This is a genomic window from Exiguobacterium sp. s143 (assembly GCF_018618895.1).
Taxonomy (GTDB): Bacteria; Bacillota; Bacilli; order Exiguobacteriales; family Exiguobacteriaceae; genus Exiguobacterium_A; species Exiguobacterium_A abrahamii.
This window is the reverse complement of record NZ_JACSMX010000003.1, coordinates 1-57054: the sequence shown is the minus strand read 5'-3', so window position 1 is coordinate 57054 and position 57054 is coordinate 1. Positions and strand designations below refer to the sequence as shown.

57 protein-coding genes, 7 tRNA genes and 1 rRNA gene (1 of these 65 only partly in view) are annotated in these 57054 nt (G+C 48.3%); 17 read left to right on the top strand and 48 right to left on the bottom strand.

Annotated features, from left to right (window positions below; translation table 11 throughout):
• A protein-coding gene (locus tag KNQ03_RS11630; RefSeq protein ID WP_214724827.1) for a nitroreductase family protein crosses the window boundary here: on the top strand, positions 1-490 show its 3' portion. Its footprint begins 68 nt before the window's first position; only the last 490 of its 558 coding nucleotides appear in the window; its start codon lies beyond the left edge, outside the window; it ends in the stop codon at positions 488-490.
• 120 nt (positions 491-610) lie between these two features.
• On the opposite strand, the gene KNQ03_RS11625 is transcribed toward KNQ03_RS11630, so the two are convergent.
• The 3 genes from KNQ03_RS11625 to KNQ03_RS11615 are packed head-to-tail and all read right to left on the bottom strand — an operon-like array spanning position 611 to position 3580.
• Complete coding sequence (locus KNQ03_RS11625; protein ID WP_082874235.1) at positions 611-1813, bottom strand: CDP-glycerol glycerophosphotransferase family protein; 1203 nt, start codon at positions 1811-1813, stop codon at positions 611-613.
• Between the two features lie 31 nt (positions 1814-1844).
• On the bottom strand, positions 1845-2870 hold the full coding sequence (locus KNQ03_RS11620; RefSeq protein WP_064300479.1) for a ribitol-5-phosphate dehydrogenase: 1026 nt from the start codon (positions 2868-2870) through the stop codon (positions 1845-1847).
• Positions 2867-3580, bottom strand: coding sequence for an IspD/TarI family cytidylyltransferase (locus KNQ03_RS11615; protein ID WP_056064491.1), 714 nt, complete (start codon positions 3578-3580; stop codon positions 2867-2869). The genes KNQ03_RS11620 and KNQ03_RS11615 overlap by 4 nt, the downstream gene beginning before the upstream one ends.
• A 298-nt stretch (positions 3581-3878) precedes the next feature.
• Between KNQ03_RS11615 and KNQ03_RS11610 the strand changes: the two genes are divergently transcribed.
• The 3 genes from KNQ03_RS11610 (at position 3879) to KNQ03_RS11600 (ending at position 8263) form a co-directional block, all read left to right on the top strand.
• Positions 3879-5645 (top strand): CDP-glycerol glycerophosphotransferase family protein, encoded by a 1767-nt coding sequence (locus tag KNQ03_RS11610; protein WP_251140304.1) that lies wholly within the window; start codon positions 3879-3881, stop codon positions 5643-5645.
• A complete protein-coding gene (locus KNQ03_RS11605) occupies positions 5642-6703 on the top strand; it encodes an acyltransferase family protein (RefSeq protein WP_149426641.1) in 1062 nt (353 codons plus the stop codon). Before KNQ03_RS11610 ends, KNQ03_RS11605 begins: the two co-directional genes overlap by 4 nt.
• Positions 6704-7066: 363 nt before the next feature.
• Positions 7067-8263: an MFS transporter gene (locus KNQ03_RS11600; RefSeq protein ID WP_214724823.1), complete on the top strand. Its 1197-nt coding sequence runs from the start codon at positions 7067-7069 to the stop codon at positions 8261-8263.
• 56 nt (positions 8264-8319) lie between these two features.
• On the opposite strand, the gene KNQ03_RS17065 is transcribed toward KNQ03_RS11600, so the two are convergent.
• The 3 genes from KNQ03_RS17065 to KNQ03_RS11585 form a co-directional block, all read right to left on the bottom strand.
• A complete protein-coding gene (locus tag KNQ03_RS17065; protein WP_244290077.1) occupies positions 8320-8625 on the bottom strand; it encodes a DM13 domain-containing protein in 306 nt (101 codons plus the stop codon).
• Positions 8626-8874: 249 nt separating this feature from the next.
• Positions 8875-9327, bottom strand: coding sequence for a DUF4385 domain-containing protein (locus KNQ03_RS11590; protein WP_023466724.1), 453 nt, complete (start codon positions 9325-9327; stop codon positions 8875-8877).
• 49 nt (positions 9328-9376) lie between these two features.
• Positions 9377-10006: a TetR/AcrR family transcriptional regulator gene (locus KNQ03_RS11585; RefSeq protein ID WP_214724822.1), complete on the bottom strand. Its 630-nt coding sequence runs from the start codon at positions 10004-10006 to the stop codon at positions 9377-9379.
• Positions 10007-10114: 108 nt separating this feature from the next.
• On the opposite strand from KNQ03_RS11585, the gene kynU reads away from it, so the two are divergent.
• The 4 genes from kynU to kynB are packed head-to-tail and all read left to right on the top strand — an operon-like array spanning position 10115 to position 14282.
• Complete coding sequence (gene kynU, locus KNQ03_RS11580) at positions 10115-11392, top strand: kynureninase (protein ID WP_214724821.1); 1278 nt, start codon at positions 10115-10117, stop codon at positions 11390-11392.
• Positions 11393-11402: 10 nt separating this feature from the next.
• Positions 11403-12782, top strand: coding sequence for an amino acid permease (locus KNQ03_RS11575; RefSeq protein ID WP_251133565.1), 1380 nt, complete (start codon positions 11403-11405; stop codon positions 12780-12782).
• Between the two features lie 23 nt (positions 12783-12805).
• Positions 12806-13645 carry a tryptophan 2,3-dioxygenase gene (gene kynA, locus KNQ03_RS11570; protein WP_149426635.1) on the top strand — a complete coding sequence of 280 codons (840 nt, stop codon included), beginning with the start codon at positions 12806-12808 and terminating at the stop codon, positions 13643-13645.
• A 13-nt stretch (positions 13646-13658) separates the two neighbouring features.
• A complete protein-coding gene (kynB, locus tag KNQ03_RS11565) occupies positions 13659-14282 on the top strand; it encodes an arylformamidase (RefSeq protein WP_029343146.1) in 624 nt (207 codons plus the stop codon).
• A gap of 40 nt (positions 14283-14322) precedes the next feature.
• On the opposite strand, the gene KNQ03_RS11560 is transcribed toward kynB, so the two are convergent.
• The 3 genes from KNQ03_RS11560 to cydD all read right to left on the bottom strand — a co-directional run bounded on the left by KNQ03_RS11560 (position 14323) and on the right by cydD (position 18524).
• The gene (locus KNQ03_RS11560) at positions 14323-14961 is read right to left on the bottom strand and encodes a cyclase (RefSeq protein ID WP_214724817.1); all 639 of its coding nucleotides are present in this window, start codon (positions 14959-14961) and stop codon (positions 14323-14325) included.
• A gap of 126 nt (positions 14962-15087) precedes the next feature.
• Positions 15088-16797 carry a thiol reductant ABC exporter subunit CydC gene (gene cydC, locus KNQ03_RS11555; protein WP_214724815.1) on the bottom strand — a complete coding sequence of 570 codons (1710 nt, stop codon included), beginning with the start codon at positions 16795-16797 and terminating at the stop codon, positions 15088-15090.
• Positions 16794-18524, bottom strand: coding sequence for a thiol reductant ABC exporter subunit CydD (cydD, locus tag KNQ03_RS11550; RefSeq protein ID WP_214724813.1), 1731 nt, complete (start codon positions 18522-18524; stop codon positions 16794-16796). The genes cydC and cydD overlap by 4 nt, the downstream gene beginning before the upstream one ends.
• Before the next feature lie 208 nt (positions 18525-18732).
• Between cydD and KNQ03_RS11545 the strand changes: the two genes are divergently transcribed.
• Both KNQ03_RS11545 and KNQ03_RS11540 read left to right on the top strand, forming a co-directional pair.
• Positions 18733-19215, top strand: coding sequence for an Rrf2 family transcriptional regulator (locus KNQ03_RS11545; protein WP_214724811.1), 483 nt, complete (start codon positions 18733-18735; stop codon positions 19213-19215).
• 22 nt (positions 19216-19237) lie between these two features.
• The gene (locus tag KNQ03_RS11540; RefSeq protein WP_029343141.1) at positions 19238-19606 is read left to right on the top strand and encodes a nuclear transport factor 2 family protein; all 369 of its coding nucleotides are present in this window, start codon (positions 19238-19240) and stop codon (positions 19604-19606) included.
• Positions 19607-19667: 61 nt separating this feature from the next.
• Here the strand turns inward: KNQ03_RS11540 and KNQ03_RS11535 are convergent, their stop codons facing one another.
• Entirely contained in the window at positions 19668-19835 is a 168-nt protein-coding gene (locus KNQ03_RS11535) for a hypothetical protein (protein WP_214724810.1), read from the bottom strand.
• An 83-nt stretch (positions 19836-19918) separates the two neighbouring features.
• Positions 19919-20761, bottom strand: coding sequence for a KPN_02809 family neutral zinc metallopeptidase (ypfJ, locus tag KNQ03_RS11530; protein ID WP_214724808.1), 843 nt, complete (start codon positions 20759-20761; stop codon positions 19919-19921).
• Positions 20762-20944: 183 nt separating this feature from the next.
• Here ypfJ and KNQ03_RS11525 point away from each other — a divergent pair, with 183 nt between their 5' ends.
• Entirely contained in the window at positions 20945-25390 is a 4446-nt protein-coding gene (locus tag KNQ03_RS11525) for an MFS transporter (RefSeq protein ID WP_214724806.1), read from the top strand.
• Positions 25391-25431: 41 nt separating this feature from the next.
• Here the strand turns inward: KNQ03_RS11525 and KNQ03_RS11520 are convergent, their stop codons facing one another.
• Positions 25432-26604, bottom strand: coding sequence for a glycosyltransferase (locus KNQ03_RS11520; RefSeq protein ID WP_053452384.1), 1173 nt, complete (start codon positions 26602-26604; stop codon positions 25432-25434).
• A gap of 49 nt (positions 26605-26653) precedes the next feature.
• Here KNQ03_RS11520 and KNQ03_RS11515 point away from each other — a divergent pair, with 49 nt between their 5' ends.
• The 3 genes from KNQ03_RS11515 to KNQ03_RS11505 are packed head-to-tail and all read left to right on the top strand — an operon-like array spanning position 26654 to position 29836.
• Positions 26654-27832 carry an MATE family efflux transporter gene (locus KNQ03_RS11515; protein WP_050676910.1) on the top strand — a complete coding sequence of 393 codons (1179 nt, stop codon included), beginning with the start codon at positions 26654-26656 and terminating at the stop codon, positions 27830-27832.
• A gap of 1 nt (position 27833) precedes the next feature.
• Positions 27834-28973, top strand: coding sequence for a glycosyltransferase family 4 protein (locus KNQ03_RS11510; protein WP_214724804.1), 1140 nt, complete (start codon positions 27834-27836; stop codon positions 28971-28973).
• On the top strand, positions 28970-29836 hold the full coding sequence (locus KNQ03_RS11505; RefSeq protein ID WP_214724803.1) for a glycosyltransferase family 2 protein: 867 nt from the start codon (positions 28970-28972) through the stop codon (positions 29834-29836). Before KNQ03_RS11510 ends, KNQ03_RS11505 begins: the two co-directional genes overlap by 4 nt.
• On the opposite strand, the gene KNQ03_RS11500 is transcribed toward KNQ03_RS11505, so the two are convergent.
• Positions 29820-30431 carry a response regulator gene (locus tag KNQ03_RS11500; RefSeq protein WP_214724801.1) on the bottom strand — a complete coding sequence of 204 codons (612 nt, stop codon included), beginning with the start codon at positions 30429-30431 and terminating at the stop codon, positions 29820-29822. The two genes, KNQ03_RS11505 and KNQ03_RS11500, sit on opposite strands and share 17 nt — an antisense overlap.
• A gap of 40 nt (positions 30432-30471) precedes the next feature.
• On the opposite strand from KNQ03_RS11500, the gene KNQ03_RS11495 reads away from it, so the two are divergent.
• The gene (locus KNQ03_RS11495; protein ID WP_214724799.1) at positions 30472-31806 is read left to right on the top strand and encodes a sugar phosphate nucleotidyltransferase; all 1335 of its coding nucleotides are present in this window, start codon (positions 30472-30474) and stop codon (positions 31804-31806) included.
• 41 nt (positions 31807-31847) lie between these two features.
• Here KNQ03_RS11495 and manA read toward each other — a convergent pair whose 3' ends face one another.
• From manA to KNQ03_RS11430, 13 genes are all read right to left on the bottom strand, one after another.
• On the bottom strand, positions 31848-32798 hold the full coding sequence (gene manA, locus KNQ03_RS11490) for a mannose-6-phosphate isomerase, class I (protein WP_064300458.1): 951 nt from the start codon (positions 32796-32798) through the stop codon (positions 31848-31850).
• A 176-nt stretch (positions 32799-32974) separates the two neighbouring features.
• Entirely contained in the window at positions 32975-33616 is a 642-nt protein-coding gene (locus KNQ03_RS11485) for a peroxiredoxin-like family protein (RefSeq protein ID WP_214724797.1), read from the bottom strand.
• A 40-nt stretch (positions 33617-33656) separates the two neighbouring features.
• The gene (locus KNQ03_RS11480) at positions 33657-34724 is read right to left on the bottom strand and encodes a YcjF family protein (protein WP_214724796.1); all 1068 of its coding nucleotides are present in this window, start codon (positions 34722-34724) and stop codon (positions 33657-33659) included.
• 98 nt (positions 34725-34822) lie between these two features.
• A complete protein-coding gene (locus KNQ03_RS11475) occupies positions 34823-35305 on the bottom strand; it encodes a GNAT family N-acetyltransferase (RefSeq protein ID WP_214724794.1) in 483 nt (160 codons plus the stop codon).
• A 64-nt stretch (positions 35306-35369) separates the two neighbouring features.
• A complete protein-coding gene (locus KNQ03_RS11470) occupies positions 35370-36728 on the bottom strand; it encodes a DUF4179 domain-containing protein (protein ID WP_214724792.1) in 1359 nt (452 codons plus the stop codon).
• Positions 36703-37245 carry a sigma-70 family RNA polymerase sigma factor gene (locus KNQ03_RS11465; protein ID WP_050676900.1) on the bottom strand — a complete coding sequence of 181 codons (543 nt, stop codon included), beginning with the start codon at positions 37243-37245 and terminating at the stop codon, positions 36703-36705. The genes KNQ03_RS11470 and KNQ03_RS11465 overlap by 26 nt, the downstream gene beginning before the upstream one ends.
• Before the next feature lie 102 nt (positions 37246-37347).
• Positions 37348-37785, bottom strand: coding sequence for a GNAT family N-acetyltransferase (locus KNQ03_RS11460; protein WP_133208220.1), 438 nt, complete (start codon positions 37783-37785; stop codon positions 37348-37350).
• Between the two features lie 107 nt (positions 37786-37892).
• A complete protein-coding gene (locus KNQ03_RS11455; RefSeq protein ID WP_050676899.1) occupies positions 37893-38594 on the bottom strand; it encodes a YjjG family noncanonical pyrimidine nucleotidase in 702 nt (233 codons plus the stop codon).
• A 2-nt stretch (positions 38595-38596) separates the two neighbouring features.
• The gene (locus tag KNQ03_RS11450) at positions 38597-39067 is read right to left on the bottom strand and encodes a DMT family transporter (protein WP_133208219.1); all 471 of its coding nucleotides are present in this window, start codon (positions 39065-39067) and stop codon (positions 38597-38599) included.
• A 12-nt stretch (positions 39068-39079) separates the two neighbouring features.
• Positions 39080-39742 carry a Crp/Fnr family transcriptional regulator gene (locus KNQ03_RS11445; protein ID WP_058713385.1) on the bottom strand — a complete coding sequence of 221 codons (663 nt, stop codon included), beginning with the start codon at positions 39740-39742 and terminating at the stop codon, positions 39080-39082.
• Positions 39743-39754: 12 nt separating this feature from the next.
• The gene (locus KNQ03_RS11440) at positions 39755-40180 is read right to left on the bottom strand and encodes a DMT family transporter (protein ID WP_023466686.1); all 426 of its coding nucleotides are present in this window, start codon (positions 40178-40180) and stop codon (positions 39755-39757) included.
• A 195-nt stretch (positions 40181-40375) separates the two neighbouring features.
• On the bottom strand, positions 40376-41230 hold the full coding sequence (locus tag KNQ03_RS11435; protein ID WP_214724788.1) for a PPK2 family polyphosphate kinase: 855 nt from the start codon (positions 41228-41230) through the stop codon (positions 40376-40378).
• A 74-nt stretch (positions 41231-41304) separates the two neighbouring features.
• The gene (locus tag KNQ03_RS11430; RefSeq protein ID WP_214724786.1) at positions 41305-42159 is read right to left on the bottom strand and encodes an SDR family oxidoreductase; all 855 of its coding nucleotides are present in this window, start codon (positions 42157-42159) and stop codon (positions 41305-41307) included.
• A gap of 122 nt (positions 42160-42281) precedes the next feature.
• On the opposite strand from KNQ03_RS11430, the gene KNQ03_RS11425 reads away from it, so the two are divergent.
• On the top strand, positions 42282-42614 hold the full coding sequence (locus KNQ03_RS11425) for a winged helix-turn-helix transcriptional regulator (RefSeq protein ID WP_231681699.1): 333 nt from the start codon (positions 42282-42284) through the stop codon (positions 42612-42614).
• Positions 42615-42674: 60 nt separating this feature from the next.
• Here KNQ03_RS11425 and KNQ03_RS11420 read toward each other — a convergent pair whose 3' ends face one another.
• The 4 genes from KNQ03_RS11420 to KNQ03_RS11405 form a co-directional block, all read right to left on the bottom strand.
• A complete protein-coding gene (locus KNQ03_RS11420) occupies positions 42675-43667 on the bottom strand; it encodes an NAD(P)/FAD-dependent oxidoreductase (RefSeq protein ID WP_214724784.1) in 993 nt (330 codons plus the stop codon).
• A gap of 64 nt (positions 43668-43731) precedes the next feature.
• Positions 43732-44625 (bottom strand): phosphotransferase family protein, encoded by an 894-nt coding sequence (locus KNQ03_RS11415; protein ID WP_214724782.1) that lies wholly within the window; start codon positions 44623-44625, stop codon positions 43732-43734.
• Positions 44622-45104 (bottom strand): GNAT family N-acetyltransferase, encoded by a 483-nt coding sequence (locus KNQ03_RS11410; protein WP_167507516.1) that lies wholly within the window; start codon positions 45102-45104, stop codon positions 44622-44624. Before KNQ03_RS11410 ends, KNQ03_RS11415 begins: the two co-directional genes overlap by 4 nt.
• 13 nt (positions 45105-45117) lie before the next feature.
• Positions 45118-45678: an isochorismatase family protein gene (locus KNQ03_RS11405; protein ID WP_149426614.1), complete on the bottom strand. Its 561-nt coding sequence runs from the start codon at positions 45676-45678 to the stop codon at positions 45118-45120.
• A gap of 129 nt (positions 45679-45807) precedes the next feature.
• Between KNQ03_RS11405 and KNQ03_RS11400 the strand changes: the two genes are divergently transcribed.
• Positions 45808-45981, top strand: coding sequence for a hypothetical protein (locus KNQ03_RS11400; RefSeq protein ID WP_156357224.1), 174 nt, complete (start codon positions 45808-45810; stop codon positions 45979-45981).
• A 38-nt stretch (positions 45982-46019) separates the two neighbouring features.
• Here KNQ03_RS11400 and KNQ03_RS11395 read toward each other — a convergent pair whose 3' ends face one another.
• The 18 genes from KNQ03_RS11395 to rrf form a co-directional block, all read right to left on the bottom strand.
• The gene (locus KNQ03_RS11395) at positions 46020-46619 is read right to left on the bottom strand and encodes a short chain dehydrogenase (protein ID WP_149426613.1); all 600 of its coding nucleotides are present in this window, start codon (positions 46617-46619) and stop codon (positions 46020-46022) included.
• Between the two features lie 38 nt (positions 46620-46657).
• Positions 46658-47425, bottom strand: a complete 768-nt coding sequence (locus KNQ03_RS11390; RefSeq protein ID WP_214724780.1) for an alpha/beta hydrolase — start codon at positions 47423-47425, stop codon at positions 46658-46660.
• A gap of 23 nt (positions 47426-47448) precedes the next feature.
• Entirely contained in the window at positions 47449-48015 is a 567-nt protein-coding gene (locus KNQ03_RS11385; protein WP_050676888.1) for a hypothetical protein, read from the bottom strand.
• A 75-nt stretch (positions 48016-48090) separates the two neighbouring features.
• On the bottom strand, positions 48091-49887 hold the full coding sequence (gene glmS, locus KNQ03_RS11380) for a glutamine--fructose-6-phosphate transaminase (isomerizing) (protein WP_064300436.1): 1797 nt from the start codon (positions 49885-49887) through the stop codon (positions 48091-48093).
• Positions 49888-50299: 412 nt separating this feature from the next.
• Complete coding sequence (gene glmM, locus KNQ03_RS11375; RefSeq protein WP_029343107.1) at positions 50300-51655, bottom strand: phosphoglucosamine mutase; 1356 nt, start codon at positions 51653-51655, stop codon at positions 50300-50302.
• A gap of 29 nt (positions 51656-51684) precedes the next feature.
• Positions 51685-52971: a CdaR family protein gene (locus KNQ03_RS11370; protein ID WP_064300434.1), complete on the bottom strand. Its 1287-nt coding sequence runs from the start codon at positions 52969-52971 to the stop codon at positions 51685-51687.
• Positions 52971-53831, bottom strand: coding sequence for a diadenylate cyclase CdaA (cdaA, locus tag KNQ03_RS11365; protein ID WP_050676886.1), 861 nt, complete (start codon positions 53829-53831; stop codon positions 52971-52973). The genes KNQ03_RS11370 and cdaA overlap by 1 nt, the downstream gene beginning before the upstream one ends.
• Before the next feature lie 79 nt (positions 53832-53910).
• Positions 53911-54531 (bottom strand): anti-sigma factor, encoded by a 621-nt coding sequence (locus KNQ03_RS11360; RefSeq protein WP_023466661.1) that lies wholly within the window; start codon positions 54529-54531, stop codon positions 53911-53913.
• Between the two features lie 16 nt (positions 54532-54547).
• Positions 54548-55111: an RNA polymerase sigma factor SigW gene (gene sigW / locus KNQ03_RS11355; RefSeq protein WP_023466660.1), complete on the bottom strand. Its 564-nt coding sequence runs from the start codon at positions 55109-55111 to the stop codon at positions 54548-54550.
• Positions 55112-55236: 125 nt separating this feature from the next.
• The gene (rocF, locus tag KNQ03_RS11350; RefSeq protein WP_214724778.1) at positions 55237-56145 is read right to left on the bottom strand and encodes an arginase; all 909 of its coding nucleotides are present in this window, start codon (positions 56143-56145) and stop codon (positions 55237-55239) included.
• A gap of 211 nt (positions 56146-56356) precedes the next feature.
• Positions 56357-56432 (bottom strand) — tRNA-Ala (locus KNQ03_RS11345).
• Between the two features lie 9 nt (positions 56433-56441).
• Positions 56442-56513: transfer RNA gene (locus KNQ03_RS11340), tRNA-Gly, on the bottom strand.
• 6 nt (positions 56514-56519) lie between these two features.
• Positions 56520-56592 (bottom strand) — tRNA-Lys (locus KNQ03_RS11335).
• Positions 56593-56596: 4 nt separating this feature from the next.
• A tRNA-Tyr gene (locus KNQ03_RS11330) sits at positions 56597-56680 on the bottom strand.
• 37 nt (positions 56681-56717) lie between these two features.
• Positions 56718-56790: transfer RNA gene (locus KNQ03_RS11325), tRNA-Thr, on the bottom strand.
• A gap of 13 nt (positions 56791-56803) precedes the next feature.
• Positions 56804-56878, bottom strand: a tRNA-Glu gene (locus KNQ03_RS11320).
• Positions 56879-56880: 2 nt separating this feature from the next.
• Positions 56881-56955, bottom strand: a tRNA-Asn gene (locus KNQ03_RS11315).
• Positions 56956-56966: 11 nt separating this feature from the next.
• Positions 56967-57054: ribosomal RNA gene (rrf, locus tag KNQ03_RS11310) — 5S ribosomal RNA — on the bottom strand; the annotation flags it as partial.

The following is a 57054-nucleotide window of genomic DNA, read 5'->3' as shown; positions in this document are numbered from 1 at the left end:
CGAATTGGTAGAAGCATTACTCGACACGGCGATTTATGCCCCGAATCATAAATTACGAGAGCCTTGGCGCTTTGTTCTCGCAATCGAAGACGGACAAACACGGTATGTCGATGCCTTGATGGAATTGCTGACAGCGCGTGGTCAATTCGAGACGAAAACGTCTGAACAACGTCAACAGGCTGAACAAAAATTACGGGAAGTCCCGGTTTATTTAACGGTACTTTGTCAGGTACAAGGGACGCCGGATCAACAGCTAGAGGATACACTTGCAACAGCTGCGATGATTCAAAATCTGCAGTTGGTAGCAACAGAACGAGGTCTTGGGTGTTGCTGGAAGAGCGGAAAATACTGGTTCACACCAGAGTATGCCTCACTCGTTGACGCTTCTGAAAACGAACGCGTTCTCGGCGTCATTCAAATCGGCTGGCCTGCCATCGTTCCACCTGTCAAACCTAGAACGTCCGCAAAGGACAAGTTGACGCACTTTTAAGAGGTGCGCATTCTGCGAGCTACCCCTGCTCGCGCCAATCAAGCCCCAATTCAAAAATAAAAACGTTCCGATGACGTCTCTCTCCCCAAACGGAGACGCAATCGGAACGTTTTTCTGTATTCACACTGGTGTTTTCGTATAGACAGGCGCCTCTGGAATCGTGTCATATAACATATGGTCGACGATTCGTTTGGTCGCTTCTCCGTCCTGATACGTAAAGAACTGATTCGCAAATGTCTCGATTTTCTGTGTATCGAATTGCCCACGTTTAATCCAAGCAATGACGTCTTCGAACGTCGACACGATGGGTCCCGGTACGAACGTTTCATATGGGAAGTAGAAATCGCGTTCTGCTTTATACGACTGAAGATCGTTAACGAGAAAAATCATCGGCTTCTGCAACAAGGCAAACTCGAAGATGACAGACGAATAATCCGTAATCAGAATATCCGCAATCTGCATCAGATCATTGATGTCCGGGTAGTCTGTCATGTTAATGATTTGATCCGCATACGCGTCCGGTACGACTGGTGGATTGAGAACGAACGGGTGCATGCGAAGCAAGAGGACTGTATCCGGTCCAAGCTCACGACGGAACTTCTCAAAATCGAGCTCTTGATCGTAATGTGCCGTTGTTTGTCCATTTCCTCGGAACGTCGGCGCGAGTAAGATGATTCGTTTCTTGCGCCATTCTGGATATCGGTCATAGAGCTTTTCTCGAACACGGGCTTGGCGTGCTGTGTTCAGTAGCTGATCCGTCCGTGGAACCCCTAATGGATAGATCCGTTTCTGCTCCATTCCGAAAGCATCCGCATATGGTGCGATACATGCTTCACCGGAAACATAGACCTTGCTATAGTTCCGGTGAATCTGGACCATCTTCAAATAATCATCATCCGGCGAATAGGATTTATCAAGCACACTATAGCCGAACTTTTTAAAGGCTCCACAGGCATGCCATAGCTGAATGACTTCTGTCCCTTCCCGTAAGGACGACACATATACAGGGTAATAATAATCATCGATGATGAAGTAACGAGCAGTCGCTAATTCGTACGTCGCTCGCATCATATGAAAGACATATTGAATTTGCCCCGCCAACGATTGAGGGAATCGCTTTAACAAAAAAACGTATTCATACCCTAAGTCGCGACGTTCGAGTTCATCGTAGACGGCACGAAAGTTATCGACAAGACGATCGGAACGATACGTCGCAAAGACGACTTTTTTCGGTTGAATTGGTAACCGTTTCGTCAACCAGTACGTCATAGCAAGCAGATAGTGGACCGTCCGTCGTTGCAATAACCGAATTTTTTGTTTCATAGACGATTCTCCTCTTTTTCAGCGCACATCGTTACATGCACCATTCCATGACCGTCTTTCCGAACCGGTTCGTCAAATCGTTTTCAAACGCTTTATGAATGTCTTCGATTTGTCGGATTTGGAATACGCCTGAAACGAGGTTCGATAAATAAGCTGGAATATCAGGATGTGCTTGATACAATTCCATCGTCCGTGCGAAATCAGCCGGTGTACTCCGACTTGAACCGTAGACACGAAGTCCTTTTTCAAGAATCATCCGCGTGTTGATCGCGACGGCATCTTCTGATACGCCAAGTAACGCCATCGTGCCTTCCGGAATAATATAGTCGATCATCTGATTGATCGCATATTGGCTGCCAATTCCCCCAACACATTCGAAACCGTGGTTGAAGGAGACATCGGCTGGAATCTGATCGATGTGGTACGTCTCGTCTGCAAACGAGAAATAGTCAAGCTTCGACTGCGTTTTGCCAAAGACGAGTAATTTCGCTTCCGGATACAACTTACGTAGCAAGAGTGCTGTGATGAAGCCAAGATTCCCGTCACCCCACACTCCGAACGTCTCCCGACGCGGATGGGCAATCTTTTCGAAACGAGTCAAGGCATGGACCGATACACTGACGAGTTCAGTGAATGCCGCGACTTCAGGGTCAAGATCAGCCGGTACTTCGACAAGACGATCTGCTTTTAAGAACACATAGTCTTGCATATAGCCATCGTATCCACTCGAACGGAAACGACTCGTTCGCAAATAGTTTTCACCGATGATGTCATCTTCTTCCGTCGGTGTATTCGGAACCATCGCGACGAGTGTTCCCTTCTTGAATGTTCCACTCGGATCATGTACGACTTTTCCGATGCCTTCATGAATCATGGCCATCGGTAATTTTTTCGCCAATACTTCCGCACTACGGCTACCCGTGAAGTAGCGTTGATCCGCGTGACAAATCGATAAATACGTTGGACGCACGACAACGCGATCGGTATTCAATGACCGTTCATCATACGTCACTTCGATTTGACGCGGGGCGACGAGTTGATAGACTTGGTTAATCATTGATGAATCCGCTCCTTCAAGATAGCATTCGCAATCCGTAGGTCGTATGGTGTCGTCACTTTAATATTGAACAGTTCACCCGTGACGAGCGCCACATCTTCTCCTTTAAGTAAAAGAATCTTACAAGCATCCGTCAAAATCGCTCGTTCTTCCGTCGAAAGCGACTCATAATGCGATTTCAACTTCGTGATCTGGAAACTTTGTGGTGTCTGTCCTTGATACATTTGATCACGAACCGGAATATCCGTGATCGTTTTACCGTTCGTTGAAGCGACGATCGTATCGATTGCTGAAATGACCGTATCGCATGAGCCGAATTCTTGTGCTGCTTCAATGTTTTCTTTAATAATGCGGTGCGTCAAGAACGGACGGACGGCGTCGTGTGTGACGATGATATCTTCCTCAGACAGACCGTTTTTCTCTTCGATCCAATTCACGGCTGCCATGATCGATTCATTTCGATCCTGTCCACCCGGTGTAATGACGAGGCGTTCATCTTTTCCGATGTATTTCTCCAAAATATCGCGCGTATAGTTAATCCAAGCAGTCGGTGTGACGATGATGATGCGGTCAAAATCCTCATGTAATAGGAATTTCTCTACTGTATGGACGATGATTGGACGTTCTCCGATCGATAAGAATTGTTTCGGTCGATCGACATTCCCCATCCGTGTTCCTTTTCCTCCAGCTAAAATGGCTGCATAAATCATCTTCTGGCGCAGTGTCTCGTTGACTCTTTCAAACGAGACGACCTGCTTCCCTCCCTTATGAAATAATCGAATTTCGGTTTTCTTTCCCTAGCGTTCAGGGTATGTGTAATCGTGCAGTCTGTGTTGAAGTGTTATTTTACAAAAACACAAAAAAATAAAGAAATCCCTATTAATTTTAATGTCTCACGATATAATGAGTGGTGATTTCTAGTTTCACTATACTATGTTCACGTAAAATTTAAAAATCTATCATGATTGTGTAAATGCATTGTAATTATTCAAGCGAGGAGAGATGGTTTTGATCGAAGAGACACTGACCCCTACCTTACATGCTGAGGTCACCTACTTGGAATTAGCTGGAACGACGTTTCGTTTCGAAGCACGTTTAAGTGGATTGGCTGATTTTTTGCGTGCCGAACAAACGTTATTTGAAAATCCTACATCGCAACAGCAACCTGAACTTGAGGAACATGACGATGAGTATATTCAGTCTGAACCTACTGAAGCATTGGTACCGCTTGAACGTGCCATTGTCTTCCGTAATAAACGAAACAAACGGACGTTCATTTGCCGCTTTCCGTTCGAAGGTGACTGGACGGAAGAGTCCTTTACAGGCGAATTGAATCTGAATCATATCACGCCGACCGGTCGTCCATTGCCGATGGGCTATTTTGATGCGTTCTTCGCCATCGTCCAAGGAAAGACGATCTTACATGAAGCGCCTTTTGGTGATACGCGTTCGTTAATCCCAGTCGCTTACCGCGTCGATACAAAACATAGTAACGCCTTGATCTTACTCGAATATGAACTTGTCGTGCAGTATTCGGAATACAGCAACTCTTTAGGTTTCCATTCCCTGAAGAAAGGCGAATCGAAACGTCTAATCCAAGTCATCGATCGCTATAAGAAGTGGAAGAAGAACATGAAGAAGCGCGCGTTCAAGTTCCGTCGTTTTACATTTAAGGCGATCTATAACGTTACGAAATGGACGCAACCAATTCAAGAGAACAAAGTCATCCTCGCTTCGGATTCGCGGAGTGATATCAGTGGGAACTTTGCTTATATCTTGGATGAAGTCAAACGCCGCGATTTAGATCTTGATGTGAAAACCTTCTTCAAACCGAATCTTCAGTCTCGTCGTGATTGGCGTGACAAATTTGCCTTGCCATACCACTTAGCGACAGCAAAGACGATTCTTGTCGATGACTTCTATCCGATGATCTACCCGTTGAACATTCGTAAAGGCAGTGATTTGGTTCAAGTCTGGCATGCCGTTGGCGCCTTCAAGACATTCGGGTATAGCCGTCTCGGAAAACCAGGTGGTCCAAGCGCGAACTCGCTCAGCCATCGAAATTATACGAAAGCGATCGTCAGCTCCCATAATGTCGCCCGTCATTATGCTGAAGGCTTCGGGTTACGGGAAGATCAAGTCATCGCGACCGGTATTCCACGGACGGATATGTTCTTTGATCAACCGTTCATCGAGGAAGCGAAAGCACGTATCTATGAGGAATATCCCATCTTCAAACAAAAGAAAGTCATCATGTTCGCGCCGACGTTCCGAGGAAATGGTGCGAAGAGTGCCTATTATGATTTTGATCAACTCGATCTCGATGCGCTGTACGAAGCACTTCATGAGGAGTACGTCTTCGTCCTTAAACTGCATCCATTCATTCGCCGCCGAATGGAGATTCCAGAAGTCTACGCTGACTTCTTCCTCGATTTGACGAATCATCGTGAAATCAATGAGTTGCTGTTCGTCTCAGACATCTTGATTACGGATTACTCATCGACGTGTTTCGAGTTCTCCCTATTGAATCGACCGATGTTGTTCTTCGCGTATGACCTTGAGGACTATATCTCAAAACGTGATTTCTATTACGACTTCGAGGAATTCGTTCCGGGTCCAATCGTCAAGACATCAGAAGAGTTGATTGAACGGATTAAAAACAAAGACTTCGAAATGCATAATGTCAAAGCATTCGCAGAATATTTCTTTGAACATCAAGACGGAAAATCGAGTGCCCGGTTTGTTGATCAAATCCTGCTGGGTGAGAAAAAATGAATCGCCCCATCAAACCAGTGACCACGCCAACGTACGATCATTGGCTTGGGAACTATAAGGTCTTACTCATCTTCATGGTCGTCTTTGGTCATTTGATCGAGACGTTTCGAGATTTACCGGGAAACGATAGTGTGAGGATGGCGTATAACGTCATTTACTTGTTGCACATGCCTGCCTTCATCTTCATGAGCGGCTATTTTTTCAAACAAGTTCGACCTCAACGCATCCTCGCATTCGTTGCCCTGTATTTCATCTGGCAATCGATTCACGAAATCTATTTGTCCTACACGCAGGATGATTCCTTACGTGAGATGCTCGATGGGTTACTCCATCCACTCGTTCCGAATTGGACGCTTTGGTATCTGCTCGGGATCATCATTTGGCAAACCGTCACCCCGGCATTCCAGGTGATGCGTTTTCCGCTGATCGTCAGTGTCTTATTTGCTTTGTTGATCAATGCCAATCCAGACTCGATCACGAACTTCCTGTCGTTACAAAAAGTCGTCAGTTTTTATCCGTTCTTCTTGATGGGTTACCTCGTCAAAGAGCGTGGTTGGTTAACTGACGCTGGCTGGCGAAAGCAGATGACGGCACCGATCGGTCGACTGACCGGACTAATCGTCTCGCTCTTGATTGCCGTCTTCATGATTCTCTGGACGAAAAACGGATTTGATACGGTCTGGCTCTTCTACCGCGACACCTACGGGGAATTTGAAGTCTCGCTTCTAAAGGGAGCAGCGATTCAATTGTTCCTCTATGCCGTCAGTACGATCATGATCTTCTCGGTCTTGTTGCTCGTGCCGCACCGGTCATTCGGAGATCGATTCGACCAAATCGGCATACAGACACTTGCGATTTACTTGATTCACTCGTTCATCGTCCGTTTGTTCCGTGATTCGGTTCCACCAGCCATTACGGAGTCGCCACTGTTACTGATCGGACTGTCCTTCTTGCTCGCTACCGGATTCGTCTGGTTGCTGTCCAGTCGACCCGTCGTGACAATCTTCCGACCGTTGCTGTCACCGAACATCAAATGGTTATTAAAAAAAGACCAATAAATCTGAACCGAGGCTGACTCAAAAGTTAGTCTCTACAAAGATAAGGGTGGCAGAATGATGATCTGCCACCCTTATCTCGTAACACAAAAAATGGCGCGTCACACGCCACTCCTACAGGAAAAGCGCATTTATGCGCTGTCAGAGACGAACAAGATCCGCTTTCCTGCTTAAATGAAGCAGGAAAACTGGCTTGTGTCTCGCCTGAGGAAAGGGCGTGAAAAGATGCGTCATTCTTTTTTTGAGTCAGCCCCTTTTTCGAATCCTCGACTCGTCTGCGTTGACAGGCGCTTTAGCTTGAATCTAAGATAATGAAGGTGAAACAAATAACCGCTTACAGAAAGCGGGTCGAAAGAAGGGGTCCCCTTGCACGCGGATCAACGAAAAAAATTAACGGTCCTCATGATCAATATGTTTATTGCGGTCGGGAGCTTCGGGATCATCATTCCGATTCTACCCGCTTACTTAGCTTCGATTGGACAAGGTGGGACGGCGGCTGGGTTAATGATCGCCATCTTTGCCGGAGCACAACTCGTCATGTCACCGATTGCCGGAAAATGGGCGGACCAATACGGTCGTCGCAAGATGATCATCTATGGATTGATTGGCTTGACGCTCTCGATGTTTGTCTTCTACTTCTCCAATTCCGTCACGGTCCTCTACATCTCGCGCGCAATCGGCGGTGCCGGTGCTGCACTTCTGATTCCAGCGATTTTTGCTTACGTCGCGGACATCACGACGATGGATCAACGCGCAAAAGGAAACAGTTACGTCTCAGCTGCGATGTCACTCGGAATCGTCATCGGTCCTGGAATTGGTGGATTTCTTGCCGAATACGATTTAAAATTGCCACTACTCGTCTCAGCCATCGTCTCGGGGGCAGCCGTCTTATTCAGCGTTCTGTTACTTCAAGAAAGTGAAAAACACGATGCGACAGCGATGGCACCAGATGAAGGGTCGATGCTTAAGAAACTGGGGACATCGTTTAAGAAACCGTACTTCGTACCGCTCGTCATTACACTCGTCATGAGCTTCGGTCTCATGGCATACGAATCAGTACTCGGTCTATTCGTTGACGACCAATTCGGCGCTTCACCAAAAGATATCGCCATCATGGTGACGTCGACCGGTATCATCAGCGTCATTGCTCAAATCTTCATCGTCGATAAGCTGTCACGTAGTCTCGGAGAAGGAAAGGTCTTGAATCTGTTCCTGTTCATCGCGGCACTTGGTTTCTTCTTATCGTTATTGACATCAAGTTACGGTGGATTCTTTGCAATCACCCTCGTCATCTTCCTCGCGACGTCAATTTTACGTCCTGTCTTGAATACGATGATTTCAAAGCTTGCTGGAAATGAACAAGGGTTTGCCATGGGGATGAATAATGCCTATATGAGTATCGGGAACGTACTCGGACCGACGCTTGCAGGTGTCCTGTATGACGTCAACATTCTCTATCCGTTTGCACTCGGTCTGATTTTCCTCGTCGTAACGTTCATCGGATCGTTCATCTGGCAGAAACGTCAATCGCGTTTAATTAAAAAAGTCGAACAAACTTCTTAACGTCAAAAAAGCAATGCGTTCCCGATTTTTTATTCGGAAGCGCATTGCTTTTTCATTCATTCATTCATTACTTTTAAATCACCTGTTCCAAAGTCAGCATCAAAGGCACGACACCAAATGACGACACGGCTATGTTTTGTCAAATCGACGTCTTTTGGAATCATATAGTTCTGATTTCCTTGATTCCCTTTTAAGGCACCGAGACGAATTCCATCTGCTGTATCTTCACCGGGTTCGACCAAATACACAAACAGATCCGGACCGTTCGTCGTTTGAAAATCTTCAAAACGTAGATACAATGCACCGTCTACAGTTAGCGTCTTAACGTCACCTGATGTTTTGTAATTTTTTTCACCGTTCATGAATGTACCTGAAAATACAGTTTCTGTTTCTTCAGGAGAAGATTGTGACGTTTCGGGAGTGCTTTCCTCCTCTTTTTGTTCCACTGTCGAAGAACCTGGCGGCAGTCCTTCATCAACTGATTCATTCAAAAAAAGGGGTGATGCGAGCCACCAAACTAAAGCCAGTACGAAAACAATGACGATTCCCACAATGACTTTTGATCCTGTTCGCACTACTTCCACTCCATTCCTCTATTAGAGAATCGCAATTTAACCGTATTGTTTTTGATGTTCCCGTTTTAACGCCAAATACTCTTCATCCGCCCGAATCAAATCCCATTTTTCTTGGAAGATGGCCGCAGATTTTGCTTTTTCTTCGTCGATCTCGCGCGTGTGCAATTCTTTAGTCTCTTTATCTTTATATTTGCGCCCACCCTTATAGTTCGCGTAACGTCGTGCGCGCGTATGTCCCATCTGAATGAACTTCCGCGCCATATCCATGCCGACGAAGTCCCCGTCTTCTTTATAAGCTAAATACATCTCATAAATTTTCTCAGACGATTCCTTTGCGATGTCCGGCGTCTTAAAACGCCAATGCGGCAAAATCTCACTTTTATAAGGTTCGACGAGTAAGACCCCTTGCTCCCCGCGTCCAACCCGATACTTTTCCGGCTCCTTACGAAAATCCGTCGTCTTGAAATCGAGATCGTAATCAAACGGCATCCCGGTCACGCTCCCTTCTACTTCGAAACGTTCCCTTCCCGTCCGTTCATCAATCCTCGATCCGGTAGAGTCCTTGCGTATAAATCGTCGCTAAGACGTGCGCAATCTCTTCGATCGTCGCTGTCGCCTCTTCGCGGACGACTTCGAATAAATACATCTCATTCGCAAAGAACCAACCACGGGCGACGAGTTTCGAGTCGACATCCTGCCGCGCAAGTCCTGTCTCCTGCGCATACTGGATATCCTGACTGATCCGATCAATGAACCGTTCCCGAATCGCTTTCCATTTAGCACGGACGATGTAAGACATGCCGATCGCTTGCTCGACAACCCGTAGTATCGCTCGTTCTTCTTCCGCGAGACGCAAGAAATCCGTCGCTTGCGTCACGATGCGTTCCTTTGCCTCTAGCGGCGTCGTCGGTTCGAATGTTCGTTCCGCGATCGCGTGGAAGCGGCTCATGACATCTTCCATCAAGACGACGAGCAGCTCATCTTTTCCTTCAAAATGGACATAAGCCGTTCCGTAGCCGACGCCAGCTTGTTTAATCACTTGTGAAATCGTTGCCGTTTGAAACCCTTGTTCTAAGAAGACGTCACGTGCCGCACTCAACAGTTTCTCGCGTGTCCGCACTGTGCGCAGATGACGTTTATCGATTTTTTCTGGTTGAGAAGATGACATGTCCTTCACTCCTTTTGTTTTCTCTATTCGATAATATTGACACAATGTCAATTTGTTTGCTACGCTTTTGTCAAAATTGATTGAACATTCATTTGAGGAGGATGACGTATGACACTGCAAGCAAAACGGACCGATGCTGTTACTCAGGATGAGCAAGATGCACTCGCTGCCTATCGTGATGAGTTTTATCTGCAACCGGGTAGTATCTATATGGACGGAAACTCGCTCGGCTTATTGTCGAAGCGTGCCGAGAAGACGTTGCTCGAGTCGCTATCAGACTGGAAAGAACTCGGAATCGATGGCTGGATGAAAGGACGTCATCCTTGGTTTGAATTATCGGAACGTCTCGCTGCTCTCAACGCTCCGCTCGTCGGCGCACAAGCTGAAGAAGTCATGGTCACTGGTTCGACGACCGTCAATCTCCATCAACTCGTCGCGACATTCTTCCAACCAACAGAAGGACGAGATAAGATTTTAGCGGATGCGCTGACGTTCCCGTCGGATATCTATGCCCTCCAAAGCCAACTTCGCTTACGTGGTCTGGATCCGGAGACACATCTCATCCAAGTACCGAGTCGGGACGGTCGCTTTTTAGAAGAAGACGATATCATCGCCACGATGACGGATGATATCGCGTTAATCGTCTTGCCGGCGGTACTTTACCGAAGTGGACAAATTCTCGATATGGAGCGTTTGACGAAGGCGGCACACGACCGTGGCATCCTGATTGGTTTTGATGGTTGTCATTCCGTCGGAGCCGTTCCCCACGCGTTCCATGACTGGGGCGTCGACTTTGCCTACTGGTGTAATTACAAACACTTGAACGGTGGTCCTGGAACGGTTGGTGGATTATTCGTCCACGAACGTCATTTCGGAACGTTGCCTGGTCTGACGGGCTGGTTTGGTTCGCGGAAGGATAAGCAGTTCGATATGGATCATACGATGACACCGGCGGCACATGCCGGTGCCTTCCAGATCGGGACACCACACGTCTTAAGTCTCGCTCCACAAATCGGTGCATTAGAGATGTTTGACGAAGTCGGTATCGAAGCCGTTCGGACGAAATCACTCGCGTTGACGCAGTACATGATGGAACTCGTCGAGCAGGAACTCACACCGTACGGTTTCGTCATCGGAAATCCGATCGACGATAAACGCCGCGGGGCGCATCTCAGCCTCGAGCACCCGGAAGCAGCACGGATCTGTAAAGCACTCAAGGAAAATCGGATCATTCCCGATTTTCGGGCGCCAAACATCGTCCGTCTAGCACCCGTCGCGCTCTATAATACGTTTACCGATGTCTATGACGTCGTCGCGACACTCAAACGAATCATGAAAGATAAAGAATACGAACGTTTCGCGAATGAACGCGAAGTCGTTGCTTAAGGAGTACACCATGGAACAACCTACTGAACTACGGCGTGAACTCAAGACACGCCAACTCACGATGATTGCAATGGGCTGTGCGATCGGAACCGGTCTTTTCCTCGGAAGTGGACTTGCGATCGGGCTTGCCGGACCGAGCGTTTTGATCAGTTACGCTGTCGGCGCCTTCATCGTCCTACTTTTAATGGGCTGTCTGGCTGAAATGACGGTCGCTCATCCAACATCTGGCTCGTTCGGTACGATTGCCGAACGATACATTAGCCCATATGCGGGTTTTCTCGTCCGCTATTCATACTGGATCGCAAATGTTCTCGCGATCGGCGTTGAAGTCAGTGCGATTGCCATCTATATGAAATACTGGTTCCCGGACGTTCCCGGAGTCGTCTGGATTCTCGTATTCGCTGCCGCGTTGATTTACATCAATGCCACGACAGTCAATACGTTCGCGACCTTCGAATACTGGTTCTCAGTCATTAAAATCAGTGCCATCTTGCTATTCATCCTGCTCGGTGCCTACTTGGTCATCGGTAGTCCAAGTCCTGAGATTGGTCCACAAAACTTCACAAATGACGGTGGCTTCATGCCGTTCGGTTTCTCAGGTCTCTGGATCGCGATCTTCATCTCCCTGTTCAGCTTCCTCGGAACGGAATTGATTGCCGTAACCGCTGGTGAAGCGAAGGATCCAGATGTCGCCGTACCGAAAGCATTAAAAGCGACAGTCTTCCGTCTCTCGACGTTTTATGTCATCACGATTGCTTTGATGTTGATGATCGTTCCATGGCAACAAGCAGGCGGTGTCGATCAAAGTCCGTTCGTTAAAGTAATGGAGATGCTATCGATTCCGTATGCAGGCGGCATCATGAACTTCATCATCCTGACGGCGGCGCTGTCTGCGATGAACAGTCAACTGTATGCTTCGACACGGATGATGTATTCGTTATCGAAGGCAACGTATGCGCCAAAAGTATTTGGGCGTTTGAATCGAAAAGGTGTACCGCTCTTCGCACTCGCCTTGTCGACACTTGGGATTTTTCTCGCGGGGATCATCAGCAGTCAATCGAGCGTTTCTTATCCATTCATGATGGGAATTTCGATGTTCGGGGCGATTTTCACATGGTTCATGATTTTCATCTCCCATCTGTACTTCCGTAAAGCCTGGGAACGTGAAGGTGGACGGACGTTACCGGTTCGGATGATGGGCTATCCGTATCTGACTGCCCTCGGTGCATTGTTGTTATTCGCACTCGTCCTAACGACATGGTTCACGGATTTCCAAATCGTCTTGAAGTTTGGTGTACCGTGGTTAGTGTTCTTATCGATCGCCTATTTCTTCTGGAAACGGGCGCATCCGGAACAACCACAGACCGCTGAAAAACGAAAACTGAATTAACATGATAAAGGGGCTGAATGGGAATGACAAAGACAGATCCTACGTCTATTGAAGCATCGATTCAAACGGATTTTAAAAAAGATATGTCCTACGGGGATTATTTGCAACTAGATCCATTGCTTACGAGTCAACATCGCTTATCGGGGCATCATGACGAGATGCTGTTCATCATCATTCATCAAACGAGCGAACTCTGGATGAAGCTGATCCTGCATGAAATGCGAGCAGCGACGCAAGCGGTCGCAAACGATGATCTCGAATCATCCTTTAAGATGCTCGCACGTATCTCAAAGATTCAGCACCAGTTGATTCAGTCGTGGAATGTCTTGTCGACCTTGACCCCTGCCGAATATCTAGAATTCCGTGACGCGCTTGGTCACTCATCCGGTTTTCAATCGTATCAAAACCGTCAAATCGAATTCGCGCTCGGCTTCAAGAATGAGCAGATGCTAAAAGTGTATGCGCATGACGAAACACTCTATCCGATGATGCTCGAAGACTTGAAGACACCAAGCATCTACGACGAAACGATCCGAGCGATGGCGCGCCATGGGCTACCGATCGACCAATCCGTCCTTGATCGTGATGTCACGCAAGACTGGACGCCGAATGCAAGTGTCGAAGCAGCTTGGGCGACCGTCTATCGGGATGTCGAACAATACTGGGATCTGTATGAGCTCGGTGAAAAACTACTTGATATCGGGAGCCAGCAGCAGATGTGGCGCTTTAACCATATGAGTACCGTCGAACGGATCATCGGACAAAAGCCAGGAACGGGCGGTTCTTCTGGCGTCAGTTATCTACGACGTGTGCTCGACCACCGATTCTTCCCGGAACTGTGGTCAGTCCGCACGACATTATGAGGAGGATGAAGCGATGACACGATGGATTGATGTTTCACAACCACTTGATCGCCACGTCACGACGTGGCCGGGAGATACACCTTTTGAAGCGACATTGACATGGAATAAGGCAGACACCGGTTCCGTTAACGTCGGAAAGGTAACGATGAGTCTGCATACTGGCACTCATGTCGACGCGCCGTTTCATTTTGACGATGCCGGACAAAAAATCATCGATCTTGATCCGGATCTCTACATCGGACATGCGCGCGTCATTTACTTACCAGGTCGTACAGAAATCACAGCCGCTGATTTAGATGGCTTTGAGCTAAATGATGTCCAGCGCTTGATCATCAAAACAGATGGTTGGATCGACAAATCAACTTTCCCAGAAACGATTCCCGTCTTGACGCCAAGTCTTGCTGAGCGTCTCGGAGAACTCGGGATTTCGCTGATTGGTCTCGACTTACCAAGCGTCGATGCGATCGATAGTAAGGAAATGGCGGCCCATCACGCACTGGCGCAGCATGGAGTCCATATCCTTGAAGGACTCGTCCTTGATGCGATCACGCCTGGTGATTACCACCTCAACGCTGTTCCACTTCCGCTCGTCGACGGCGACGGTAGTCCCGTTCGTGCCTTACTTCGTCCATACTAAAAAATCCGTTCAGCAGGCGCTCTGCTGGACGGATTTTTTGTTACTTAGGTAGTGGCTCGAACAAATTGGCTTCGATTTGACGAACGACATGTCCTAGGACCGCAAGTGATTGATCGACCTCGAATCCTTGATCCAAGGAGTGATTCGCTCCTTCCATGATATCAATCGTCAGTTGTGAGGTGCGACACGTTTCAAGTGCCGCTTCATCATAAAACTTATCGGCTGTCCCGATGACGAGGAGTCCAGCTTGCGACGAATTGGCGATTTGTTCGGCCACTTCAGTCAGGACGGGTGTTAAGAAGACAAAGCGTGCTGTCTGTAGATTCGGCTTAGCAAGTAATGCCGCTAAAGGAATCGTTCCTAGTGACTTCGCAATAAACTGGACGTTTTCGTATGTATGCGTCGCCAGCACTTCTGAGACGACAGCGTCGACCCGGCGCGTCATGCAGGCATTCGATTCAGCGTCTGTCATCGAAAAGAGCTCTTCCGTCACATAGTGAATACAGATGACATCGATGCCTCGAGCTAGTAGCGCCATCCGGCTGTAGTAAAAGTAAGGATGGTCGTATAGGTACGATGCTCCCGAGAGCAAGAAGCAGACCTGTTTGGACCCCATTTGAAAATGATCATATGAAACGGTCGTCTGATCGACGACGATGGATGATTGTTCGATATGCATGAAACCCCTCCACGTTTTTTCTAGACTTTACCATTTCAAAAAGTAGACTGTCATGTCTTTTTCGGCTCTCGCTTATAAACTAAAAAAGGCGATGCACCACATGGGGTCACCGCCAATCCTATATCTTTATCCAATCGGAGCAAAAACGGACTGTTCGACTTGTTTTAATTCATAGAACGCCCCTTGTCGCGCCATCAATTCGGCATACGTTCCGACTTCGATGACGTGACCTTGATCCATGACGATGATTTGATCCATCGCTTCAAGACCTGCTAACCGGTGGCTAACAAGGACAAGTGTCGCGTCCGCTGCCCGTGCGAACAGTCGATCGAGAATCATCTGTTCCGTCAAAGCATCGACGGAAGACGTTGGTTCGTCAAGCAAGTAAAGCGACGCTTCCCGCAAAAGCACACGGGCAATTGCTAAGCGTTGTTTTTCTCCTCCAGACAAGTTCTCGCCTTTTTCAAATACACGATCGTTTAATTCGAACGTCGTTAATCCGACATCATCGAGCGCTTGACGCATCGCCTCGTCCGTCGCTGCTTCGTTTGCGAGCAATAGATTATCGCGAAGCGTTCCATAAAAGTAATGATTCTGTTGCAAGACGACATTTGCGTGTTGCCAAAGCCCTTCCGGATCAACCGTCCGACTATCTTGACCAGAAATCGTTAATCCGTCTGTCGGATACATCCGTAACATCAATTGAAGTAACGTGGATTTCCCAGAACCACTCGCCCCGACGATTGCCGTCTTCTTGCCGGCAGGAATCGAGACGGTAACGTCACGTAAGACCGGGCGCGGTGCATCAGGGAACGTGAACGTCAATGCATTCGTTTCAAAGGATGGTGCCTGATCGAGAACGAACGTGTCATAGATTGGCTCCGCTTGTTCGGTCACGACTTCATCGAGTCGTTTCGCAGCATGGCGGCTATCTTCAAAGAAGCCTGGTAAAATCGCCATCGGTGCCGCATTCTCGAAGACCGTCAGTGATGTCATGACGAGTAAAGCAAGGAAGACACCTTCGAGTTGTCCACTCGCGACGAGATAGGCACCGACACCAAGAACGAGCCAAGAGATGATCAGCGTCACCATCGTATTCAAAGCAAGGTTCGAAACAGCATGTAAACCATTCCGTTTTTCTTCCTCGACATATCGTTTCGCGACGGCATTCAGGTCCTGTTCTTTTTGATCAAGCTGCTGGTAAATCTTTAAGTCACGATAGCCTTGGAACAACTCTGTCACTTCTGTCGACAAGTCACCACGGCGGACACGAACTGAGCGTGCGAAACGCTGTTCGCGGTACGCGAACCAACCCGGAATCAAGAAACCCGTCAGAATCAAACCAAGTAGTAGAATCCCGGCAATCGTCCACGAGAAGAAACTGACGAAAAAGATCGTACAGAAGAAGACCAGCAACAAGACGATCGGTGGATAGAGAACACGTAAGAACGTATTTTGCAGACTTTCGACGTCACCGACGATCCGAGCAAGTAAGTCCCCACTCCGGTATTTACCGAAAATTCCTGGCGCGAGCGGCTCGAGTCTCCGGTAGAACGACGTCCGGATATCACTAAGGATCGTAAACGTCGCCCGGTGCGAATAATAACGTTCCGCATACCGACTGACGGCGCGCGTCAGACTCGAGATTTTTTGCAGCGCAATCAAGACAGCAAGCGTCTGGATCGGTGGCAACAAGGCTGCCTTTGAAATCAGGTATCCACTTGCTGCGAATAAACCGACCGCTGTCACTCCGGCGAGGACACCGAAGAAGATCGACCAGGCGATATCGCGTTTTTGATGCACCATCAACCGAAAGACTCCTAGTAGTTCCTTCATCGTGTTTCCTCCCCTCTCTGGACGCTGCGCATCCGAGCATATTCCGAATCACGTCCAAGCAGTTCATCGTGAGTGCCACGATCGACGATTCGTCCGCCATCGAGGACGACGATTTGATCTGAGCGCTCGATCGTATGCAGGCGGTGTGCGACAGTAATGACTGTCGCTGCTTGTCCAAGCTGTTCGATCGCTTGTTGAAGCAATCGCTCCGTTTTGACGTCGAGTCCTGTCGTCGGTTCATCAAAGACGATGACGTTCGGTCGTTTCAAGAACGCTCGTGCCAGCGCAACGCGCTGTTTCTCGCCACCTGATAGACCACGTCCACCTTCTCCGATCACCGTGTCGATCCCTTCAGGTAACGTCGCAATCAGCTCCTCGAGCCCTGCTGCCTGCGCCGCCTCAAAAATCTCTTCCGGCGTCGCTTGACGGAGTTCACCGATCGCGATGTTTTCTGCCAGCGTTCCGGCATACAAATACGGATGCTGCGAGATGTAGCTCAACTGACGGAACCAGCTCGCTTCCTCCACCTGACTGCGATTAATCCCGTCGAGCAGAATCCGTCCTTCTTTTGGATCCGCGAGTCCGGCAATCAACTGTAAGACAGTCGACTTACCGGCACCACTGCGACCAATCAACGCCACCTTTTGATACGGTTCAATCGCAAGTGTCACGTCTTGTAAGGCAAAACGTCCTTCTTGATACGTAAAATCAACTTCATCCAAAACGATTCGTGGTGGACGGTTCATCGCAAGTTCTGATTGACCAAAGGCAACAGGACGATCGTCTGTCGTTAGTTCGGCTGCAATCTGTTTCGCTGCCGCGACACTACCGCGTCCTGTATGGAAGGCAGCACCCATCTCTTTTAAGGCAAGATAGTACTCTGGTGCCAACACGAGCATCAGGAACGCCGGGATGAAGGTGATGCTTTGGAACAGAATCAAGCGCAGACTGACTTCAAGTGCAATCATTCCCATGCTGAGCATCGAGATGAACTCAAGCATCAACGACGACAAGAAGGCGAGCTTCAAGACCGTTAACGTCGCATCCCGGAAATCAAGACTACTTTTTTCGATGACGTCACGTTGTCGTTTCGCACGACCAAATAACTTCAAGGTCGTCAGTCCTTGCAATGTATCAAGAAACGTTCCCGAGAATGCCGTCATCTTCTCGAGTTGAGCATCGGCCCGCTTTTGCGTCATGATGCCGATGATGATGTAGAACAATGGAATGAACGGTGCTGTGATCATCATGACGAGACCGGTGATCCAGTCATAGCTGAATGCTGCGATCAAGACCATCAAGGGAACAATCGTCGTCTGAACGACTTTCGGCAAGTATTGACTATAATAGCTGTCCATCTCGTCTACAGCGTCGAGCAAAACACTGACCTTCTGTCCCGCTTGCCCTTGTAGCATCATCTCGACCGAACGACCTGTGTATTTCGCGACGAGTGCTTCCCGAAGCGCCTGCTTCATGTGTGCCGATAACGTCGTACCGAGACGACCGTTCCAATACGTCACGGCGACCCGGAGCAACAGCATCCCGAGGACGACGAGTAGTAACGGAATGACGGCTTCAAACGGTTGTTCCTTCAGGAAAATCCGATCGACCGTCAACACGATACCATACGATTGACCAACGACCGCAACCCCCATCAGGAAAGCTGCCATGATGAATTGAATGAGAATACTACGTGGAATCTGAACGATTCCTTTTAATGGATTCATATACAAACGTCCTTTCACAAAGTGTGAACGACTTTTAGTGAATATTTTCACATATCGTACATTTAGTATACCGAATCCGGAACGGGGATGCCATGCAGATGCTGTCGAAAAGGTGTGACGGTTTTGTGAGAGCATATGACTCGACAATTCTTTCGAATAAAACTATTATGGATATACATTATCTACGTTTAACGAAAGGGGACTTCTCATGCAAATGAAAACCGGGGTCGAGCAATCTGTCTACGCGATGTTGCTCTTGACCTTCCTTCCGGATCGCGCTGTGTTGCCCGGTGAATTCATCAGCCAGCAACTTGGTGCCTCGCCGACTTATTTCCAAAAGCTCTTACGAAAACTCGTCCAAGCGGATCTGTTGTATTCCGTACCGGGTGTCAAAGGCGGCTTTCGTTTACGGCGTCCGGCAGACGAAATTCAAATCTTTGATGTCTATCAGGCAATCGAGGGCAAACAGACGTTGTATGCGTCAAGCGGTGTCTTCGAGGATTTGATGGGAATTCAGGAACAGGAAATCGGTCTACTCTCGAATCTAATGACAGAGGCGGAAGAGGCGTGGCAATCGACGTTAAAGCGCGAATCGATCGGCTCGATCCGTCAAGCAATCGATGCCTCCTGTCCACCGAAACATTTAGAACGGTTGCATGCGTTAATCACAGACCGGATGATGACACTTTAATGAACAGAAAGAGGTTTTTACTATGGTATTGAATCGTTATTTTGACTTATTCGACGCGTCACGCACGGACGCACAAGCTTTTGAGGATCTCGTTTCCTTATTCACGACAGACATCACGTTCGTTCTGAACGGACAACCAAAGCACGGCATCGACGCCTGGAAACAGTTCGTCCGTCATGTGTTCACGGCGAATCAGGATATTAAGCATATGTATGCGGGCTGGGAAGAAACAACACCAGGAACGTATGAAACACGCTGGGCAGTTTGCGGAAAACGAGCAGACGGTAGTGTCTTCACACAAGACGGAAAAGATATCGCACGTCTCGATGAAAACGGACGGATCGCTTACCTGGAGAACGTTCCAGATGATCCGACGATGTTCCGTTCATAAGAAGCTTTTAAATAACGAAAACCTGTGTTCCGCGCAAGCAGAACACAGGTTTTTTTGGTATTTAGCGCTTCAGTACGAGTCGTTTTAACAAATAGCCTGTGATGACAAGTAATGACGCAATGGCGAAATAGACCATGTAGATCAACAAGTCCGGCGCAAATCGTGACACGATGTACGTCAATCCGACGACAGCCGTATAGAGCAATAGAAATAGACTGATGTGCTTCAACTTCGACACTCCCCTTTGAATCCTTCCCTCTTCTTTACGGAAACGATTGGAAAATGTTTCAAATGGCCTGTCGTTGCTTCGTTTTATAGATTCTTCGCTTTGAATGTATCTCCGCCTTCAATCGTGCCGTTATCAAAGCCTTTTTGGAACCAACGCTCCCGTTGCGCTGATGTGCCGTGGGTGAAACTTTCCGGTACGACATATCCTTGTCCCTTCTCTTGTAACGTATCATCCCCGACAGCATTCGCTGCCGTCAACGCTTCTTCAAGATCACCTTCTTCGAGCAAATTTTCGCCTTGCGCATGATGCGCCCAGACGCCGGCATAATAATCGGCCTGTAGCTCGAATCGAACAAGGTACTTGTTGAACTTCTCCTCACTCATCTGCTCTCGAAGGGGCATGATCTCGTCCGACTTTCCGAGTAACGTCTGGACATGGTGTCCGACTTCATGCGCAATGACATAGGCCATCGCAAAATCGCCCGGGGCTCCGTACTTCGACTGCAGTTCATCATAAAAGCTTAAATCAATGTATAATTTCTGATCACCGGGACAATAAAAGGGACCGACGGACTTCCCTGCTTGTCCGCAAGCCGAACTGACTTGATCCGTATATAAGACGAGCTTCGGTTTTTTATAGGTCTTACCATCTTCTTTGAATTCCTTCGTCCAGACCCGTTCCGTATCCGCTAAGACGACGGAGACGAAGTCCGCTGCTTCTTTTTCCTGTGCTGTTTCTTCATACGTCGTATTTTGCTGATCCCCACCGGTTAAGTCTCCGAGTAATTCAGCTGGATTACCACCCATCAAGGTGATGACGATCAGCAGGATGATCCCGACACCACCACCGATACCAGCGATTCCTTTCCCTCCCATTCCCCGTCGATCCTCGACGTTCGAACTCCGCTGTCTTCCCTTCCATTTCATGCGTTTTCCTCCTACTCGTTTCGTTGTAAGTCTTTACCCGAAAGCATTCGTCTGTAACGCTCCGTCTGAGGATGGACGTTACTTCTCGCAATCATTGCTAAAATAAGTACATCCATTTCTAGGAATATCGCCCTCCTGTAGAGAAGAAGTTCAGCACGGATTTTCGCAGAAAGGAGTTGTCCGATGCACTCGTTCCGTCAACACCTCAAGAACTTCATGCATACGTATCGTAAGGACATCCTTGTCCTATCTGGTATGTTTGTATTCATCCTGATCTATAGCTTTCCGTTGTTTCGTTCCGGTATGGTGACGTTCAGCGATCTATCCTTCGGACTGTCCTCACATCGCTATTTAGAAGAAATCTACGGTGCTTGGAACAACCGATGGAGCACGACGACGCTTCTGAATGTCGCACGACTGCTCTACATCCTACCGTTTTATGTACTCAGTCTATTGTTTGGCTCATCCGGTCCCGTCTTGATCAAGTTATTCATAATCGGACTGTTAACGATCTCTGCTTTATCGATGTTTGCTTTTACGAAACGGCTCCATTCCGTTTATGTCTCGAAGCACTTTTCTTATCTCTCACTGATTGCCTTTGCGATTGCCGCGTTGTTTTATGCCTTGAACCCGTGGGTGATTACGCGGATTCAACATATCTATTTATTATGTGGCTATTCCGTCTTTCCTTACGCTTTGATGTTGTTCTTCAACATCTTTGATCCGAAGTTTCGCGAACAGCTCGATCCCGGTTTTCGTTTGTCTGATCGCTTGAGTCGACGAACATGGATTGATATTACAGGACTGTCGATCGTCTTCGCCTTCATGGCGGCGGGAATTCATTATTTCTTCTTTTCGCTGATCTATATGGGTATCATGGTCGGACTTATTTTTCTAAAGACGAGTTGGACGCGTCGCAAAGAACGGATTTGGTCGTCATTACTGTGGTTTTATGTTCGGGCAACCTGTGCGTTTGGTCTCGTTTTTCTACTATTCAACGGGTATTGGTTCTTGATGTACGTCGGCTCGATTCTGACCGGATCGCAAGCCTCACAGCACAACATCAATGTCTCCGATACGTTGATGTTGTTCAGTCGGCACTCGAGTTGGACGAATGTTTTATTTTTAACGAGCTATTGGTGGCCGATGTTTGATTTGACGACGTTACCGCTGACGTTTTGGATTGCTGGCGCCATCACGCTTTTACTCATTTTACTAGGAGCTATCGTCGCATACCGACAACCAATCCACCTGTTCTTCGGTCTACTCGCGATTCCGCTAATCGTCTTTGCGACCGGTACCCATGAGCAGGTTGCGGATGCGTTCGTCCTGTTCGTGACGAAGACACCATTGATCGGCGCGATGTTCCGCGATCCGAATAAGCTGGTTGGTCTCTTGATGGTCAGTTACAGCTTACTGCTTGCCGTCGGGTTGAACGCTGTCTTTACTCGTGCGTCCCGGACGATTCCCTTACAGCTATACCGGATTGTTTCGATCGTCGGGACACTGATCGTCGTCGCCTGCTTTTTCCTCCCTTATCGGACTGTCTATATGGAAGGCTTTTATCATCCGGTCAAGATGCCTAAGGAATACACCACTATCCAAGAAGAAGTCGATGGGAAGTGGTTGCAGTTCCCGATTGCGGACGAGATGACGCAACCGAGTACCGGCATCGCAACTCCACGCTGGAATCAAAATCCACGAAAAGGTGGTGAAATCAAAGCAACAGGTGACGTGCAAGTCTATACGTCGGCACACGATACCGTCTTTCATCATGAAGGGGCGTCGCCGACGATTGGTTACATGATGACGTTCATGCAGTATCTACTCAACACCGGTCGGTCCGAACAAGCCGGACAAATCGCGAAAGCGTTCGGACTGAAGCAGTTCGCCTACCGGGATGAGTACACGGGGATGAAGGAGCGACAAGATTTCAATCTAAAGGTTCTACAGGAACAACGTGATCTCGTACAGACGAAACAAGTCGGCTTGTTCACCTTGTTCGACTTGATCGCACCGCTCGATACACGGACCGTCCCACAATTGATTTTGACCCCTTATGGACTCGAACGGTCGATCAGTTATCCGACACTGGATGGCTACGATCTTGGTCGTCAATCGATTTTGTATGCGACACAAGGACATCAGGATAGCCTCTCCTGGATGAAAAAAGGCGATATCGTCGAGATGATCGAGGAGAATGATCTTGTTCTCAGTCAGGTACCGGAAGAATACTATTGGAAACCGTTCGAAGCGATTGATTCAGCGAATGCTTTCCTGAACTGGGGTAAGACGTTCCTCCGAAATAATGACTGGCGCTGGTATTTGCGGACGCAAGGTATGACGAACCCGTCGTTTGACCTCGACTTCGGAGACGGGATCGGTCTATCGTTTGCTTCTGCCCGGATTGACGCGCCCGTCTACAAATTAGACGGATTAAAAGCGAAACAGGTCGCCTCTTTTAATTCCATGCTTGAGGATGAGACATTCTTTAAAGCCGATAATCCAGACATCGTTGACTTGTCTCCGAATCCGATGTCAAAAGATAATAACCTGCCTGTCCTTCATGCTGAAGTCGCAGAAGGCGACCCGAAATATATCTGGCAAGTCGCGAAGTCCGGTAAGCTGCCGGCACGCCCGAATAACGCCTATCGCTTTGATATCACAGCGAGCGGTCGCGGGGTCGACCGGCTCCACGTCAAGGTCCGGTTCTTTGATGAGAAGGATCGCGAGCTGAATCAAACGTATGTCGTCGCCCCCCGTGATTCCGGTGATGTCGATGCGATTCACTTGCAAGGTGAATATGTCACGCCACGAAACGCAAAAACGATGCGGATCGATCTACTCAGCTTCCAGCGCCCCGAGCGGAAAACGTACTGGTGGGTCCATGATATTAAAATCTTCAGCTATGAGGATTATATGATCCCGAATATGTTTACGATGACAAAAGACTTGCCTGCTGGTCGTTACGCTGGTTTTGCTCGCGTGCTGTTGAACCAAAAAGGCGGACAACTCGATCTGACATTCAATAAACGAGGCGTCACGATTCCAACTCAACAACGATCAGGTGCCAAACTCGCCTGGGTCCCGCTCGGTTCGTTTACGACACCGAGCGGTCCTGCGACGCTCAGCGTGACGAACACGGAAGGCTTTAATGCCATTCAAAACATCGTCCTAATACCGGAAGAAAAGCTAACCACTCTACAAAAACGCGTCGAAGATACACTTGCCTTCACGAAGACCTTGATGGTACTCGAGGCAGAGACCGGATTCGATTACACAGGGCACTTGCAGTCGGAACGAAACTATCCTGGACTAAGCTTTGGGAAAGGAATCGCTGCGCAACGTGGACGTTTACAGCGTTCGATCGATATTCGGGAAGCGACCGATTATCAGCTCCAGTTGATGTTAACTCCACCGCCAGGCAACGATGGTCGAATCACTGTCAAAATCCGAGACGGAAAGCAGGTCGTCTTCGAACGCGCTTTGTCTCGTGCCGATATTCTAAATGGTCAAAAACATCAACAGCAGATCGGGAATCAGACGGTGACGTACGATCCGCTACACTTAGCGTTTCCGTACCGGATGACAGAGTTGAGTGATGTTTACCAAACGTTATACGGTGTCAAGTTGTCCGATATCCCACTCAAGAAGGGACGCTATCAGCTAGAGCTGTCCTATGCGAGCAAGGTACCGTCACTCGTCGATTGGAAGGATCTGCACAAGTTCGACCCGAACGAAATCGTCACTGATAAAGCCCTCGCTGCACCGGAAGCGGCAGCAAATTGTGCGACGTGTGTCTCGATCACGGACGATATGTTCGACGCGAGTGAGACCGAAGACGGCTATACGATTGATTACGAGCCGACCTGCTCTTGTGATTGGTATATTTATGCCTCGCAAAAAATGAAGGTGAAACCATATCACGAATATTTGATCCAGTTCGACGCCGTCAGCAAGAACGTCCGTCAACGACACCTCAAAGTGTATTACCTAGATAAAGATGATCGTGTCATCGGTACGGATTTCATCAATGAAGTCGAAGAAAAGAAAAAGAAGCAGTGGAACCATTACGAACAAATCGTCATTCCACCGAAGAAGACCGTCCGGATGCAACTGCATATCTGGACGCGTGGAAATGAGAAAAAGGCTGGGCAATTGCGTCTGAAGAATTTAGAAGTGTTACCGTACGATCAACTGATTCTAGTCGATCAACTCGTTCTCTCCGAGCAAAGCGGTACGCTGTTCGCAACAGAACCTGCCCGTGCGCTTGACGTCGATGCCTCACAGATGGGACGGGATATAAAAAGTGATGCGCCACTCGGTCGCTTTACGGTTAATGATTCTCCGACACCGTTATTTAAACTCCAGACGGACCAGGAAACGATGCGTGGTGACACGGCATTAAACGGCGTCAGTCAGTTGTATCGTTCGAACGAAAAGACGGCACATGTGACCGTCGTATTGCGTCCGATTTATTACGCTGGACTGACCATTCTCGTCTTAGCGCTCCCACTTAGTACCTTGTTGATTTATTTCATGACAAGCAATCGTGGTCTGGCTATCCGACAACGTCTATCGTCCGTGTTCAAGCAACGAATTCCTAGCCTGAAACGAAACAAGAGATAGTGTATTTAAAAAGGACAACGGGTCGATCCCGTTGTCCTTTTTCATTTAACTGGTGCTTCGTCTTTTCTATGCCGTTGATAGAGACTGAACATCGTCTGCAAGAACGCAATCGAATCCTTAACAAGGTTGACGTGCGATCCTTCGCGTTCGATACAGGTTACGGGCTGTTGATAGACCCGCAAGCGTTCTTTTTTTGCTGCATACATCAACTCTAAATCGATCGCGAGACCACTCTCGACATGCAGATAAGGCAACAAACGATGAACGACACGACGGTTAATGATCTTTAGACCGGTCTGCGAATCGGTCACACCTTTTGGTAAGAAGAACCGTGTCAGATTCCGTTTACCGAAACTCATGAAACGGCGGACAGTTCCCCGGTCTTCGATCGTCAAATCCTTCGTTCCGACGACGATGTCATAGTATCCCTCTTGCGCTATCGTCAACAACCGGGCGATATCTTCAATCCGAAACGAATTGTCCGCGTCGACGAACACATAATAATCACTCGAGATATTTTTCATCCCTTCGATGAATAGACCGGCTTTTCGTGTATTTTGCTCGACATGATGAACCTCCAGATAGCCGACCGTGAATAACGTATCCGTCGCGTCCATGACAATTGAACGGTATTCTTGGAGGAGTGCCTTGGATCGGTCAGACGAAGCATCATCAAAGAAATTGATCGAAGCGTGGATATAATCTTCACTGATGAAGGTTGCAAGAGACTCTAAAAAATCTTTTACATAATTAAAACGTTTCTCTTCGTTAAATATTGGCAATATAAAGGCTATAGTATCCTTTAAAATGGGATATTCAGGATGGATAATATGCTGGATTTCAGCAAACAATTCATTCGGATAGGCGGGACGATAGGAAAACAGACGGAGCATTCCATCTCCTTGAACGGTATGGTACGGAAAATCGCCCTTTAAACGAACTGCTTCTTTGACAATCAGAATTTTAGATCGCGGACGGACAGCTCGAATTTGATTGGCAATTGCTAGCTCCTCTCCACGCGTCTCATAATCAATGATGTATAGAAGAATATCGTGTTCCTCAGCTTCCTGTATTTCAGTGCTGGCAATCTGTTCGAAGGAGTTCGGGCATTTACCCGGCTGTGTGTAGAACAGGACGGGATAGTAAGAAATCAACGATTCGTATGGAATGTGCCGAGAATGATCGGTAAATACAGCGATATGCCCTTGACTCATAAGTCTCATCCTTTCCGTAAAACAGCTCTGACTGATGGGAGGTGGCTCCATGACAAGTTTCATCCAGCGACATGCCGTTTTATTGATTTTCCCGATTCTAGATGTAGCGCTGAACCTCGTGAACTATGCCTATCATTTGTTATTAGCCCGGGAGCTTTCTAGTACTGTATATGGATTATTGAACGCCTACTTGGCTTTTTTGGGTCTTCTGCTCATCATCGGTGGTGCCTTACAATGGACCGTGACTCGGGACTATAGTCAACAGAAAACGAACGATTACCAAAAGTTACGGTTCCGCATACTGGCGGTTACAGGATGCTTCTTACTTATTTTACTTTATGCATTACCTTATTTCCTGCCGTTTACCAAAATAAACCTGCTTATTGTTTATTTGATCATCGTGTTTCATATCCTTCTATCTTTTCGTCGTGGTGTCTTACAAGCGACTGAACGCTTCTATGCCCTGAACCTCTCTTATTACATCGAATCCGTCGTCAAAGTCTTAGCCACATGGCTCTTGATTCAACAAACGAACGTCAGTTATGCACTATTGTTCATCTTGGCTGGCATGATTGCGTCCTACCTATTAAGCCTGATGCAAGTCACGTTTCCCGTTAGTAGCGGGCGTATCCAGGCGAACGGACTCGTCCATATGGTTCATACACAAGTCGTCATGACGCTGTTTTTCACACTCGATAGTTTACTCGTCACCCGTTACTTCCCACAGTTAGCAGGAGATTATTCGGTTGCCTTACGATTTGGTCAACTGCTGTTGTTCGTCGCGTTATCACTCGCACAATTGTTGCTACCGCGCTTAAGCCAAAAAAGTCAGGACGAAGACTTTCTTCTTTGGGAGCGTCGCTTTTACCGCATTTTATTAGGTGGACTCGCTCTTGCCGTTTTAGTGTATTGGACGATCGTCCCTTATTTGATTCCGATTCTATTCGGGAGTGGTTATGACGCGGCAACTCATTACATCAAATATATGGTTTTCGTTTATGTCGGCATCACGTTGATTCAATATGAAGCACTCGTCCAGTTTTCACTACACAGAACTGGGTACTTGAAAGGCTATTGGTTGATTCTGATTCTGTTCATCATTGTCTTGACGACATTTCATTCGACCGTCGAGACTTGGTTGCTCGCGCAAGCAGGTGTCTTTTTACTCGGCGCCTTGATATTACGTTTCACCTTACCCCGACACCCCCATTCAGTGAAGGAGGCGTAACATGAAACCACATCTACTTTTTTTATCTTGGCGCGATATCAAACATCCGAAAGCAGGTGGTGCGGAAGTATTCACCCACGAGATGCTCCGACGTGTCAGTGATGAGTATGAGATCACTCACTTCTCTCCCGCATTTAAAGGCGGACACGATGTCGAGTTTTTGGACGGCATCACTTATATCCGAAGAGGTTCTGCACTTTCCGTCGTTCCGCTCGCCTTTTCTTATTACCAGTCGCATGCTGCGACGATTGATTTAGTCGTCGACCAGATGAACACGCATCACTTTTTCACACCCCTATATGTTCCATTAGCGAAACGTGCCCTCTTCATTCATCAACTGACACGTGAAATCTGGCAAATCAATGTTCGTCCTCCATTTTCATACATCGGCGAATGGACGGAGACGCCGCGTCTGCAGCTGTACCGGACCGGTCGCGCTTTGACGGTCAGTCAGTCAACTGCAGACGACCTGCTTGCTGTCGGCTTTTCCAAAGACGAGGTGACGATTCTACCGGAAGGTCTCTCCTTTACCCCATGGAACGAGGAGGACTGGAAGCCGAAAGAAGCATATCCGACTTTTTTATACGCTGGACGGATGTCTGCCTATAAAGGAATCAATGATGCACTCCAAGCTTTCGTCATCGTCAAACGGGAGTACCCAGACGCTCGTTTCTGGGTCATCGGAAAAAAAGACGAGGCATATATCGCCGAGCACCTTCATCCGATCGTCCCAGAAGAAATGCGTGACGCCATCACTTATTTTGGATTCGTCAGTGAGGAAGAAAAGCTCGAACGGATGAGTCGCGCGACTGCGCTCCTGTTTCCTTCCAAACGAGAAGGTTGGGGGCTGACGGTCAGCGAAGCGGCGGCCGTTGGCACACCGACGATTGTCTATGACGCACCTGGACTACGCGACGCCGTCCAGTACGGCATGACTGGTTACATGGCAAAGAGTCAGACGCCAGGTGCACTCGCTGCCGAGATGCGCGCCTGCTTACGTGACCCGGAAGAATACGAAATGATTCAAGCAGCCGGTCATCGTTTCGCTCAGACCCTGCACTGGGATCACACAGGTCAAGCGTTTCGAAACTGGTTGCAACGCGAATTGATACCCGTCGCACTGAAGGAGGATTTTTCATGATTGGAATCGCTATGTCCACATACGAAAATGAAGCAATCATCACTGAAACGATTCGTTCCCTTCAGGCACAACAGGCTTCTTTCCTTTGTGTCATCGCGGATGATGGTTCGACCGATTCTACCGTCGCGACGATGCGTCGGTTGACCGCAAATGATACGCGATTTGAAGTGCTCTCGCTTCCGCACGGTGAACGAGGTATCGCCCGCAAGACTGCGATTGATCGCTTGAAGCAATACAATGTCGATTATCTCTACATCATTGATTCCGATATGGTACTCGAAGAACAGCTATTAAAAAGCTGCCTCTTGTATCTTGAAGCGCACTTAGATGTCGGAGCTCTTGTGATTCCTGAACGTGCATATAGCGATTATGATAATTACTTTAGTCAAGTGAAGGTCTTTGAGCGTAACCTGTTCAATGTTCCGACGGATCAACTCGACACGCATACGATGGAAGCCGCGCGCTTCTGGCGGCTCGAAGCGTACGTCGCCTCGGGCGAGATTGATCCAACGCAAATCAGTTTCGAAGAGACGCAACCGACGATCCGTTATTTGGAACAAGGCGGGATCATTCGCCGTGCGACGTTCACCTACGTGCACCACAATGAAAAGCAGGTCGAATTAAACGACCTGCTTCGAAAGAAACGCTATTACTTTGATGTCATGCCCGCGACGCTCGACGCGGAACAGGGGGGCTTCATGAAAGCCTTACGACGTTGGTATTTCTTCCGTCCTGTTCTCTATCATCAGGCTAATTTAAGAAAATACAGCCGTCATCCGCTGTTGACCGTTGGCGTCATCTACATGTACTTGCGTCTTAGCTTCATTGGTGTAGAATCTCTCTTCTTCAAACGGGTTTCGTAATGCTTCCGACGACTGATTGATACAAGATGTAGGTACCGAACTGCGTGGGGAATTCTAAACGCTGTATCTGATCTTCTTCACGCACCTCTTGTTCGGAGTGACTAATGATTAGAGCGCGTTGACTGGCAATCGTTCCGTCTTCAAAAAATAAACAATACGGACGATCTGAACTCAAAAGCACGCTCTCAAAATGGTTGACCAAATTACGTTTCCGTTGCTTCGTCTCGACGACTTCATCACCAATTTTAGTCATGATAGAGAGTATTCGCTCATCAATTTTCAAAGGTTTCGTCATCATACGACTGACATTCCCTGCATTTACTGCTGCGAGCAGCGTATGCACCTGCATATAATCAGTCAACACGATTTGTTTCGTTAATGGCGCACGTTGTTTGGCAATACGTAACAGCTCGACACCATCCATTTCCGGAAGTCGAAGTTCCGTTAGTAAGACATCAACGTCGGAATTGCTGAGTTGTTCCAAGGCCTCTTCTCCTGATCCTGCTTCCTGTACGTCTTGTCCCGCTGCTAAAAGTTTACGACGTAAAATCCGTCGTGTCGGTTCATGTGAGTCAACTAATAGATAAAGTGCCATATGCTATCGCCTCCGTTTTAAAAAGAAAGGATGGTCGTCAATGTATATTCTTTTACTATCAGGTGGATCTGGAAAACGGCTTTGGCCGCTCTCGAACGATTTGAACTCGAAACAGTTCTTAAAGATCCTGGAAGATCGCGATGGCAATAAACAATCCATGATGGAACGTGTCTTTCAGCAGCTTCAGGAAGTCGGTCTGGACGACCGGACCGTCATTACGACGACGAGTTCACAAGTCGATGCAATCGAAAATCAGCTGGGCTTTCGTACTTCCATCATTCAGGAACCGTCACGTCGCGATACGTTCCCTGCCATCATGCTCGCGACGAGCTATTTGGCAGAACGGATCGATTTAGAAGAGACGGTCATCATCATGCCGGTCGATCCTTACGTTGACTTATCGTTCTTTGAACGCTTCGAGCAACTGGACCAAGCCGTCCAAGAACATCCAGATGCGCTTCATTTAATGGGTGTGGAACCTTTACATCCCACATCAAAATATGGCTATATCATTCCGCGAACCTCCGAAAACATGTCCATCGTCGAACGCTTTCAGGAAAAACCGACTGTTGAGGTCGCGAGTGACTTAATCGAACAAGGTGCATTATGGAACTGTGGTGTCTTTGCCTGTCGCCTTGATTTCTTGATACAGTGTCTAGAAGCGCAAGCTGTGCCGACTACATTCGAAGCGCTTCGTTCGAACTATGAGGCACTAGAAAAGACGTCATTTGATTATGCGGTCGTTGAAAAGACCGATTCTTTATTCGTTCATCGGTATGATGGCTACTGGAAAGATCTCGGAACGTGGAATACATTAACGGAAGAGATGCCGCATCCGCTTCATGGAAACGCCCGGATGCTCCACTCGAAAAATACGCATATCGTCAATGAATTACAAGTTCCTGTCCTTGGAATCGGACTCGATAACTTAATCGTGTCGGTGAGTCCAGATGGTGTCCTCGTTGCGTCAAAAGACGAGACACCTGCCTTAAAGGAATATTTGACGAACGACACTTTGCCACCACAATTTGAATGGAAACGCTGGGGATATGCAACGATTTTACATCAACAGCAACTAGAGGACGGACGTTATGCCGTGACCCGACGGCTGCATATCAAGGCGCATCAACAAATCAGTCATCATTATCATGCGCATACCGACTCGACATGGAGTATCTTACAAGGTCGCGCCGAGGCACTGATCGATGGTCAGTCACAGCAACTCGGACCGACTTCTGTCGTACACATTCCACAAGGTGTTCCGCATACTCTGACAACACTAGAAGATCTGATTATGATTGAAATCAAATATTCCATCGATTGGACAGAGCAGGATAACTATCCGCTCCCGACCTCCATCCGGTCCAAACCATGATGTTAGAAAGGGCACCTCCTAGTGGTGCCCTTTCGTCTGCTCTAGTCTAAAAACACTTCACTCGTCACGAATGTGACGGATCCAACTATCTCGTAATCTCCCGCTCGACGCGGTACAAAGAATTGTTTCCCTTTCTGTAAAGGAATCACGCGATTTCCTTGCCGCGCTTCTCCTTTACCATCGATGACAGTCAATAAACGAAAGACCGGATGATCATGCAATGCATACCGACCGGTCACTTCATGACGGATGACCGTAAAGGAAGGTACTTGAAGCAACTTCGTCATGATGCCCCCCTCCTTGATGATCGTCTCTGGTTGGTTCGTCCACGGCTCATCTGGAATCGTCGTGACAGCGATTGCCTTCTCAACGTGTAATTCTCTCGGTTTCCCGTCATCTCCTAATCTGTCGTAATCATATAGTCGGTACGTCCGGTCGCTCATCTGTTGAATCTCAAGAAGAACGATGCCTGGTCCTAGAGCGTGGATTGTACCACTCGGAATGTAATAGAATTCGCCAGGTTTAACTTTTTGATGCCGAAGTGACGTCTCCCAGTCCTTTTCTTGCGCGCACCGAAACAGGGCATCTCGTGATTGTAGATTGTGACCAAGAATGATTTCTGCCTCTGGTGCAGCTTCTAAGATATACCAGCACTCATTCTTGCCGTACGGTTCTCCTTCTAGCCGTCGTGCCTCCTCATCGTTCGGATGGACTTGAACGGATAAGTAGGCGGACGAGTCCAGAAATTTTACATGAAGCGGAAATGCATCAAGCAGATAATCACCGAATAGTTCTGTCCGTTTCGTTTGCCATAATTCATCTAGCGTCTTACCCTGATCAGGTCCATCTAAGAAGTACGTCCGCCCACTCGCATGAGCGGATGCTGTCCAACATTCTCCAATTTGTCCTTCTGGTAACTCAAACTGAAACAACGCTTCTAAACGTCGACCGCCCCAAATTCGTTCTTTGAAAATTGGTTGAATGGCATACATATCGACGCGGACTCCCGATAGACTAGGAGCGACGCTTCACCTCCATCTATACGTTTGGTTACCTCTTTATACCCATTTTTATGTCTATATTATCCAAATAAAACAGATTGAATCATAAAAAAACCAACTCTTAGTGCGTCCCTAGGAGTTGGTTTTCGTATATTTGACTGGCTCTTTTATTGTTCAAGGTAATCAATGATCATCTGCGGATCAACGCGTTTTGTATAATCCGATGGTACTTCTGCGAAACGAATCACACCGTCCGTATCAATAATGAACGTCGCCGGTTTCGGCAACTGCCAATCCTCATTTCCGTTGTGTTTTGCTACATCAAGTCCCGATGCCTTGTAAATCTCGATCAAGTAATCTGGCAGGTCGAAGACCAAATCAAATTGACGGGATACATGTAAATCAACGTCACTCAAGACAGGGAAGCTTAACGTATTCTTGTTTGCTGTCTGCTCAGCAAATTCAGGTTTCTCCGGACTGATTGCAACGACAGTCGCTCCCTGAGCGCGGATTCGGTCGATTTCTCGTTCGTACGCGCGAAGCTCGAGATTGCAGTATGGACACCAGCCACCCCGGTAGAACGTTAAGATGACAGGACCTTGCTCGAGTAATGTCTCGATCGCCACAGGCTTGCCAGATACATCGGGTAACGTAAAGTGTGGAATCGTATCACCGACACCTAGACCTTTTGCGATACCAGAAGCAGTTAGTTCTGCTGTCGCTTCCGCCATCAACCGTTGTTTCTCAGCAGGTGCCTTTTGTCGGAATTCCGATTGATACTGTTTGATTTCTTCGAGTAATCGTGTCATATGTTCTCCCCCTTTATTGCTGTATAGAATAACAGGGAGATTACTCGTTTGTCTCTTCTGACGACTCCTCCGCCTTCTTTCGGAATCGTTTCACAAACCCCATTAGTTGTTCGGGTGTTAATTCGAGCTTATTCTCATAGACATATTTCGTTCCGTATCCGAGTGCAAGGGTGGCGGTCGAAGCGACTCCCGCTGCAATGACGGCACCATACCCAGGAACCAACTTCGCCATTTGCCGAAAAGCAGTCTTTCCGGAGTTTCCGACGATCGTCACGACAAGCAACTCCTTCGCACTCTCTTTGGATAACTGCCGTTCGTACAGATTCGATAACTTGAGCATCAAGCCGATTTGAATTGAAGTCAGCGGAATGATATCAGCTCCTGGAAACGGCACGGCACCAATCGCACCAGCGGCTGTTCCAGCACCTACGATCCAATTGTTGGCGATCTTCCCGCGAACGGTTGGATCCATCTGGCGAACGAACACATTATCCTTGTCGAACTTTTTTAAGATATCGAGGACCTCCCGGCGGAGCCGATCAATGTTCGTTCCTTCTCGTGCTGATACGGGAATGATTTTGGGTCCTGGTAGTTTTTCTGCAATATGGTGGACGATCGTGTCGACATCATCCGTCGCATCCATCTTCGTCACGACGATCAAGACATTTTGGTTATGTTGATAGATTTTTCGAAAGTTTTTCGTCTCCGTCTCAGATAAAACAGTACCTGCCGCATTTAAAAAATAAAGGATGACATCGGCACTTTGATAGTACGTCCACGTCGCTTCCGAGTTCTGTGTATTGGCATCATTCAATCCTGGTGTATCGACGAAGATGACTTTATCCTCCGGATGCTGCCGGACTTGATCGATACGAATCGTTTCACCCGGGCGCGCCCCGACCGTTGCGACTTCGCGACCAAGAATCGCGTTCAAGGTTGAGGATTTCCCCGCATTGACGTCTCCGATCAAAGCAACCGTCACGTCCTGCTCCAGCGATTGATTGAAATCCCGTCGCTCCGATTCAAACGACTGATCAAAGATTTCCTCCAGTTTGCGTTTCCGTTTTTGTTGATTGGTCTCGAGTCCTTCACCAAAAAAATCATCCATCGTGATCCCTCCCCCTTCTTCTGCTGTCTGTCTTTTCCCGTTATCCCTCGCTTTCAACACAAAGAAGGCAAGGGAACATTGCGTCCACTTGCCTAATTTTAGAGATATGTGCTGCGTCGCTCGAGCAATACCGTATCGCGCCATCTGCCTCCGAGCCGACCAATTCGCTCCCGGCGACCGACTTCCCGAAAATCAAAACGTTCATGAAGGCGCAGACTCGCTTGATTTTCCGGAAAAACTTGCGATTGCAACGTCCAGATTCCGGCTACTTCACTTGCTTTAATGACGTCTTCCATCAAGCGTGTGCCGACACCTTTACTGCGTGCTTCTTCCGCGATATAGAGGCTGATTTCAGCGACACCAGCGTATGCCGGAATCGAAGAGAATGGACTTAACGCGACCCAGCCGAGCAATTGCTCGTCTTCAATCGCAACGAGACGACTGTGTTCATGGTGATGCCTCGTCCATTCTTCGTACGGTAATGCCTCCGTGCGAAACGTCGCGTTCTCCGTCTTTATCCCTTGTTCGTAGATCCGAACGACTTCCGGGTAATCGTCCGCTGTCATTTGACGTACTTCCATCTCATCAGGCTCCTTTGTTGCTCACTGTTGATTCTAGTTCGACAGCATGCCAGGAGTCTCCTGTTTAATCGACGGTGAACGGAATCGGCTTCAAGTCGATTGGTGTATTCGTCACAGTGTTGGAATAGCCGGTTTGTAGATAGAAGTCATCGATTGCATCTATTTGTGACGCCGATAACGTGAACGTCGCCCGTAGTAGCTTTTGTTTCGCATCGATGACTTCAACAGTCGGTTTGATTTCGCGACCATCCGGTGGTTCGTTTCCTTGAATCAGGAACATACTGTTTTTAACATCCAACTTGATATCTGAAATTTTTTGATCCGAGTTCGTCAAGAAATCGACTTGTACGTGAGAACCGGACGTCTCTACCTTTTGAATCGTCATCTTCAATGGATGATGCGCATCTTGTTGCGTATAAGGGAAGGATGTCTTCTTTAGTGACAGCCAATGTGTCTTCGGTGAAAGGCTCAAAGAAGGATGCAACGTATAGGACCCGGATGGAATGACATAATTTCCGAATCGAATCCGCGAGACATCCGTTCGTTGCGACCCGGTAACTGTACCACTTACTAACGATGTTCCGACTGACCAGTTTTTGATGATTTCTTTCCCTTTATCATCAAATAGAGCCAGTTCTAGCCAATACTGATCCGCCTTCGGATAAACTGCCGTATAATCAAACGTCGTACTTGCCTGTCCTTTTGTCATCTGTTTCAACGTGATATCGACCGCATAATCAGGATTCTTCACCGTCGTATTAAACGTCTGTTCAATGGCTTGCAATCGTTTGACCGGAACCTCGAATTGCCAGTTCCCGTCTAGACCAAACATTTCCGAAATCACGAGTGGCACCTGCATGGAATCACTTAATTTCTGTAAGCCGACATCATATTCGATTCGCGCTTTCCAAACCTTACCGTCCTGTTTGAAATATGTCAGTTCTTGATTTTCAGTACCTTCGAATCGTTTATCCCCTTTGAACACTTCATAAAAAGCAGTTCGTTTCGTTTCGTTGACGTCTGGTACACCAGTTGCCGTCAAGTTCATCCCGATCGTCGTACCATCATAGTAGGCGTCGACGATCTTGATCGTAATGCCTTGATCCGTTACCGTCTGATCAATTGCTGTTGCAAGTTGTTTCTTCTCGATTTCCGTACCGACTGTGCCCTGTTCTATAAAGGGACGATACAGTCCACCAATCAATGGAACATGCGACATCGCGGAAGCGAACGGTGGAACGATGAACGTCGTCACGAATAGCGAGGCGGCAAGACCCGCAATGGCTACGTACTGTTTCCGACGAGGACGTACGTGTTGTCGTTCCGCTACACCTTGCGTAATGCCTTGACGAATCCGGTCTTGTAAGGCGTTCGTTGGAACAGGAATTTTTTCATAGTCATTTCGTAGATCGTGCTGTGCCATAATCCATTCCTCCTAACTGTATCTTCAATTCTTCGCGTCCTCGCTTTAAGTACGTCTTGACAGTATTGAGGGTAATGCCGATGAAGCTTGCGATCTCTTTCATCGGAATATCATGAAAATAGAAAAGAACTAAGACATCCCGATATTCTTTTCGCAAATGCGATAAAGCATGCACGAGATCGAGATGTTCGTCTCGCGATTGGTCTTCCTGTACCGGAACATGAAGTAAGATGTCATCTATTGGTTGTTGTTTTTCCAACACACGATAACAATTACGAATGAGGATTTTCGTGAGCCATGTCACGAAATGTTTCGGTTCCTTCACTTGTTCGATGGAGATGAACGCTTTATAAACTGTCTCTTGTACGACGTCTAAGGCATCGTGTTCGTTCTTCACATAAAGATATGCTGTTCGGTAGAGTTGTTCGCTATGTAGGAGCACCAATTGCTCAAACGCCGCTTCATCGTGCTTCATCGCACGGCGGACGAGTGTCGTGTGCTCGTTTCGTAAGTCCATCGTGTTCCCTCCCTTTACTTATTAGAGCATGATGAGCCGAGAAAAGTTTCAAAAAATATCCAAAAGAAAAGGACTCTTGCGTTTCAAGAGTCCCTCCATACTTCAAATGTCTAATCGTACTGCCATTTCCCGACCGAATCGATCCCCGTGGTCGATGAAGCCGAGACTCGCATACAGACGGTGTGCCGCCTGATTATCCGGTCGATAGCCGACGACGATTCGTTTTGCAGCAGGTAACGCGCGCATCTCGTCAATCACGGCTTGCATCGCTAATCGTCCGATCCCGTTTCCTTGCTGCGCTTGATCGATCATGATGCGGTAAATCCAGTAGCCGTCGAGTTCTTCTAGCTCCGTGTTGTACATCACAAAACCAACGACGGCTTCACCTGCCATGATCGCCCGAAGGACAAGGCTAGGTTCGAACTTCGCTTGCGCGATCGAGTAGACATTCGCTTCCATGAAGTCTTGCTGTTCTGCTGTCAGTGTCAGCTCACAACACGCTTCCCAGTTTTCTGCTGTTACCGGTACAAGTTGAATCATGTTCATTTCCCCTTTTAGTTAGACGGGAGTTGCCTCCAGCGTCTGTTGATCACATCGTTGCACAGTGATCGCCCCCTTTCCTTCTCTCTCCTATCGGTTGGTTTGATTCATTGTTGAAGGACTGCTGCGTTTTCAAGCAAAGCAGGTAGTTCGACTAACGAAGTAATCATAAACGTCGGCGTGATATCCGTTGCTGATTTTCCTTCTGGATTAAACCAACACGTTGCGATACCGGCTTGATTGCCACCTGCGATATCAGCTGACAAGGAATCCCCGACGATGATCGTTCGCGCTGGGTCGAATTGCGGAATTCGCGCAAACACATGATTGAAGAATCCTGCCATCGGCTTTTGAAAACCCGTCTCCTCTGAAACGAAAATCCCTTCAAAGAAGTCCGTTAATTCGGCGCCCTCGAGCCGTGCGCGTTGCGTCTTCGAAATACCGTTCGTGACGACGTACATCGTGACGTTTCCGGCTAGCTGCTCAAGCAACTCAGTCGCACCCGGAATCAATTCCGTTCCTTGTGCGAGATATCCGCGATACGTTTCGTCAACTTCTCGTCCGTCGACCGTCCGTCCTTCTTCCGCGAAGAACGTCACGAACCGCGAGTGAATGACTTCCTCGCGTGTCACCTCGCCTCGTTCGAGTGCTTTCCAAAGCGCTTGATTGAGTGCTTTATAGCGCGCTTCTCGCTCCGGCGTCCACTGCAAGTCTTGTTGCTCGAGCAGGCGGCGAAAGGCAATCCGTTCCGTCGCTTCAAAATCGAGTAATGTATGGTCAATATCGAATAATACCGTCGTGTAAAACATATTCAAGCTCCTTTTCGTACGTGTTGTACAGTCGTTGTTTTGCCACCTAATTGAAATAACAGAACTCCGCCACCAATCAATAGGACACCGAGTGCTTTCGTCCACGTAAACGGAACGGTCTGTAAACCGAACCAGCCGAGCGTATCCCATAGTAAGGCAAACAGGATTTGCGATACCATGACGATCGAAATCGCACGGCTCGGCCCGAGTTGTTGAACGCCTTGCGTCACACAGAGGACGACACCGACACCAATGATTCCGCTGAACCAAAACCAGGTTTGTGCCTCTTTTAGTGCAAATAGTTGTGATCCTTCGACGATCAAACCAATCATCAGTGAAGCGAGGAACCCGAGTCCAAGGACTAGTGTTGTCGTCGCCCAAGCGCCGACGTGTTCTTTGACTTTTGCGTTAAACGTATTTTGAATACAGACGAGCATGCCCCCACAAAGGGCAAGGATGATTCCCGTAACCATGTCGCACCTCCTTCATTCGTAAATGCTTTCTCCGACTCGCTCCATCAATCCGTCTCGATCAATGATCTCAATCGTATGCTGCGTCCGGCGAATCAACCCATCGTCGACGAACTGGCGTAAGACACGATTTACGTGACGATAACTCGTCCCGATCAAATCTGCTGCATCAACGAGTTCCTTACTTGCAAAAGCATCCGTATTAGGTGTCATCGACAGCAAATAACTGGCTAGCCGGACTTCGACCGGGTATAGCAGATTGAAGCTGAGCGTATGCGATTTCAATTCAAACTTTTTCGTGATCGTCTCGAGTAAAAATAATAGAAAGGCAGAATGATGTACACGTGCCTCTTCCAAATCCGGATAGGCGATGCGTAAGACGGTCACTGGTGTCACTGCCTCGACCGTGTTCATCAAATCAATCTTTCGGACGAACTCAATATCGCCGACGAGATCAAACGGATGCTTGAAGGACAACACGAGACGTTTCCCCGTTGCCGACATATGTGTGATCTTCAATTTCCCCTCGACGAGCAGGTAAAGTTCATGCGCAACATCGCCTTGTCGGCATAAAGCCTCACCCGGTGCGAACGTCTGGATGTGCATCGCCTTGCGTAGCGATGCATCAAAGACATGCGTTAACTGATACCGTTCCAAATAGGTCACAATGTCCGTCACTTCTTCTCCTCCTTAACTCTTTAAGATGAAGATGCCTGCGACCATCATCAAGATGCCAATGATCTGCGGTCCCCGCAGTCGACGTTTCATGACGCCGAACCAGCCTCTTCCGTCAATCCAGAGTGCAAGCGCTAATTGCGCCAACAAAAAGAGCGAAATCGTCAAGGTCACGCCCATCCGGTGGACAGCCGTCATGTTGCTGAATAATATGATCGCTGCAAAGGCACCGCCTGCCAGATAAAGCGGTTTGACACGTCGCATCGCTGAAAAACTGCGATCCCGTAAGACGATCGCTAAGAGGATCGCAACGATGAACCCGGTCATCTGGGTAATCGTCGCCGCTTGCCACGTACCGATCGTTTGACTAATCCGAGCATTAGCGACACTTTGAAGCGTCAAGAAAAAGCCACCAGCAATCGCAAATAAGACACCACGCATGTGCATACTCCTCTCCTGTTCCATGATACTTTCATTTAACGAGAGTCCTTCTGATTTGAACAGGACATTTGTCCTAAGATATGAAGAAGTTCATACTTTATGATGGCTAAAAAAGATTTCATACAAAGCCAAGTGTATCAAAAAAGCGATTCTTCTCAGCAAGAGAACAATCGCTTTTTTCTGTATTTAAGTGATTTATGCTTCTTCTTCCAATCGTTTAATCGCTTCATCTAGTTGTTCCTGATCCTCTTCCGACAACTTCGGATATTGCGGATCAATTTCCTTCAGGACGTCATTCATGACTTCGGTGACGATATAGCGGGAATACCATTCATCATCTGCTGGCAAGATGTACCACGGTGCATACGATGTCGACGTCGCTGAGACGAGCTCAGCAAAAATTTCATGGTATTCGTCCCAGTGCTTGCGTTCCTCAATGTCACTGAACGAGAATTCGAAGTTTTTCGTTGGATCCTTTAGACGAGTCAACAACCGTTGCCGTTGCTCCTCTTTTGAGACATGGAACAAAAACTTGACGACCCGGAAGCCGTTCTCGACGAGATAGCGTTCAAAGTCATTGATTTGGCGATAGCGCATCTGCCACACATCTCCGTCATTCGGCTTTTCTTCTTCCTCGAGCAAATCATGGATTCGTGGCGCAATGACTTCCTCATAATAGGAACGGTTCAAGATGCCGACTTCCCCTTTTTCCGGTAGTCCTTCGTGGATCCGCCATAGATAATCATGTTTTTGCTCCGTATCCGACGGTTTTTTAACGGAAATCGTCCGGAGTCCTTGTGCGTTCAAGTTGGAAAAGATGTAGCTGATCGCCTCATCCTTCCCCGCTGCATCAATCGCTTGCAGGATGACGAGGACGCCGTTCTTTTCTTCAGCATGCAACCGCCAGTGTAACTCTTGTAACGTCTCGACACTTTTGGGAATCCGCTTCTCTCGCAATTCCGCTTCCGAAATCTCATGTTTTTCTGATGTCGGGTAATTCGAAAACGAGACTTGCTCGCCTTCCTTAACACGATAGGATGACAGTTTCATGATAGGGTTCCTCCTTCAATTGCTTCTAAAAGAGGTTTACCCTACTCGTTCATCCTAAAAACGTTCAGATGAACTCATCTTTTAAAAAGGAGGCGTACTCCCTCTTCCAGCGTCGTCACGGGACGACCGAGTAATTCTTCAAAATCAGTACTTTCCACTGCAAGAGTCCCTGCTGCGATATCTGTCTGGATACCAGTCAGCATTGGAATCAAGAAGTCAGGTAAGCCGGCTGCTTGCATCCGCTCGCCATAGGTCGCGCCATCTACTTCATCTAAAGCGACCGGTCGGTTAAGCACTGTTCCGACTGCAGTCGCGAGTTCTGCTTGTGTATGCAACGGACCTGATAGTTCATAGATCGCTTTTGGATGCTCAAGTGTCAGTCCCGTCGCAATCGCTAGCGCATACTCATCTTGTAACGCCCATCCGACTTTGCCTTCACCTGCTGCCGTTAACCAGTCTGCGCCTTGTGCGACAGCCTCAATCGTTCCGAGTTCATTTTCGAGATACCAGTTGTTGCGGAAAAAGACATACGGGATACCTGTCGCTTGAATCGCTTCTTCTGTGACCCTATGTGTTCGCGCAAGTCCGTTTGTGCTGTGTGCCGCATTGGCGATACTCGTATAGCCGATCAGCTTGACGCCTGCCGCTTTTGCTGCCGTTACGGCGGCTTGATGTTGCCGGATCCGTGTTGCTTCTTCACCGTCCGTCGAGATGATCAGCAGACGATCGATGCCTTGAAACGCGTGTCCGAGTGTTTCTGGCTGATCGAAATCACCATGCCGGACGTCGATTCCTTGCGCTGCAAGCGACGCTGCTTTTTCAACGTCACGGACACTAACCGCTACATGTTCGTTACCGACTTCTTCACTGAGATGTTGCACGATCCGTGCACCTAATTTTCCGGTTGCTCCTGTAATTAACCATTTCATGATGAAACCACTCCTTTTAAGTTTGATGTTGTTCTTCATGATACGCCAGGTGATACACTAAAAAAAGTAGGCACTTATCTGAAACTAGGTCCCTCAAAACGAACCAATGGGAGAGGATGAACGTGGCTGTATTCGATTCAACGACCAATCAACGGACGGCTTGTCCAGTCACTCGGGTGCAACAGATGGTCGCTGGCAAATGGAAGATCATCTTGCTGTGGCACCTGACACACGGGACACATCGTTTTCATGAACTGCAACAATTAACAGGTATCTCTAAAGGAACATTGACGCGTCAGCTTCGCGAGCTCGAGGCGGATGGTTTGATTCAACGGCACGTCTTTGGCGAAGTTCCTCCTCGCGTTGAATATTCCCTGACGGATGCCGGACATAGTTTTTTACCGATTCTTGATCAAATGGCAGCCTGGAGTGAACAACACTTCCAAGCGGAATGATCGTGAGTAACAAAAAACATGCGCTTCTTCTCGATTCAGAAAAGAAGTGCATGTTGTCGTTCATTCCGTCGCTGTCACCGTCTGACGTAAGTGGGTATCAATCGCCTCCGCGACGCGTAATCCGGAGATGACAGCACTCTCGACGCGCGTCCGTCCTGACGCATCATCGGCTTCAAGGAACGCATCACCAGCAAGCCAAAGCGGATGTGCCGCCAGTTTCAAATGCGGTGTCCGGTAAACCGCGCGTGCCTGGGCGTAACGCCAACGCTTGAGCTGACGCGAGATAATCGTCACCGGTCCGAGTTGCTGTTGTAACAGACGCTCGACTTCAGCGAGTGTCTCTTCTTCCGGACGCGCGTACCAGTCTTCACTGAAGCGAGCTGTCATATAGACGCTCAAGAGTGTCGTCTTCGAAATCTGCTTCTCGGCATTATTGACGAGTTTTAGCATCCCATCGACGAGTTGTTCGTCTTGTAGGCCGACTTCCCCGATCGTCAGTCGCTCTTTGATTTCAAACAGACCCACGAATGTCGGCTCGAACGTCACTTGGCGCAACTGCTCATGATCGTCATCTCCAAGCGCCAGATCAGAAGACTGCAACAGTTCATATGCTTGCGGCACAGGCGCCGTCACGAGTAACGCATCATACGTACCTTGATGATCCGTCGCTTGTGTGACGAGTTCGCCTTCCGTTGCCGTAATATGCGTGACCTGTTCATTCAACTGGACAGGAATCCCTCGACCAATGGCTTGTACGAGTTGATTCATGCCGTTCGTCGCGACATAGCGTGGAAAATCCGTTCCGAACCACTTACGAACCCATCCCTTCTCAAGCCATTCGTCGACTTCGCGTTCCAACTCTTCCGTCCGAACCGTGAAGAAGACGGCACCATGATCCGCTGTTCCTTGATCAATCCGACGAGTTGCCATTCGCCCCCCGACGCTCTGGCTTTTTTCGATGATTTCAACAGCATGTCCTGCTGCCTGCAATTGACGTGCCGCAAAGATTCCGGCGAGTCCACCACCGATGATTCCGATTCGTTTCCCTGTCATCTCGCTTCCCCCTCATATTCCTCATTTCCCTAAGTATAGAGGTTTCTTCCAAGACATGGGTGAATCAATACCCGTCCGATATGCTCGTCGTTTGTAATTCCTGCTCGATGAGCATGATGTTCTCCTCAAAGAACGCCCGGTGCTCTTCTAGTCCACGTTTGATGCACCAGCCAACGGCCGTGAGTGCTTCCCACAAGCGATAGTATGCTAGATACGTCTCAATCGGCACGTCTGGGTGTAACGTCGCGTATCCTTCTTGAAATGCCGTGACGTAAATGGAACCGAACGTATTGAGATTACGGACGATCTTCGTGAAGTCCATCTCGACGGCCCCGTAGCGGGTCGTCTCGAAATCGATCACCCCTGTGACTTGATCACCTACCGTCAGTAAATTTGCTAGGCGGAAGTCACAATGTGTGGCAACGGGACGTGAAGGCTCCGGTAACGACTGTTCTCGTCTGACTAACTCTGTTTGGATGTTCTCTAAAAAAACCGGATCGAGTTCGGTCGTGATGAACGGCATGAATCCATCGAGTTTTTCATTCCGGAAGCGTCGCCAGTCCTGAACCGGATAGGCATAAAATCCATCTTCCGTATACTCGCCGTAAGCTTCTCCTGTACACGTATGCAGCATTGCGAGCGTTCGACCAATTTCGTACGCCAATTTTTTAGTCATCGTGACCGGTGCCTGTCCCGGTAAGGCAGCAAGCACGAACGACCCGGTCGTCTGCCCAGGAGCTGCTTCAGCTAAGATGTGCGGCACGGGTACAAACCCTTTTAGTACACGAATCCAGCCACGCTCTCGGTACCACTTTTCAGCCGTATAGGGACGCTTCAAGAAGACGATCTGACCATCCGTTAGGACGAGACGATCGACTTCAGAACTATACGATTCGTCGACAGTCGCGCATGTTGCGACGTCGAGTTGAAAATGTTCAATCCATTCGTCTCGTGTCATTCCGTCGTCCCCACTATTTTCTGTAGCGTTTCACCTGGTAGACCGTCAATCGGTCCAACATAGGTCGATTCAAAACCTAATCCGATCAAAATACGGCGCGACGCTTCATGTGCTGGATCAATCGTCGCCGTGACGACCTGTAGCTCTTCTTCTGTCGCTAACTGTAAGAGACGCTCTGCAATCGCTGTGCCGTATCCGCGTCCCCACTGATCGGGTAGCAGCATGTAACCGAGCTCTGCTTCAAACGGTTGCGTTTGACTCCGGGTCATGTGCCCAATTCCAATCCATGTCTCTTCGGTATAAATCAGATACGATCCGAGTCGGTCGTGCTGCTGTTGTTCAAGGATTCGCTCAAAGCGTTGTTTCGTTTCCGTATCTGTTAATGCCTGTTCCGTGATGTAACGCATGACACGTTCATCTTGGACGAGCGTCGCGTAGCGATCGTAATCAGACGCTGTTATTTTTCGTAATTCAATCATCTTATTCTCCTCTTCATGTCCGGTAGTCATTGTGGATTGGGGTGAAGACATCTTCCGTCGACGGACGAACGATCGCAAAATGTTCGACGTTATAATGACCGTGCAAGACTTGATTGTGGTGGGCGATCATTTGCTCCGGCGTCAGGACATCGGACCCGTTCGTCGTATGCCCATCGGCGACGAGTGTGACATCAAAGCCATGCACCGTCGCACTGCGCACCGCGGTATCGATGCAGTGTTCCGTCTTACAGCCTAAGACGATCAGATGTTCAATCGATGCTTGGCGTAGATAATCGAGCAAGGGGGTGCCATGAAACGCATTCGTCGCCGCTTTATCGAACGTGACACTGGAAGCTGGAACGGGAATCGAGTCATGGACTGCAAACCCAGGTCCAATTCCACCAGCGACGTCCAGATCCCGAATGAAGACGATCGGGATGTTCCGTTCGTCTGCTTCAAGTACGACTGCTTCGATGACATGCGCGACTTGTTCTTTTAAGTATACCGGACGTTCTTCCGTGTTTCCGTCGACGAGTTCCTTTTGAAAATCAATCACTAGGACCGCTTGTTTCATCGTCATGTTCCTCCTTGTAAAATCGACTGCTTGTTTCCTTCCCGTTCATCTGAATGATTTCCTGCTCCTGACAGACGCGAAACTTTTTAGCTGTTGGATTCGTTAAGAAGAAGGAAAGGATGTGTCTGGATGATTTGGTTTGGCGTCATCTTCTTATGTGTGCTTCTCGTCAATCTGACACTGGAGAAACTGATCATGAACCGGACGATGACTGGTCGTTGGTTCGTACGCAACTTACTCATTTGTCTCGGGATCACTCTATTACTATTCGGAATCGAACGTTATGTCATATCCGGATTCTAAAAAAGCAGATAGCGATTTTCGCTACCTGCTTTTTTTAGTTAATAGACTTCGTAATTTTGCCCCGTCTGCGCCCCTTCGACACTCTTTTCGAACGCGGTCGCGACACGTGACGCCGGAACGGCTTCAAAACCACGGAAGAAGGGTCCGTACTTCTCGAGCGACTCAATCAGTACGTTCGGACTGACGCTGTTGATTCGAATACCTCGTGGCATCTCGATTGCTGCTGCATGAACGAACGCTTTAACCCCACCGTTTGCAAGCGCTGCGGATGCGCCTTGGCGAATCGGATCGTCCATCATGATGCCGGTCGTCAGCGTAAAGCTTCCTCCGTCTCGTACTGACGGTAAACCAAGTAGGACCAGATTGACCTGACCTTTTAGTTTACTGTCGATTCCAATTTGATTAAGCTCCGGTGTTAAGTCCGTCAATGGACCAAAATGAGCGCCACCTGTGGCACTGATAACAGCATCAACAGAACCGACTGTTTCATACATCGCTCGGATACTTGCTTCTGACGTAATATCGACTTGCACATCCGCTCCGCTTCGTCCGGCACGAATGATGTCATGCCGCTCACTCAGCCGTTCGACGACTGCCTGCCCAATCGTTCCGCTTGCTCCTACTACTAAAATTCGCATGATCCCTTCCCCTTTCACGTCTAGCTTACCTATCTAGCCTACTGCACAGCAGCTGATGGTTTCAAGGAATCTACCGGATGCGTCTTCAAGAAGACGAGGATTTCTTCGAATAAACGTTGTTTATCCCGATCGAGCGTTAGTAAATGTTTACTGTTCGGAAGAAGGACCTTCTTCTGATCTCGGCTCGGCACTGTCGTTTCGATTCGATTGAGACTCGCATGATAGACGGCATCATCTAAGGCACCAAGGAACAAGGCGATGGGTTGCGTGATTTTCGGCAAGACGACTCCTGTGTCGAGAATGAACTGTTGCAGTGCCCGTAAGTCTTTCTCCGGGCGTGGAAAATGACGGTCGACAAAGTCTACGATCCACTCCGGTGAACGATCGTCAAATTGAAAATACCGTTCTGTATACCGACGGACGCGGTGCTCGAGTCCCGCAATCGTCCGCTCAAGAATCGGCGTCGAGAGTAAGATGAGTCCGGCACATCCTGACTGTTCTGCCAGTCGAAGTGCCATCACTCCACCGAGTGATTGTCCGATCAAAAAGATGTCGGTGTATCCTCGATCTTGTAAAAAGGAAAGTCCGACTTGCGCGGACTGCCAGACGTCTTCGATCGTCGTCGCAAACAACCGCTCCGGCGATTCCCCGTGCCCGGCGTAATTGGGCGCGTAACAGGTGTACCCAGCTGCATGTAAAAAACGAGCGAGGCCCCGCATCTCATTCGCACTACCGGTAAAACTGTGCAACAACAAAATAGCAGGACCAGGTCCTTCTAAGTACAGATCCTTTGATTTCGTAATCAAGTGCGCACCTCCTTTTCATCTCTTCACACTTCCTCTACCGAAGCATCCTCCCGTAACGATTCTATAATCCGAAAGCCTGGGTAGTCCGCTTCGGATCGTCGTTCGCCACTTGACCGATAATAGGCATTCCAGTAACTGATCATCCGGTCTTCGATTCGCTTCATGTATGCCGGATCATCCTCGACGAATCGCTGCTTCACTTCCGGATCCCATTGCTCGATTGCGGGTACGATGATGTCGACGATGTCACGGACGTATTCACTAGCAAGTTCGATGATATAGGCGAGAACCCATCCGTCGTGCGGATGGTTTTTAAGTAACTGCTGGAGATAATACTCACGAACATGACCATCATGGTGACGGGTGTAAAGACAAAATAACATCGTCTGTTGCGTCGACGTCAGCTGCTTAATTCGCTCCGCGTCGACCTCTGATAAGTACAAACGCGTCGGAATCTGTATCCGTTCCTGCTCCAGTCTCATTTCAATCGATCCGGATGATAAACGTGTCCAGGCAAACGGTAGACACGCTTTAACGACCCGAACGTCCTGTTCATATCGTTTAGGAAATGCAGCAATCCAGCGATTCATCTCGTTCTCCTCCTAATATAAAAACTCCAAACGACAGACGCTTACACGCCTGTCATTTGGAGTCGATTTGTTTCCTTATTCAACCGTTACTGACTTCGCCAAGTTACGTGGCTTATCGACGTCACAGTCGCGACCGAGTGCCGCGTAGTATGAGATCAATTGAAGTGGTAAGACCGACAAGAGCGGTGACAAGAGTGGCTCGACTGCTGGGATGACAAATGCATCTGTTGGCAATTCAAGACCTTCTGCTGCGATGACACACGCGTTTGCCCCACGTGCGACGACTTCCTTGACGTTCCCACGGTTGTTGAGGTGAACGTGTGGTTGTGTCACGAGCGCGATGACTGGTGTGTTGTCTTCGATCAAAGCGATCGGACCGTGCTTGAGCTCTCCACCCGCGTATCCTTCTGCTTGGATATACGAGATCTCTTTGAGTTTCAATGCACCTTCCATCCCGACGTATGCATCTTGTCCACGACCGATGAAGAACGCGTTACGTGACTCAGACAAGTATTCTGTCGCGATTTCTTGGAAACGATCTTTTTGAGACATGACTGATTCCATCGCACTTGAGATTTTACCGAGTTCCTTCATGAGATCGAAGTTGACGGCAACCCCTTTTGCTTGAGCAAGGTCAAACGCAAGGACAGCAAGAACAGCGATTTGAGCTGTATACGCTTTTGTTGAAGCAACGGCGATTTCTGGACCTGCGTGGAGCAACAATGTTGCGTTCGCTTCACGTGACAATGTTGATCCTGGAACGTTCGTGATCGTCAGTGCCGGGTGACCGAGTTTCTTCGCTTCGACGAGAACGGCACGGCTATCCGCTGTTTCACCTGATTGTGAAAGGAAGAGGAAGAGCGGTTTCTCTGTCAATAATGGCATGTTGTATCCGAACTCAGAAGAGATGTGAACTTCTGTCGGGATGCCTGCGATTTGTTCGATCAACTGTTTTCCGATCAAACCAGCATGGTAGCTTGTTCCGCAACCGATGATATAGACACGGTCACGACCGAGTACGAGATCACGGACCGATTGGTCGAGTGTGATGTCGCCTGCTTCGTTTTGATATTTTTGAACGATGTTACGAATGACCGCTGGTTGCTCATCCATCTCTTTGAGCATGTAGTGCGCGTACGTTCCTTTTTCGATGTCTGATGCATCGATTTCAGCCGTGTACGCTTCACGCTCTTGGACGTTCCCATCGAGATCTTGGATCGTGACGCTATCACGCGTCAAGATGATCATCTCGCCATCATGCAACTCGATGAATTGATCCGTTACTTGTAACATTGCCATTGCGTCTGACGCGACAACGTTGAACGTACCATCACCGAGACCAACGAGAAGTGGTGATTTGTTTTTTGCGACGTATAAGACGTCTGGATTTTCAGCATCGATCAATGCGAGGGCATACGAACCGTGCAAGACACGGAGTGTTTGACGGAATGCTTCCGCGACGTCACCTGTCTCGTTGAAGTTCTTTTCGATCATCTGAACGATGACTTCTGTATCCGTGTCGCTGAGGAGATCGACATTCAATTCTGCTTTTAGCTGCTCATCGTTCTCGATGACGCCGTTGTGCACGAGTGTGAAACGTGCTGACGCACTTTGGTGCGGGTGCGCGTTTGGTACGCTTGGGACACCGTGTGTCGCCCAGCGTGTGTGTCCGATTCCGACTGTGCCGTCTGCATCAGCAGGAACGACTTCGCGTAGCGCAGCAATCCGGCCTACTTCTTTGTGGACTTGAACGCCGTCGTTGACGAACGCAAGACCTGCCGAGTCATAGCCGCGGTACTCGAGCTTCTCGAGACCTTTTAATAAAATTTCCTTCGTGTTGACCTGTCCGATCATACCTACGATTCCGCACATGTTACATCTCTCCATTTACAAGTATTTCCCTAAAGAGGAAACGGCTCTTGTTGAGAGGATCCCGATCGGTCTGTTTGTCCGTCCAATCACTTGAACGATTTCAGAACGATTTACGGTATGGATCTGGTACCGGGAGGCATCCGCCGAATGATTCGATAAACCTCCACCTCGTCAGCTTTCATCCTACGAAGAAAGCCCTGGCGCTTCTTGTTTCCGTCTGACCCCGTTTCTGTCCGACTTCACCATCATACGAACTTTAATGTGAAAAAGCAAGAAAGGTAACGTATTTGTAACTATTCCCGATATTTTTCTAATCAATACGTATAATCCCTATATTTTGTAAAAATCTCAATCTGTTTTTCTAAAATAATTGTAAAAAAAGAAGCAGAGCAATCGCTCTGCTTCGGGCTACTTAGTTTTCTTGTAACGCGTAGTTCTCACGAACGACGTTCGCGATCCGCTCGACGTATGCATCACATGCTTCTTGTGTCGGAGCTTCTGCCATGACACGAACGAGTGGTTCTGTTCCTGACGCACGAACGAGGATCCGTCCATTCCCCGCCATCTCTGCTTCGACTTCAGCAATGATTGCCTGCACGGCAGGACCGCTCATTGCGCCATTTTTGTCTGAAACACGGATGTTTACGAGACGTTGTGGGAAGATCGGCATCTCAGCTGCAAGTTCCGATAACTTCTTCCCTGTCGCTTTCATGATTTGCAACAACTGGACGCCTGACAACATGCCGTCCCCTGTCGTTGAGTAGTCCATGAAGATGATGTGCCCCGACTGTTCGCCACCGAGTGTGTAGTCGTTCTTACGCATCTCTTCGACGACATAACGGTCACCGACTGCTGTCTGAAGCGCCGTCATCCCATTTTCTTCGACGGTTTTATGGAAACCAAGGTTACTCATGACCGTCGCGACGATCGTGTTGTCTTTCAGACGACCGAGTTCGTTCAAGTATTTTCCGCAGATGAACATGATTTTATCGCCATCGACGATATCGCCGTTCTCATCGACTGCAATCAAGCGGTCGCCGTCTCCATCAAACGATAAACCAACGTCTGCGCCTTTTTCCTTAACGAAGGCAGCGAGATGTTCAGGGTGTGTCGAACCGACACCATCATTGATGTTGAGTCCGTTCGGAGTTGTACCGATCGTCGATACTTCTGCTTCCAAGTCACCGAATAGACGTGGTGCGAGGCTTGACGTCGCCCCGTGTGCGCCGTCGATCGCGACATGGATGCCTGAGAAATCTTCATCCGATGTCTGACGAAGCATGTGGAGATATTTCTGAGCCCCTTCATAGTAATCATGAACGAAGCCGAGTTCTTTTCCGGCTGGGCGTGGCAATGTATCTTCTGCTTCATCGAGTAATGCTTCGATTTCAAGTTCTGTTGCGTCATCGAGCTTAAAGCCGTCTGAACCGAAGAACTTAATCCCGTTATCTTCCACTGGATTGTGCGATGCAGAGATCATGACTCCGGCTGTCGCATCCATCGTTTTTGTCAGGTATGCGACACCTGGTGTCGAGATGACACCAAGACGCATGACTTCTGCACCGATTGATAACAGACCCGCGATAAGTGCATTCTCAAGCATTTGACCAGATACACGTGTATCGCGTCCAATCAAGACTTTTGGTCGTGTGCTTTCGTGTTTCGTCAACACGTAACCACCTGTTCGACCGAGGCGATACGCAAGTTCCGGTGTCAATTCTACGTTTGCGACGCCGCGTACGCCGTCAGTTCCAAAATACTTACCCATGTGTTATTTCCTCATTTCACTAATTTGTTTTAATTGGTCGGAATGGATGTCCGGGGAATCGCTTTTAATGTGACATCCATATTATCCGGACGCAGGACATCAAAGGCTTTTGATGTCTGATACGAGATCGGCAATCCATGCGTTCCTTCTTTTAATCCTGTCACGTCGATGACCGCTTTGATATCCGTCGCATCAATCGATGCTAAATCAGATTCTTTCCCACGGACGACGACATCAATCGTTTGATTATAATCAATCGTATACTTTGATTCATCGAATCCATTCAACGTGACCGTCACACCCGGAATCGTTTTCTCCGCTCGATCCTCGACGGTTTCTGTCGTCGAATTGGCATTTTCTTTTTCGACGACGATATTGACGGTGACCTGTGTCGGATCCATCGCTGTCGCGTTTTCCGGTTCGACGAGTTTGACGGTTTTTTCCGTCGTCTTCGTCAATCCTTTGAGCGAGACCGCTTCTGTATCAACAGAACCGATACGCTCTAGTTCTTCTTTTGTTCCATATAGACGAGCTTCCGTTGTGACGGGAACGATCTTGACGACAGTATACCCTTTTTTAACGTTGTCTTTTGTCTTCACATTAATCGGTACCGTCTTACTTTCCTTATAGATCGGTACTGTGATTTCTAATTGTTCCGGTTGATAAGATGCACTGATCGTATTCCCGTTCGTGTCAGTCGCTTTAGCATTGAACGTCTCTTTGAACGTCTCTGCCCGACCGGTCACATCGATCGGTACTTGGATTGCTGAAATCGCCTGTAACTTCTCCGCGCCTCCTGTGACTTCAACAGTTTGTTGGTTCGGTTGCGCTTCTCCAGCGACATATCCTTCAGCGATTTTGTTTTTATTGAGTAATGCGACTTGTACCGGTACTTCCTTTGTAATTTTCTTATCGAGGAAAACTTCAATCGTCTCCTGTTTCGGTGTCACCTCGACATCTTTTCCGAAGCCGGTTGCTGTGACACGGACACGATGATAGCCAGGGTCGAGTCCTTTCAAATCAATCGATAATCCAAAATCCTGAACGAGCCGGAGCATCGTCAAGCTACTCGACGGCCCTTTGACGGTCACTTCCATACTATCTGGAATATTATAGGCGACCCACTGCGATTCATCATACTGGACCGTGACCGGCACGTCAAATTTCGTCGAACCTTGTCCCGCGATCGGTAATAGACTAGCGGCATCACTTTTTCCCGTCGTATTCGAACCTGCGACCATCAAATACAACATGACGGCTAAGGCGACGGCAACGATGCGTAAAAACCAGCGTTCATTGAACCACTTTTCGAACATTATTTTTTCGCCCCCATCCAGTTCAAGAAGGAAGTATTCGTCGGTTCGGCCTTGACGATCGTCTCAAGTAACTTCGTCCGTAAGGATTCTTCGTCGAGTTCCCGGTACAGACGTCCATTGATGGCGAGTGAGACACCACCCGTTTCTTCCGAGACGACGAGCGTGACGCTATCCGTCACCTCACTGACACCGATGGCAGCGCGGTGACGTGTTCCAAGCTCTTTTGAGATATGTGCACTCTCAGACAGCGGTAAGTAACAAGCGGCTGCTGCTAACTTGCCTTGCTGGACGATGACGGCACCATCATGTAAGGGTGTATTCGGAATGAACAAGTTGATCAGCAACTGACTCGTGATTTGTGAACCGAGCGGAATGCCCGTCTCCACGTATTCACTCAGTCCTGTCTCGCGTTCAATCGTCACGAGTGCTCCGATACGCCGTTTTGACATGTACTGAGCAGACGATACGAGTGCATCGACGATTCGAACTTGTTCATCTTCATCACTGATGGCACTACGTGAGAAAAATTTACTCGTTCGTCCTAAGTGTTCCAGTCCACGTCTTAGTTCGGGTTGGAAGATAATGATGATCCCCAGTAACCCGTAGGTGATGATTTGATTCAATAAGAATTGCAATGTTTTGAGTCCAAAAAAGCCACTCAAGAACCAACTGATCAAAATGACCGAGATCCCTTTAATGAGCTGGACTGCTTTTGTTCCTTTGACAATGATCATGAGACGGTAAATGACGAACGTCACGACCGCAATATCAATCACGTCATTAATATAATCGTACCAATGTACGTTTTCTCCCAGTTTCAACAATTGAAATTGAAGTGGTTGCCAGCTGAAGTAATTCACCAACCGTGCCCCCTAACTCATCTGATTTAAACAGTTTCCATTATAGCACAAAGGGACGAGTTCGACTCGTCCCAGCTGATTATTGAAATAGACGCTTGATTCCGTACCAAACGCGTTCGAATAATTGATCAATTTCCTTGATTTCTCCGGTCACGCTACCAGCACTCGCCGTGTAAGCTTTCCCGTCAACGGTCATGACATCGCCATTGACTTTCCCTTCGATTCGGACGTTCCCACCTTCGACATATAGATCTTGATCGACCGTGACGCCTTTCGGGACGACGACCTCGCCATTTTGAGCGACGATACCTGGTGCATTCGTATAGGATAAGTCATGTTCTTCTTGTGCCATATAACCACCTAGGCTACCGACCGACAAGAGTAAGAAAACAGCCGCTGCCGCGAGCAATGGGTACTGCTTCATCTTCCCTCCAAAACGAGACGGTTGCGGTTGGTGCAGCAAAGCAGCGCTTGGCGTCTCCACCTGTTCAGGCAATTGTGCCAGCACGCGGGATGTAAAATCTGCCGATAATTTAGGCGCTGGAAGTTGACGCAGTCGAGCATCAAGGAGCCGATACTCTTCGAACTCGTCCATCGCGTCTACTTCTCGTAACTCTGCTTCTAATCGCTCGAATTCCTCAGGTGGTTGGTTTTGGTCTAAATAATCCTGGATCCGTTCATGTACATGCTCTCGTGACATGGTGAGTTCCTCCTTCTCATCGTTTAGCAAAATGCTTCTTCAGCGCTTCTCGTCCACGATGAATTCTAGTTTTGACAGTAGCGACAGGTAATTCGATCATTTCACTGATTTCCTTTAGCGAAAGATCCTCTACATATTTCAGGACGAGTGGGACACGGTATTTTTCTGGTAAAGCCGCAATCGCGTCCCCGACTTCGTTTCGTTGCTCGTTATCGACCACTTGGTCCTCCGGCAAGGTGTCCTTGCTCTCGAGTTGTGAATACAATGTCAGTCCTTCAGTACCTGACATCTCAGCATCAAGAGAATAATCAGGTTTCTTTTTCCGTAATCGGTCAATCGATACGTTCGTGACGATTCGGTACAACCAAGTCCGGAACTTCCATTGTGCATTATACGAATCAATTTTCGTAAATACACGGATGAAGGCTTCCTGTGTCGCATCCTCCGCTTCCATTCGATCGCGCAAGACACGGAAAGCCACAAGAAAGGCACCTTCCTTATATAGATCAACAAGTGCCGCGAATGCATCACGGTCTCCCTGTTTCACTCGCTCAATTAAGCGTAGTGTCGTTTCTTCCACTTTGAATACCCCCCGCTCTATGCGGTCAATCTCTTATACGAAGTCGACCGACAAATGTTTCATCTCCTTTTAAATTGTAACAAAAAAAACTTGAACCCCGATGAAAAGAGTTCAAGTTCTATCCATTATTTTACTAAGCGATGTGTTTCCATTGCCAAAAGTAGATCTCCGATCAGTTCATTCGCAAGTTCTGCTGTTCCGTTTCCTTCTTCAAGCAACGGATTCACTTCAACGAATTCAGCTGCAATGAAGTCTTCTGCCGTTGCGCAATGCTTGAGCACCGTCTTCGCATCGTCTAAGAAAATGCCATCGGCGACACGTGTTCCTGTACCGACGACGAGCGATGGATCGAGACCATCCATATCAAAGCTAAGATAGAACGCATCCGTCGTTTCCTTCAAATAGGCAATCGCTTCTTCCATGATTGCGTCCATTCCCCGAGTTCGGATCGCTTCCATATCATAGACACGAATACCAAGACGATCGATCAGCTCTTGTTCCCCTGGATCAACGTCACGTAATCCGATGAAGACGAGGTGTTCCGGTTGCAGCTTGATATCTGTTCCTCCGACTTCCGTTAAACGCTGATGTCCTTCCCCAAGGGCTACAGCGAGCGGCATACCGTGGATGTTACCAGACGGTGATGTTTCCGGTGTATTCAAATCACCGTGTGCATCGAACCAGATGACGCCAAGACGTGGTACAGTCTGACGTAACCCTGCAATCGTTCCGATCGCCATGCTGTGATCACCACCGACTAATAACGGAAAACGTTGCTCCGATAACGCATCACGTACAATTAGATGCAAGTCATTCGTCGTATGGACGACGCCTTCAAGACGTTTCAGCTTCGGATCTTCTTCTCGAACCGCATCCTCGGATAAGACAGCCGCTTCCCCGTAGCGTACTGCTTCTTGTCCCCGTGCTTCGAGTGTCGCGAGTAGACCCGCTTTTTCGACAGCAGCAGGTCCGTGTTCAGTGCCCGGCTTTCCTTGTCCATAACGGTACGGTACGCTGATATACGCAATGTTCATACGATATTCCCCCTATGTCATAGTCACTTCTACACATATTGTAAGCGGTAACAAACAAGTGGTTCAACTCAACAAAAAAACGCATGAATATACAAAAAAACACCGTGAAGGGAATCACGGTGTTCTTGCGTACGTACTCTGGTTATGCTTGGCATTTCATATAAAAAAAACTTAAGACGAACGAAACTCGCTTAAGATCTTTAAATAAAATTGGTGGAGCCTAGCGGGATCGAACCGCTGACCTCCTGCGTGCAAGGCAGGCGCTCTCCCAGCTGAGCTAAGGCCCCAAAAGAAAAAGCGGAAGACGGGATTCGAACCCGCGACCCCGACCTTGGCAAGGTCGTATTCTACCACTGAACTACTTCCGCAAGAAATGAGCCATGCAGGATTCGAACCTGCGACCCTCTGATTAAAAGTCAGATGCTCTACCAACTGAGCTAATGGCTCGACATGGTGGGGGGGGGCGGATTCGAACCGCCGAACCCGAGGGAGCGGATTTACAGTCCGCCGCGTTTAGCCACTTCGCTACCCCCCCAGTTTGTCTAGGAAACTTATACAATTGAGAAAAACAGTGCCGGCAACAGGAGTCGAACCCGCGACCTACTGATTACAAGTCAGTTGCTCTACCAGCTGAGCTACACCGGCACAAAAAGTATAATGGTGACCCGTACGGGATTCGAACCCGTGTTACCGCCGTGAAAGGGCGGTGTCTTAACCGCTTGACCAACGGGCCATTGGCTCCGCAAGTAGGATTTGAACCTACGACCTACCGGTTAACAGCCGGTTGCTCTACCACTGAGCTATTGCGGAATAAATTAAATGCCTGGCAACGTCCTATCCTCACAGGGGGAAGCCCCCAACTACTTTCGGCGTTCAAGTGCTTAACTTCCGTGTTCGGCATGGGAACGG

What these genes read in the sequence shown, in the direction of transcription:
- rocF (WP_214724778.1), bottom strand. Translation starts at nt 56,145, where the DNA reads ATGAACATTGCGTATATCAGCGTACCGTACCGTTATGGACAAGGAAAG.
- KNQ03_RS11435 (WP_214724788.1), bottom strand. Translation starts at nt 41,230, where the DNA reads ATGAAACTGTCATCCTATCGTGTTAAGGAAGGCGAGCAAGTCTCGTTT.
- KNQ03_RS11420 (WP_214724784.1), bottom strand. Translation starts at nt 43,667, where the DNA reads ATGACAGGGAAACGAATCGGAATCATCGGTGGTGGACTCGCCGGAATC.
- manA (WP_064300458.1), bottom strand. Translation starts at nt 32,798, where the DNA reads ATGTATGCCATTCAACCAATTTTCAAAGAACGAATTTGGGGCGGTCGA.
- KNQ03_RS11620 (WP_064300479.1), bottom strand. Translation starts at nt 2,870, where the DNA reads ATGATTAACCAAGTCTATCAACTCGTCGCCCCGCGTCAAATCGAAGTG.
- KNQ03_RS11385 (WP_050676888.1), bottom strand. Translation starts at nt 48,015, where the DNA reads ATGAATCGCTGGATTGCTGCATTTCCTAAACGATATGAACAGGACGTT.
- KNQ03_RS11460 (WP_133208220.1), bottom strand. Translation starts at nt 37,785, where the DNA reads ATGATTCAACTTGTACCGGTAACAGCAGAAAACTGGGAAGCGTGTTGT.
- KNQ03_RS11395 (WP_149426613.1), bottom strand. Translation starts at nt 46,619, where the DNA reads ATGCGAATTTTAGTAGTAGGAGCAAGCGGAACGATTGGGCAGGCAGTC.
- KNQ03_RS11525 (WP_214724806.1), top strand. Translation starts at nt 20,945, where the DNA reads ATGCACTCGTTCCGTCAACACCTCAAGAACTTCATGCATACGTATCGT.
- KNQ03_RS11475 (WP_214724794.1), bottom strand. Translation starts at nt 35,305, where the DNA reads ATGGAAGTACGTCAAATGACAGCGGACGATTACCCGGAAGTCGTTCGG.
- KNQ03_RS11370 (WP_064300434.1), bottom strand. Translation starts at nt 52,971, where the DNA reads ATGTTCGAAAAGTGGTTCAATGAACGCTGGTTTTTACGCATCGTTGCC.
- KNQ03_RS11615 (WP_056064491.1), bottom strand. Translation starts at nt 3,580, where the DNA reads ATGATTTATGCAGCCATTTTAGCTGGAGGAAAAGGAACACGGATGGGG.
- KNQ03_RS11410 (WP_167507516.1), bottom strand. Translation starts at nt 45,104, where the DNA reads ATGATTGAATTACGAAAAATAACAGCGTCTGATTACGATCGCTACGCG.
- KNQ03_RS11505 (WP_214724803.1), top strand. Translation starts at nt 28,970, where the DNA reads ATGATTGGAATCGCTATGTCCACATACGAAAATGAAGCAATCATCACT.
- KNQ03_RS11430 (WP_214724786.1), bottom strand. Translation starts at nt 42,159, where the DNA reads ATGAAATGGTTAATTACAGGAGCAACCGGAAAATTAGGTGCACGGATC.
- KNQ03_RS17065 (WP_244290077.1), bottom strand. Translation starts at nt 8,625, where the DNA reads ATGAACGGTGAAAAAAATTACAAAACATCAGGTGACGTTAAGACGCTA.
- KNQ03_RS11590 (WP_023466724.1), bottom strand. Translation starts at nt 9,327, where the DNA reads ATGCCGTTTGATTACGATCTCGATTTCAAGACGACGGATTTTCGTAAG.
- KNQ03_RS11585 (WP_214724822.1), bottom strand. Translation starts at nt 10,006, where the DNA reads ATGTCATCTTCTCAACCAGAAAAAATCGATAAACGTCATCTGCGCACA.
- KNQ03_RS11515 (WP_050676910.1), top strand. Translation starts at nt 26,654, where the DNA reads ATGACAAGTTTCATCCAGCGACATGCCGTTTTATTGATTTTCCCGATT.
- KNQ03_RS11465 (WP_050676900.1), bottom strand. Translation starts at nt 37,245, where the DNA reads ATGGACTTACGAAACGAGCACACGACACTCGTCCGCCGTGCGATGAAG.
- KNQ03_RS11450 (WP_133208219.1), bottom strand. Translation starts at nt 39,067, where the DNA reads ATGGTTACGGGAATCATCCTTGCCCTTTGTGGGGGCATGCTCGTCTGT.
- KNQ03_RS11545 (WP_214724811.1), top strand. Translation starts at nt 18,733, where the DNA reads ATGCAAATGAAAACCGGGGTCGAGCAATCTGTCTACGCGATGTTGCTC.
- KNQ03_RS11625 (WP_082874235.1), bottom strand. Translation starts at nt 1,813, where the DNA reads ATGAAACAAAAAATTCGGTTATTGCAACGACGGACGGTCCACTATCTG.
- KNQ03_RS11470 (WP_214724792.1), bottom strand. Translation starts at nt 36,728, where the DNA reads ATGGCACAGCACGATCTACGAAATGACTATGAAAAAATTCCTGTTCCA.
- KNQ03_RS11480 (WP_214724796.1), bottom strand. Translation starts at nt 34,724, where the DNA reads ATGGATGATTTTTTTGGTGAAGGACTCGAGACCAATCAACAAAAACGG.
- cydC (WP_214724815.1), bottom strand. Translation starts at nt 16,797, where the DNA reads ATGAAGGAACTACTAGGAGTCTTTCGGTTGATGGTGCATCAAAAACGC.
- KNQ03_RS11405 (WP_149426614.1), bottom strand. Translation starts at nt 45,678, where the DNA reads ATGAAACAAGCGGTCCTAGTGATTGATTTTCAAAAGGAACTCGTCGAC.
- ypfJ (WP_214724808.1), bottom strand. Translation starts at nt 20,761, where the DNA reads ATGAAATGGAAGGGAAGACAGCGGAGTTCGAACGTCGAGGATCGACGG.
- glmS (WP_064300436.1), bottom strand. Translation starts at nt 49,887, where the DNA reads ATGTGCGGAATCGTAGGTATGATCGGACAGGTCAACACGAAGGAAATT.
- KNQ03_RS11500 (WP_214724801.1), bottom strand. Translation starts at nt 30,431, where the DNA reads ATGGCACTTTATCTATTAGTTGACTCACATGAACCGACACGACGGATT.
- KNQ03_RS11510 (WP_214724804.1), top strand. Translation starts at nt 27,834, where the DNA reads ATGAAACCACATCTACTTTTTTTATCTTGGCGCGATATCAAACATCCG.
- KNQ03_RS11400 (WP_156357224.1), top strand. Translation starts at nt 45,808, where the DNA reads ATGATTTGGTTTGGCGTCATCTTCTTATGTGTGCTTCTCGTCAATCTG.
- KNQ03_RS11360 (WP_023466661.1), bottom strand. Translation starts at nt 54,531, where the DNA reads ATGTCACGAGAGCATGTACATGAACGGATCCAGGATTATTTAGACCAA.
- KNQ03_RS11540 (WP_029343141.1), top strand. Translation starts at nt 19,238, where the DNA reads ATGGTATTGAATCGTTATTTTGACTTATTCGACGCGTCACGCACGGAC.
- KNQ03_RS11560 (WP_214724817.1), bottom strand. Translation starts at nt 14,961, where the DNA reads ATGCATATCGAACAATCATCCATCGTCGTCGATCAGACGACCGTTTCA.
- kynB (WP_029343146.1), top strand. Translation starts at nt 13,659, where the DNA reads ATGACACGATGGATTGATGTTTCACAACCACTTGATCGCCACGTCACG.
- kynA (WP_149426635.1), top strand. Translation starts at nt 12,806, where the DNA reads ATGACAAAGACAGATCCTACGTCTATTGAAGCATCGATTCAAACGGAT.
- KNQ03_RS11605 (WP_149426641.1), top strand. Translation starts at nt 5,642, where the DNA reads ATGAATCGCCCCATCAAACCAGTGACCACGCCAACGTACGATCATTGG.
- KNQ03_RS11520 (WP_053452384.1), bottom strand. Translation starts at nt 26,604, where the DNA reads ATGAGTCAAGGGCATATCGCTGTATTTACCGATCATTCTCGGCACATT.
- KNQ03_RS11455 (WP_050676899.1), bottom strand. Translation starts at nt 38,594, where the DNA reads ATGTTTTACACGACGGTATTATTCGATATTGACCATACATTACTCGAT.
- cydD (WP_214724813.1), bottom strand. Translation starts at nt 18,524, where the DNA reads ATGAATCCATTAAAAGGAATCGTTCAGATTCCACGTAGTATTCTCATT.
- glmM (WP_029343107.1), bottom strand. Translation starts at nt 51,655, where the DNA reads ATGGGTAAGTATTTTGGAACTGACGGCGTACGCGGCGTCGCAAACGTA.
- KNQ03_RS11495 (WP_214724799.1), top strand. Translation starts at nt 30,472, where the DNA reads ATGTATATTCTTTTACTATCAGGTGGATCTGGAAAACGGCTTTGGCCG.
- KNQ03_RS11415 (WP_214724782.1), bottom strand. Translation starts at nt 44,625, where the DNA reads ATGACACGAGACGAATGGATTGAACATTTTCAACTCGACGTCGCAACA.
- kynU (WP_214724821.1), top strand. Translation starts at nt 10,115, where the DNA reads ATGACACTGCAAGCAAAACGGACCGATGCTGTTACTCAGGATGAGCAA.
- KNQ03_RS11440 (WP_023466686.1), bottom strand. Translation starts at nt 40,180, where the DNA reads ATGCGTGGTGTCTTATTTGCGATTGCTGGTGGCTTTTTCTTGACGCTT.
- KNQ03_RS11575 (WP_251133565.1), top strand. Translation starts at nt 11,403, where the DNA reads ATGGAACAACCTACTGAACTACGGCGTGAACTCAAGACACGCCAACTC.
- KNQ03_RS11485 (WP_214724797.1), bottom strand. Translation starts at nt 33,616, where the DNA reads ATGACACGATTACTCGAAGAAATCAAACAGTATCAATCGGAATTCCGA.